General features: G+C 69.6%; 47 protein-coding genes, 1 tRNA gene and 5 pseudogenes (2 of these 53 running past the window's edge). 23 read left to right on the plus strand and 30 right to left on the minus strand.

Features of this window, described 5'->3' with window-relative positions; genetic code table 11:
- A protein-coding gene (locus ACH5AF_RS08495) for an APC family permease (RefSeq protein WP_398900727.1) crosses the window boundary here: on the plus strand, positions 1-446 show its 3' portion. 1120 nt of this gene lie to the left of the window's left edge; 446 of the gene's 1566 nt are visible here — the last part of the coding sequence; its start codon lies off the left edge, out of view; the stop codon is at positions 444-446.
- A gap of 3 nt (positions 447-449) precedes the next feature.
- On the opposite strand, the gene ACH5AF_RS08500 is transcribed toward ACH5AF_RS08495, so the two are convergent.
- The 4 genes and pseudogenes from ACH5AF_RS08500 to ACH5AF_RS08515 form a co-directional block, all read right to left on the minus strand.
- Positions 450-1076 (minus strand): dihydrofolate reductase family protein, encoded by a 627-nt coding sequence (locus ACH5AF_RS08500; RefSeq protein WP_398900728.1) that lies wholly within the window; start codon positions 1074-1076, stop codon positions 450-452.
- A gap of 575 nt (positions 1077-1651) precedes the next feature.
- A complete protein-coding gene (locus ACH5AF_RS08505; RefSeq protein WP_398900730.1) occupies positions 1652-1978 on the minus strand; it encodes a putative quinol monooxygenase in 327 nt (108 codons plus the stop codon).
- Between the two features lie 204 nt (positions 1979-2182).
- Positions 2183-2920, minus strand: coding sequence for an IclR family transcriptional regulator (locus ACH5AF_RS08510; RefSeq protein WP_398900731.1), 738 nt, complete (start codon positions 2918-2920; stop codon positions 2183-2185).
- 52 nt (positions 2921-2972) lie between these two features.
- Positions 2973-4491, minus strand: a pseudogene (locus tag ACH5AF_RS08515) (CehA/McbA family metallohydrolase).
- Positions 4492-4642: 151 nt separating this feature from the next.
- On the opposite strand from ACH5AF_RS08515, the gene ACH5AF_RS08520 reads away from it, so the two are divergent.
- Positions 4643-5470 carry an LLM class F420-dependent oxidoreductase gene (locus ACH5AF_RS08520; protein WP_398900732.1) on the plus strand — a complete coding sequence of 276 codons (828 nt, stop codon included), beginning with the start codon at positions 4643-4645 and terminating at the stop codon, positions 5468-5470.
- Between the two features lie 86 nt (positions 5471-5556).
- On the opposite strand, the gene ACH5AF_RS08525 is transcribed toward ACH5AF_RS08520, so the two are convergent.
- The 4 genes from ACH5AF_RS08525 to ACH5AF_RS08540 are packed head-to-tail and all read right to left on the minus strand — an operon-like array spanning position 5557 to position 7478.
- Positions 5557-5898, minus strand: a complete 342-nt coding sequence (locus tag ACH5AF_RS08525; RefSeq protein ID WP_398900733.1) for a DUF397 domain-containing protein — start codon at positions 5896-5898, stop codon at positions 5557-5559.
- Positions 5868-6392: a hypothetical protein gene (locus ACH5AF_RS08530; RefSeq protein WP_398900734.1), complete on the minus strand. Its 525-nt coding sequence runs from the start codon at positions 6390-6392 to the stop codon at positions 5868-5870. The genes ACH5AF_RS08525 and ACH5AF_RS08530 overlap by 31 nt, the downstream gene beginning before the upstream one ends.
- 13 nt (positions 6393-6405) lie before the next feature.
- Positions 6406-6615: a DUF397 domain-containing protein gene (locus tag ACH5AF_RS08535; protein ID WP_398900735.1), complete on the minus strand. Its 210-nt coding sequence runs from the start codon at positions 6613-6615 to the stop codon at positions 6406-6408.
- Positions 6612-7478, minus strand: a complete 867-nt coding sequence (locus ACH5AF_RS08540) for a Scr1 family TA system antitoxin-like transcriptional regulator (RefSeq protein ID WP_398900736.1) — start codon at positions 7476-7478, stop codon at positions 6612-6614. Before ACH5AF_RS08540 ends, ACH5AF_RS08535 begins: the two co-directional genes overlap by 4 nt.
- Before the next feature lie 135 nt (positions 7479-7613).
- On the opposite strand from ACH5AF_RS08540, the gene ACH5AF_RS08545 reads away from it, so the two are divergent.
- Positions 7614-8027: an ATP-binding protein gene (locus ACH5AF_RS08545; protein WP_398900737.1), complete on the plus strand. Its 414-nt coding sequence runs from the start codon at positions 7614-7616 to the stop codon at positions 8025-8027.
- A 378-nt stretch (positions 8028-8405) separates the two neighbouring features.
- Here the strand turns inward: ACH5AF_RS08545 and ACH5AF_RS08550 are convergent.
- Positions 8406-9881, minus strand: a pseudogene (locus tag ACH5AF_RS08550) (polymorphic toxin type 30 domain-containing protein); the annotation flags it as partial.
- A 104-nt stretch (positions 9882-9985) separates the two neighbouring features.
- Between ACH5AF_RS08550 and ACH5AF_RS08555 the strand changes: the two are divergent.
- Positions 9986-11227 (plus strand): annotated as a pseudogene (locus tag ACH5AF_RS08555) (IS256 family transposase).
- Between the two features lie 330 nt (positions 11228-11557).
- Here the strand turns inward: ACH5AF_RS08555 and ACH5AF_RS08560 are convergent.
- The 4 genes from ACH5AF_RS08560 to ACH5AF_RS08575 form a co-directional block, all read right to left on the minus strand.
- Positions 11558-12067 (minus strand): hypothetical protein, encoded by a 510-nt coding sequence (locus tag ACH5AF_RS08560; RefSeq protein ID WP_398900738.1) that lies wholly within the window; start codon positions 12065-12067, stop codon positions 11558-11560.
- A gap of 350 nt (positions 12068-12417) precedes the next feature.
- Positions 12418-12948 (minus strand): hypothetical protein, encoded by a 531-nt coding sequence (locus ACH5AF_RS08565; RefSeq protein ID WP_398900739.1) that lies wholly within the window; start codon positions 12946-12948, stop codon positions 12418-12420.
- 77 nt (positions 12949-13025) lie between these two features.
- Positions 13026-13598: a Uma2 family endonuclease gene (locus tag ACH5AF_RS08570; protein ID WP_398900740.1), complete on the minus strand. Its 573-nt coding sequence runs from the start codon at positions 13596-13598 to the stop codon at positions 13026-13028.
- Positions 13599-13649: 51 nt separating this feature from the next.
- A complete protein-coding gene (locus tag ACH5AF_RS08575; RefSeq protein WP_398900741.1) occupies positions 13650-14381 on the minus strand; it encodes a hypothetical protein in 732 nt (243 codons plus the stop codon).
- Between the two features lie 118 nt (positions 14382-14499).
- Here ACH5AF_RS08575 and ACH5AF_RS08580 point away from each other — a divergent pair, with 118 nt between their 5' ends.
- The 3 genes from ACH5AF_RS08580 (at position 14500) to ACH5AF_RS08590 (ending at position 21512) form a co-directional block, all read left to right on the plus strand.
- Positions 14500-17097, plus strand: a complete 2598-nt coding sequence (locus tag ACH5AF_RS08580) for a bifunctional FO biosynthesis protein CofGH (RefSeq protein WP_398900742.1) — start codon at positions 14500-14502, stop codon at positions 17095-17097.
- Positions 17098-17102: 5 nt separating this feature from the next.
- The gene (locus ACH5AF_RS08585) at positions 17103-19853 is read left to right on the plus strand and encodes a tetratricopeptide repeat protein (RefSeq protein WP_398900744.1); all 2751 of its coding nucleotides are present in this window, start codon (positions 17103-17105) and stop codon (positions 19851-19853) included.
- A gap of 528 nt (positions 19854-20381) precedes the next feature.
- On the plus strand, positions 20382-21512 hold the full coding sequence (locus ACH5AF_RS08590) for an ADP-ribosylglycohydrolase family protein (protein ID WP_398900745.1): 1131 nt from the start codon (positions 20382-20384) through the stop codon (positions 21510-21512).
- A 455-nt stretch (positions 21513-21967) separates the two neighbouring features.
- Here ACH5AF_RS08590 and ACH5AF_RS08595 read toward each other — a convergent pair whose 3' ends face one another.
- The gene (locus tag ACH5AF_RS08595) at positions 21968-22750 is read right to left on the minus strand and encodes an SDR family oxidoreductase (RefSeq protein ID WP_398900746.1); all 783 of its coding nucleotides are present in this window, start codon (positions 22748-22750) and stop codon (positions 21968-21970) included.
- Between the two features lie 84 nt (positions 22751-22834).
- Between ACH5AF_RS08595 and ACH5AF_RS08600 the strand changes: the two genes are divergently transcribed.
- Complete coding sequence (locus tag ACH5AF_RS08600) at positions 22835-23686, plus strand: hypothetical protein (RefSeq protein WP_398900747.1); 852 nt, start codon at positions 22835-22837, stop codon at positions 23684-23686.
- Between the two features lie 235 nt (positions 23687-23921).
- On the opposite strand, the gene ACH5AF_RS08605 is transcribed toward ACH5AF_RS08600, so the two are convergent.
- The 3 genes from ACH5AF_RS08605 to ACH5AF_RS08615 all read right to left on the minus strand — a co-directional run bounded on the left by ACH5AF_RS08605 (position 23922) and on the right by ACH5AF_RS08615 (position 26163).
- Positions 23922-24131, minus strand: a complete 210-nt coding sequence (locus tag ACH5AF_RS08605) for a DUF397 domain-containing protein (RefSeq protein ID WP_398900748.1) — start codon at positions 24129-24131, stop codon at positions 23922-23924.
- Between the two features lie 165 nt (positions 24132-24296).
- Entirely contained in the window at positions 24297-25178 is an 882-nt protein-coding gene (locus tag ACH5AF_RS08610; RefSeq protein ID WP_398900749.1) for a helix-turn-helix domain-containing protein, read from the minus strand.
- A 256-nt stretch (positions 25179-25434) separates the two neighbouring features.
- Positions 25435-26163 (minus strand): GPP34 family phosphoprotein, encoded by a 729-nt coding sequence (locus tag ACH5AF_RS08615; protein WP_398900750.1) that lies wholly within the window; start codon positions 26161-26163, stop codon positions 25435-25437.
- Between the two features lie 251 nt (positions 26164-26414).
- Here ACH5AF_RS08615 and ACH5AF_RS08620 point away from each other — a divergent pair, with 251 nt between their 5' ends.
- The 4 genes from ACH5AF_RS08620 (at position 26415) to ACH5AF_RS08635 (ending at position 32905) form a co-directional block, all read left to right on the plus strand.
- Positions 26415-29330, plus strand: coding sequence for a serine hydrolase (locus ACH5AF_RS08620; protein ID WP_398900751.1), 2916 nt, complete (start codon positions 26415-26417; stop codon positions 29328-29330).
- 395 nt (positions 29331-29725) lie between these two features.
- Entirely contained in the window at positions 29726-31426 is a 1701-nt protein-coding gene (locus ACH5AF_RS08625; protein ID WP_398901013.1) for an MFS transporter, read from the plus strand.
- Positions 31427-31629: 203 nt separating this feature from the next.
- Positions 31630-32373, plus strand: a complete 744-nt coding sequence (locus tag ACH5AF_RS08630) for an adhesin (protein WP_398900752.1) — start codon at positions 31630-31632, stop codon at positions 32371-32373.
- 79 nt (positions 32374-32452) lie between these two features.
- A complete protein-coding gene (locus ACH5AF_RS08635; RefSeq protein ID WP_398900753.1) occupies positions 32453-32905 on the plus strand; it encodes an SRPBCC family protein in 453 nt (150 codons plus the stop codon).
- Between the two features lie 279 nt (positions 32906-33184).
- Here ACH5AF_RS08635 and ACH5AF_RS08640 read toward each other — a convergent pair whose 3' ends face one another.
- Together ACH5AF_RS08640 and ACH5AF_RS08645 are read right to left on the minus strand one after the other, a co-directional pair.
- Positions 33185-33562, minus strand: a complete 378-nt coding sequence (locus tag ACH5AF_RS08640; RefSeq protein WP_398901014.1) for a contact-dependent growth inhibition system immunity protein — start codon at positions 33560-33562, stop codon at positions 33185-33187.
- A 226-nt stretch (positions 33563-33788) separates the two neighbouring features.
- Complete coding sequence (locus ACH5AF_RS08645; RefSeq protein ID WP_398900754.1) at positions 33789-34352, minus strand: GNAT family N-acetyltransferase; 564 nt, start codon at positions 34350-34352, stop codon at positions 33789-33791.
- A gap of 389 nt (positions 34353-34741) precedes the next feature.
- Between ACH5AF_RS08645 and ACH5AF_RS08650 the strand changes: the two genes are divergently transcribed.
- Complete coding sequence (locus tag ACH5AF_RS08650; protein WP_398901015.1) at positions 34742-35017, plus strand: GYD domain-containing protein; 276 nt, start codon at positions 34742-34744, stop codon at positions 35015-35017.
- Positions 35018-35212: 195 nt separating this feature from the next.
- Here ACH5AF_RS08650 and ACH5AF_RS08655 read toward each other — a convergent pair.
- Positions 35213-35497 (minus strand): annotated as a pseudogene (locus ACH5AF_RS08655) (FtsX-like permease family protein); the annotation flags it as partial.
- 214 nt (positions 35498-35711) lie between these two features.
- On the minus strand, positions 35712-36362 hold the full coding sequence (locus ACH5AF_RS08660; protein WP_398900755.1) for an HAD family hydrolase: 651 nt from the start codon (positions 36360-36362) through the stop codon (positions 35712-35714).
- A gap of 475 nt (positions 36363-36837) precedes the next feature.
- Between ACH5AF_RS08660 and ACH5AF_RS08665 the strand changes: the two genes are divergently transcribed.
- From ACH5AF_RS08665 to ACH5AF_RS08675, 3 genes are all read left to right on the plus strand, one after another.
- Positions 36838-37569, plus strand: coding sequence for a DUF4097 family beta strand repeat-containing protein (locus ACH5AF_RS08665; RefSeq protein WP_398900756.1), 732 nt, complete (start codon positions 36838-36840; stop codon positions 37567-37569).
- Positions 37570-38069: 500 nt separating this feature from the next.
- Entirely contained in the window at positions 38070-38303 is a 234-nt protein-coding gene (locus tag ACH5AF_RS08670) for a hypothetical protein (RefSeq protein ID WP_398900757.1), read from the plus strand.
- 36 nt (positions 38304-38339) lie between these two features.
- Complete coding sequence (locus ACH5AF_RS08675) at positions 38340-38792, plus strand: SRPBCC family protein (protein WP_398900758.1); 453 nt, start codon at positions 38340-38342, stop codon at positions 38790-38792.
- Positions 38793-38950: 158 nt separating this feature from the next.
- Here ACH5AF_RS08675 and ACH5AF_RS08680 read toward each other — a convergent pair whose 3' ends face one another.
- The gene (locus ACH5AF_RS08680; RefSeq protein WP_398900759.1) at positions 38951-39322 is read right to left on the minus strand and encodes a hypothetical protein; all 372 of its coding nucleotides are present in this window, start codon (positions 39320-39322) and stop codon (positions 38951-38953) included.
- A 354-nt stretch (positions 39323-39676) separates the two neighbouring features.
- On the opposite strand from ACH5AF_RS08680, the pseudogene ACH5AF_RS08685 reads away from it, so the two are divergent.
- A pseudogene (locus ACH5AF_RS08685) lies at positions 39677-39910 on the plus strand (IS5/IS1182 family transposase); the annotation flags it as partial.
- A 211-nt stretch (positions 39911-40121) separates the two neighbouring features.
- Here the strand turns inward: ACH5AF_RS08685 and ACH5AF_RS08690 are convergent.
- Complete coding sequence (locus ACH5AF_RS08690; RefSeq protein ID WP_398900760.1) at positions 40122-41498, minus strand: IS1380 family transposase; 1377 nt, start codon at positions 41496-41498, stop codon at positions 40122-40124.
- Positions 41499-42597: 1099 nt separating this feature from the next.
- Here ACH5AF_RS08690 and ACH5AF_RS08695 point away from each other — a divergent pair.
- The gene (locus tag ACH5AF_RS08695) at positions 42598-43281 is read left to right on the plus strand and encodes an esterase/lipase family protein (protein ID WP_398900761.1); all 684 of its coding nucleotides are present in this window, start codon (positions 42598-42600) and stop codon (positions 43279-43281) included.
- A gap of 162 nt (positions 43282-43443) precedes the next feature.
- On the plus strand, positions 43444-44361 hold the full coding sequence (locus tag ACH5AF_RS08700; protein WP_398900763.1) for an IS3 family transposase: 918 nt from the start codon (positions 43444-43446) through the stop codon (positions 44359-44361).
- 68 nt (positions 44362-44429) lie between these two features.
- Here the strand turns inward: ACH5AF_RS08700 and ACH5AF_RS08705 are convergent, their stop codons facing one another.
- The 4 genes from ACH5AF_RS08705 to ACH5AF_RS08720 all read right to left on the minus strand — a co-directional run bounded on the left by ACH5AF_RS08705 (position 44430) and on the right by ACH5AF_RS08720 (position 49378).
- Positions 44430-45635 carry a hypothetical protein gene (locus ACH5AF_RS08705; RefSeq protein ID WP_398900764.1) on the minus strand — a complete coding sequence of 402 codons (1206 nt, stop codon included), beginning with the start codon at positions 45633-45635 and terminating at the stop codon, positions 44430-44432.
- Positions 45636-45687: 52 nt separating this feature from the next.
- A complete protein-coding gene (locus ACH5AF_RS08710; protein ID WP_398900765.1) occupies positions 45688-45999 on the minus strand; it encodes a hypothetical protein in 312 nt (103 codons plus the stop codon).
- Positions 46000-46801: 802 nt separating this feature from the next.
- A complete protein-coding gene (locus ACH5AF_RS08715) occupies positions 46802-48253 on the minus strand; it encodes an ATP-binding protein (RefSeq protein WP_398901016.1) in 1452 nt (483 codons plus the stop codon).
- 1052 nt (positions 48254-49305) lie between these two features.
- Positions 49306-49378, minus strand: a tRNA-Arg gene (locus ACH5AF_RS08720).
- Between the two features lie 178 nt (positions 49379-49556).
- Between ACH5AF_RS08720 and ACH5AF_RS08725 the strand changes: the two genes are divergently transcribed.
- The gene (locus ACH5AF_RS08725) at positions 49557-51227 is read left to right on the plus strand and encodes a class I adenylate-forming enzyme family protein (RefSeq protein WP_398900766.1); all 1671 of its coding nucleotides are present in this window, start codon (positions 49557-49559) and stop codon (positions 51225-51227) included.
- A gap of 144 nt (positions 51228-51371) precedes the next feature.
- Here the strand turns inward: ACH5AF_RS08725 and ACH5AF_RS08730 are convergent, their stop codons facing one another.
- Positions 51372-52658, minus strand: a complete 1287-nt coding sequence (locus tag ACH5AF_RS08730; protein ID WP_398900767.1) for a M6 family metalloprotease domain-containing protein — start codon at positions 52656-52658, stop codon at positions 51372-51374.
- A gap of 292 nt (positions 52659-52950) precedes the next feature.
- On the opposite strand from ACH5AF_RS08730, the gene ACH5AF_RS08735 reads away from it, so the two are divergent.
- Together ACH5AF_RS08735 and ACH5AF_RS08740 are read left to right on the plus strand one after the other, a co-directional pair.
- Positions 52951-53598 (plus strand): TetR/AcrR family transcriptional regulator, encoded by a 648-nt coding sequence (locus ACH5AF_RS08735; protein WP_398900769.1) that lies wholly within the window; start codon positions 52951-52953, stop codon positions 53596-53598.
- A gap of 407 nt (positions 53599-54005) precedes the next feature.
- The gene (locus ACH5AF_RS08740) at positions 54006-55532 is read left to right on the plus strand and encodes an MFS transporter (protein WP_398900770.1); all 1527 of its coding nucleotides are present in this window, start codon (positions 54006-54008) and stop codon (positions 55530-55532) included.
- Positions 55533-55745: 213 nt separating this feature from the next.
- On the opposite strand, the gene ACH5AF_RS08745 is transcribed toward ACH5AF_RS08740, so the two are convergent.
- Positions 55746-56270, minus strand: a complete 525-nt coding sequence (locus tag ACH5AF_RS08745) for a MarR family winged helix-turn-helix transcriptional regulator (protein ID WP_398900772.1) — start codon at positions 56268-56270, stop codon at positions 55746-55748.
- Positions 56271-56369: 99 nt separating this feature from the next.
- On the opposite strand from ACH5AF_RS08745, the gene ACH5AF_RS08750 reads away from it, so the two are divergent.
- Positions 56370-57167, plus strand: a complete 798-nt coding sequence (locus tag ACH5AF_RS08750; RefSeq protein ID WP_398900773.1) for a dioxygenase — start codon at positions 56370-56372, stop codon at positions 57165-57167.
- Between the two features lie 68 nt (positions 57168-57235).
- Here ACH5AF_RS08750 and ACH5AF_RS08755 read toward each other — a convergent pair whose 3' ends face one another.
- Positions 57236-57671 carry the 3' portion of a GNAT family N-acetyltransferase gene (locus ACH5AF_RS08755; protein WP_398900774.1) on the minus strand. Its footprint extends 83 nt past the window's final position, so the window shows 436 of its 519 coding nt (coding positions 84-519); the start codon falls outside the window, past its right edge; the stop codon is at positions 57236-57238.

The raw sequence follows: 57671 nt of genomic DNA on the forward strand, positions 1-57671 counted from the left end.
CCGGACTCGCCACCGTGGCCGCAGGCATCGCCACCGGCCTCTTCTACACGGTGATGAGCCTGGTCAGCGAGAACGTCCTGGTCGACACCATCTACGCCCTCGGCCTGATGATCTGCTTCTACTACTCGATCACGGCCTTCGCCTGTGTCTGGTTCTTCCGCAAGGAGCTGACCCGCTCGACCGGCAACCTGCTGGTCAAGGGAGTGCTCCCCGGCGCCGGCGGCCTGATGCTCACCGCCGTCTTCGGCAAGACCCTCTACGACATGTGGGACCCCGCCTACGGCTCCGGCTCCTCCGTCCTCGGCATGGGCTCCGTGTTCGTCATCGGCGTGGGCCTGCTGCTGCTCGGCGTCGTGCTGATGCTCCTGATGCAGCGCCGCAGCCCGGCGTTCTTCCGGGGCGAGGTGCTCACCAAGGAGACCCCGGCCCTGGTGATGGCCGACTGACGGTCAGGCCCTCGCGGGCCGCAGCCGCAGATGGGTCACGGTGGGCGAGTCGATCACCCGGGTCGTCTCGAACTCGACCGCCTCCGTGACCCCGTCGGCCGCCTCGAACAGCCGCACCCCGCCGCCGAGAAGTACCGGCACCAGGTGCAGCTGGATCTCGTCGAGCAGGCCGGCCACCAGCACACCGCGGATCACCTGACCGCCGCCGGCGAGGACGACGTCCTTCTCGCCGGCGGCGCGCCGCGCCCGCCCGACGGCCTCCTCGATCCCGCCCGTGACGAAGGTGAACGTCGTCCCGCCCGGCTTCACCAGCGGCTCTCGCTCCTCGTGTGTGACGACGAACACCGGGGCGTGGAAGGGCGGAGTGTCGCCCCACGGCTCCTCGCCCAGGTCGAACATCCGCCGCCCCATCACATAGGCCCCGGCGCGCAGCACCGTCTCCTCCATCACCTCGGAGTCCGGCCCGGTGGCGCCCCCGTCGAGACCGTGCATCCCACGCCAGCTCTCCAGCGGATACGCCCACTCGTGCAGCCGCTCACCGCGGTCGCCGAGCGGGTTGCCGGGGCCGTCGTTCGGGCCGGCGATGAATCCGTCCAGGGACACCGAGATGTCCGCGACGACCTTGCTCATGACGTGCTCCTTCGGTCGGGTCCGGTACCGACTATGCCGCCGCCGGACACGGGAGCGTCGGCGCCTCGCGGTCGGCCGCCGCGGCCGGGTGGACTGCTGGGCGCGCCGCTGATCCTGCTCGGGGTGTACCTGGGGGCGCTGCGCGAGCCGTGACGGTGCATCTCCCGCGACCGCGGCGGGCGTTGTCGCACCCGCCCCGTACAGTCGCCCGTATGACGAAGCCGTTGATCCGGGCGAGCGAGGCGGGCGGGAAGTCGATCGACGACCCGACCTACGTCGAAGTGCACGACCTGCTCGCCGACATGAATCTGTCGTACCCCTACGTGATCGTCGAGCGGACGGACCGGGAGCCGGTCGACCAGCACTTCATCCAGGTGCACCTCAACGACGACCTCAGCTATCAGGTCGAGTACCGCGAGGGCCGCGAGGAGTTGCACTTCCAGGGCCATGTGCCCAGCCAGGGCCCGGTGATCGGACCCGAGCCGGTCGCGGAAGATCATCGACGACTGGATGCGAGACGGCGCCGCCTGGCGCACGGCCCTGCCGTGGACCCCGCTCTTCCCGGTGGAGAAGCGCTAGGAGACGGGCTGGAGCTCCGCCATCTCGTTCCAGCCCTGGCCCGGCACCTCGACGTTGATGATCTCGGGCTTGGTGGCGATGGCGGTGGCCATCGCCACCATCCCGGCCTTGAAGTGCTCGGATGCGACGTGCGTCGCGCCCGCCTCCGCGTCGGCGAAGGCTTCCAGCAGCGTGAACTTGTGGGGGTCGTCGACGCCGCGCGACCAGTCGAAGAAGAGATTCCCGGGCTCGGCGCGGGTGGCGCGCGTGAAGTCGTCGACGATGTCGAGCCAGCGGTCGCTGTGCTCGGGGCGGACGGTGAACCTGACGGCGATGAAGATCATGCCTCCACCCTCCGCCGCGTGACCCTGCCTGACCACTCGGGCGGCTTCGCATTCCGACCCCGTCGGAAACGGGCTGCCGGGCGCGGGGCCGACGCGTTGCGCTCGCCCCTGCCGGCGGGCCACAGCCCGCGGCAGGCGCCCGGTCGTCCGCGACCCGGGGCCGGTCGCCGGAACGAGCCGGGGGCTAATGCCCCGGGCACCCCGCTAGCGCCCCGCCGCGCGCACCAGCGCCGCCCGCAGTTCGCCGTGCCGCCGCCGGAAGTCCGCTGTCGGCAGCGACAACGACAGCGCGTGCACCACGCCCTGGGAGGACTGGTCGGCGAGCGTGGCGGCCAGGCAGGTGTACGCCGGGTCCGCCTCGCCGACGGAGACCGCGTAGCCCCGGCCGCGCACCCGCTCGACCTCCGCCTCGAAGCGGTCCACGGCGGTGATCGTACGGTCGGTGAAGCGGGCCATCCCGTGCTCGGCCAGGTACCGGCGCCGCGCCGGCCTCGGCAGTGCCGCGAGCAGCGCCTTGCCGTGGGCGGTCGCGTGCGCCCGGGACTCGGGGCCCGGCACGAAGGGGTGCTCGCTGTCCGTGACCGGCACCGTGCTGTCCAGCATCACGATCCGGCCGTCCCGGTACGCCGTGACGTATGCCTGTGCGCCGGTCGCCCGCCGCAGCCGCGGCAGCATCTCGGCAAGCTGTGGCCCGAGCCCCAGATGTCGCTGGAAGGACCGGTGCAGGGCCACCGCGCGCGGCCCTGGCGCGTAGCCCTCGCCGGTCCGCAGGAGGTGCCCGCGCGCGGTGAGCGGCCCCAGCAGGTGGTACACGGTCGACAGTGAGCACCCCAGCCGCCGCGCGAGCGCCTTGGCCCCGACGGGGCCGGGCGCGTCGGCGACGGCGTCGAGGATCTCCAGCGCACGGTCGACGGACTGCGGCCCGGAGGCAGGGCTTGCCATGATCACGTTCCTTCCACGGTCCCGTTCGAGGGTACGTGGCAGGGACGCCGGCTCAGCCGCCCAGGAAGACGGGGTTGGTGAAGGCCGCCGGCGGGCCCGGCAGGCCGGGGACGACGGGCGCGTGCCGGACCTCGGCGCGTACGTACGTGGCGTGTCGCGCCGTTGTACGCCACTCCACCGTGCCCGTCCCGGACGCCGGGACCGGGGCCGTGTGCAGGACGCCCTGGTCGGTGACGATGCGGACCGTGCAGCCGGGTACGCCCGCCACCTCCGCCCGTACGGTCACCGGATCGTCGTCGTCCACGCGCAGCCGCTCGCCGATCCCGGCGTGCCGCCCGCGCCCGCCCGCTGCCGAGAAGGCCACGGTCACGTCCTTGTTCTCGGCGACGTAGCTGCGTCCGGACCTGATCCCTTCGAGGATCGCCGCACGGGTGAGATCCTCGGCGAGGACGACGGTCTGCGGTGTGCCGACCGGGTCGGGGTGGCGGTGCGCGTCGCTGCTGCCCATGGCGGGGATCCAGCGCCCGCGGGTGCGGGCGGCGACGGCCAGGGTGCTGTCCCAGTCGGCGAGGGACACCTCGTCGTCGGGGGTGTAGGGCCCGTTCCACACCTCCACCGCGTCCGCTTCGCCGAAGCCGAACTTCCAGTTGCAGCCGATGCAGGTGGCGTGCGGATGGGCGGGGACGACCAGGCCGCCGGCCCGGCGGATGGCCCGCGCGTAGTGCCCGAAGCGGCTGTCGCGTGCGCGGTAGCGCCAGTCGACGAACGTCCCCGGGTCGGTGCCGAGCGCCACCACGTGCCCGTTGCGCGTCGTGACCTCCTCCCCGAGGAGGATCAGCAGGTCGTCACCTGCCGCATCGGCCCAATGGGGGTGGGCGGAATGGGTGTTGTGCTCGGAGGAGTTGATGAAGTCGAGCCCGGCGGCCCGCGCGAGGGCGGCGATCTCGGCGGGGGTGCGCCTGCCGTCCGAGTACCACGAGTGCAGATGGCAGTCGCCCCGGTACCAGGCGCGCCCGCGCCCCCTGGCCCGCTCCGGCGGATACACCGCCGTGCGCGGTTCGGCCTGGTCCCCGTAGGTGAGCGTGACGCGGACCTCGTACGTCAGCCCCTGCGGCGCGACGGTGTACGGCCCGAGCGCGATGTGCCACAGGCCGGGCCGGACGGGACCGGGGAGGTAGCCCGGAGTCGCGTCGTCCGCCTGGATGAAGAACTCCGTACGGGCGCCCGCCGGACCACCCCCGGAACCCCTTGCCGCCGAGCGCCGTTCCGCGCTCGTCGAAGATGCCGATGTCGAGGGCGTTGCCCGCGGTGCCGGCGGGCTGGGGCGGCTTCTCGTAGCTGTACGAGACGTGGATCCGGCTGACGCCCGCCGGGATCTCCACGGGGAGGTACACGAAGTCGGGCGCGCCGGGCGGCAGCGTGCCGTGCACGACCTCCGTCGCCCCTTCGCCTGTGCGTAGTGCCGCGTTCGCGAAGCTCACCGTGCCCAAGGCAAGGGCGGCCGCGGCTCCCGTCACGATCAGTCCTCGTCTTCCCAGTGCGTGTCCCGCGTGTTCGTCGTCGTTGCACATGCCGTCGGCTCCCGAGGGGTCGAGTTGGACAGGAGTGGTGCGGTCCGAACCCTGGTATTGAGCCGTGAACGTGGCGGCAAGGGAAGGGAATTGACAGGTGACACGGTCGTGGCCGGGGGCGGGTGGCCGTCTTTGGGCCTACGGTGTCCCCATGCGGATCGCCACCACGATCTTCCTCACCGACGAGACGATCACCCCCGTGCGGCTGGCCCACGAACTCCAGCAGCGCGGCTTCGCCGGGCTCTACGTCCCCGAACACACCCACATCCCCGTGTCCCGGAAGACGCCGTACGGCGCGGGCGGTGAACTGCCGCGCGAGTACGGCCGCACGCTGGACCCGTTCGTCGCGCTGTCCCAGGCGGCGGCGGTCACGTCGACCCTGCGGCTGGGCACGGGCGTGACGCTGGTGGCCCAACACGACCCCATCGCCCTGGCGAAGCGGATCGCGACCCTGGACCACGTGTCCGGGGGCCGGTTCACGCTGGGCGTCGGCTTCGGCTGGAACGTGGAGGAGGCGGCGGACCACGGCGTGGACTGGCCGACGCGCCGGGAACTGGTCCGGGACAGGATGCGCCTGATGCGTGCCCTGTGGTCACCCGAACCGCTCGCCCACGAGGGCGAGTTCGCGACAGTCAGCGCTTCGCTCGCCCACCCGAAGCCACAGGGCGGCGCACCGCGCATCCTGGTGGGCGGCGCGGCGGGCCCGAAGCTGTTCGCGCACATCGCGGAGTACGGCGACGGCTGGATGCCCATCGGGGGGCGCGGGATGCGGGAGTCGGTCCCGGTGCTGCGTGACGTGTGGTCCGCGGCGGGCCGCGACCCGGATTCCCTGGAGGTGGTCCCGTACGCGGTCCTCCCCTCACCGGGCAAGCTGGCCCACTACGCGGACCAGGGCATGCGGGAGGTGGTGCTCCAGCTCCCGGCGGGGAGCGAGCTGGAGGTGCTGCGGGCGCTGGACGAGTACGCGCGGCATTTGTGAACCGGTGCGGCTTCGTCAGTCGGGAAGGTCCGCCCCGCGAACCGGTACGGTCCGGACTCTCGACCGCGTCCTCACGGAGTGGCGCGCTACGGCGGCGATACTGGCCGACCCCGTCCTGACGGCCCAGTTGATGCGCTCCCTGCCGGCCGAGGACCATGGCGAGGTCCTCGCTCCGTGACGGGTTGGGTACTGACTGCGAGTCCCACGCGCGCGTAGGCGACGAAGGCGGCCCAGGCGGGAGCGGTGAGCGCGAGCTGAGGGCCGGGGAGGTTCTTGGAGTCGCGGACGTGCACGGCGGCGGGGGTGGTGGCGACCTTGACGCACGCGCCGCCCTCGGCGTCGCTGCCGTAGCTTTCGGTGTAGGCCACCTGCGGCCCGCCTTTTGGCCCTGCGCGCCCTACGGGAGTACGGGGATCAAGGCCAACCACCCTGTGATGTCCCGCTGAATCGGATCCTCTTCCTGCAAGAGGTCCTGGATCGCCGCCAACGGCGTAAGCATGTTCTTGATACGCCTCAAGTGAAGTACCTGCTCGCGTGGAGCGCCGCCCCACTCTGAAGCCAGTTGGCGCGCTTCTTCACGCGTCATACCGAGATGCGCCTCCACATGCGCGCAGAGCTCGCCAATCCGCCGGGCTTCGTCCGCCTCGCTCTCCCCGAACTCTCGGATCATGAAGGAGCGCACATGAGCTGATTCGGCCACCGACTTCTTCGGATCCTCAAGGGACGGCGCATACTTGCCCGCGATGGCAGCCAGAGCGAGGTGTGCCCACCGGATCCTGATTTCCCGGGGATACGCGGCAGACTGCATCCTGCCCACGCTCAGTTCGCGAATGTGTTCCCAGTTCTCCGCCCCGCCTACAGCACCACGTCCGTGGACGCGCCGCTCCAGGTCTTCCAGCGAGCATCCCGGGAAGTCTTCCACGCCCACTCCGTGATCAACACCTGTCAGGTACTTGAGGTCCCACGCGCGCGTAGGCGACGAAGGCGGCCCAGGCGGGAGCGGTGAGCGCGAGCTGAGGGCCGGGGAGGTTCTTGGAGTCGCGGACGTGCACGGCGGCGGGGGTGGTGGCGACCTCGACGCACTCCCCGCCGCCGCCACTGCTGTAGCTGCTCTTGAACCAGTTGAGCTTCTGCTCGGTGTTCATCGCTCTCCCAGCATCTTCTCGATCAGGGCAAGGGACTCGCCAGGCCTGAGAGCCTGCGACTGGATGATCCCATAGCGGATCGACAGCACACTGACCTCTTCCCTGTCGGTGATCAGGCGGGGGTACGTGTGTGTCTCCAGATATGCCACCTGCTGTCGCCCTTTGGGCGTGACGAGAGTGAACGGACCGTCCAGGCTCGGCTGTTCCTCCCGGTCGAGGGGCATCACCTGAAGCTGGACCGTCCGGAGCCGCCCGACATCGATGAGCCTGCGCAGTTGCTGGTGGTGAACGGTTCGCCCTCCGATCGGCCGGAGCAGGACGCTCTCGTCGAGGATGAAACTGAACGTGGGGGACGGCCAAGGTTCGAAGATCTGCTGCCGAGCGAGGCGGTCGGCTACCCGCTTCTCGATTGTGGCGTCGTCAAGCAGTGGCCGCCATTGCGTGAAGACGGCACGGGCGTAGTCCTCGGTCTGGAGCAAGCCGGGCACGGACTGGTTGTTGTAGACGCAGAGCTGATCGGCATCGGCCTCCAGCGTGGCGTAGTTCCGATACCACTCCGGATGCCGAGTCCGTGCCTTCGACTGCGCCTCGCGTACGTCATCGACGGCCGCCTTGAGCACGCCGCCCGCGCCCATCAGACCGTCCACGCGCTCCAGGAAGTCGGGTTGTGGGGTCCGGACCCCACGCTCGATCGCGGAGATCAGGTCCTCCCCGCAATGGGCAGCGATGCCGAGCTCTTTCTGGCTCAGCCCGGCCCGTTCCCGCAGAACCTTGATCTGCTTGCCGAGTGCCCGGAACAGATGCGCTGTCCCGTCCACCTCGGCCGGCCTCTCCGGTCGCTCTTCCCGCCCGACGTTCCCCATGCCGTACCCGCCCTTGCGTACGTACCGAAGGTTACGGCCGACAGCCGTACAGCGGGCCGACCGCGTCCGTACGGATACCCGGCGTCGAGCCGTAGGTCCTGGTCAGCGTAGGCAGAGCCGGACACGCTCGGTAACGTGAATACGGAAATCACCACCCCGACGGCTGAGTTCACCCAGCGCTTCAGGTCCACCCGGCGCGGCGCCCGTCTGGCCCGCCACCTGGCGGTGCACCAACTCGACGCGTGGGGCTACGCGTACGGCAGCGAGCTGTCCGACACGGCGGCGCTGATCGTGGCGGAACTCGCCGCGAACGCGGTGACGCACGGCCGCGTGCCGGGCCGCGACTTCGAGCTGCGCCTGCGGCTGACGGAGACGAGGCTCCGCATCGAGGTCGCGGACGCACGGGGCGAGCGCGCGCCGATGGCGGGAACACCGAGCCCGGACGCGGAAGCGGGCCGCGGGATGGTGCTGGTGGCGGCGCTGGCGACGGACTGGGGCGTGTCCGAACATGAGGTCGGCAAGACAGTCTGGGCGGAGCTGGTGCTGTAGGCCTCAGGGGTGTGTGCCCCAACCACGTCAGGAGTCTTCCAGAAGATCGCTTACGTACTCTCTAAGGTTCGAAGGCAGTCCGGTGGTGTCTATATCTCGCAGTCGCCCGAGGTTCTCGATGTTGGTAAAGCCACCTGCTCCGAGCTCCAGCAACGAATTCAACTGCGACTCCAGGGCGTCGAAATCTGACTCGCACGCGGCAGCGATCGACACTACCCCAGCCAGCAGACCCCCTTCGAAGGGAGAGTAACTGTTCAGCCAGTCGCTGATTCTGTCTGCAGCGAGCTCGCGCTGGCGAGGATCTTTGTCCATGACCTGGCGTAGTAGCTCCATCATTTGCTGGGCTTGTAGCGGCACGTTGCGCGATCCTTTGTGCTTGTACGGGAGCGGGTATTGGCTGGGCCACGGTATGTGAGTGTCGTTGGCGGCCTCTGCATTGTAGTTCGGGCTGTTCGGATTGTGGACTTGTCGATGGTGGAGAGTTCCTGCCTCGTCCTGATATCGACCGCCGATCGAAAGTCTGTAGACGTCTCCGTTGGCTGCGTTTGATCCGGCTGGTGCGGTCCCGTTGGCGTCATGTACACGCAGGCGAACGACGTTTCCTGTTACGTCGTCCTTCCACTTGTACTCCAAGCCCTTCTGAGCGCCACCGTTCGGGTCCGGTGTAAGTTGGCGAACTTCAGCGTCCTTTGGGACAACAGTCAATGGGTTCTTATCTCGTAGATCCCAGCCGCCTCCTTCAACCCGTTCCGGGCATGGCGACAAACCGAGTGGGTCAGTCCAGCTGTGCGGATTGTGAACGTAGGTATTGGCGTTGGGCGCGGGAGCGAGCCCCAAAGGGTCTTGCGTAATATAGCGGCCAGTTTCCGGGTCGTAATGGCGATGGAAGTTGAAGTGCAGACCGGTTTCTGTGTCGAAGTATTGGCCCGGAAACCGCAGAGGTGTGTACGTGGTGCTTGACGCTGCCCAGGCTGTGGTGCCCCAGAGCGTTGCTCGCATGCGCCACGCCAAATTACCTGATTCGTCGATAAGTTCATTCGGGGTGCCAACTAGATCAGTGACTATGGTGAAGAAGCGCTCATCGACTTCTTCCTGCGTGGCAGCTCCGGAAAAGAGGCGCTCTGTTTGCGTGATCGGGCGCAGATCATGGTAGTCCCAGGCGAGTGCCACCGTACTGGCGAACGCTTCGCCGATGGTGACCTGTTCACAGAGTGTTGCCCCGTCCCATGTGAAGGAGACCTGCTCCAAGACGGTTTGGTCGTCGCCGATGACGCGCTGTTTCTCTACGCGCCGACCGAGTGCGTCGTACTGGTAGCGCCAAACCGCGCCGTCCGGGGTGGTCACGGAGGTGAGCCGGTCCTCCGCGTCCCACACGTAGCGCCAGGTATCGGGCTTACGCGACAGTCGCGTCTTCCGGCGCAGCACAATCCGGCCCTGGGCGTCGTGTTCGTAGCGGACGTTCCCGGCGCGTGTCAGCCGCGTTCCCGCGTAGGCACGGCTGCCGGTGGCTTCCTGGCCCGGATGGGATGCCGGCCAGGATGCGTCGGTCTGGTTGCCTTCCGCGTCGTACGCGTAGCGTTCGTTCCAGTCCGCCGCGTGGACGGCGGTTACACGGCCGACCTCATCGAGATCGAACCTGCGTGTGCCGGCCAGCTGGTCGTCTATGCCGACGAGGTTGCCGTCTGCGCGGTAGGTATAGGTCCGATGCTGAAGATCGCGGTCCCGTCCGCTGATCCTCTGGTCGGTGAGGCGGCCCATCGTGTCGAAGGAGTGACTCAGCCTGATCGTCTCGCCGATGTGACGGGTGAGTTCGCGGCCTGCGGCGTCGCGTTCGAAGGTGAGGGTCCGGCCGGAGGGGGAGTGTCTAATCAACGGCGGATCTGCTGATCAAGGAGAGACGCCAAGTGAACGAGACGACGATCGGGCACGAGTCCGTGGAGGAGCCGGCCGGTGTTGCGATGCCGTCGGCCGCGTCGGACGAACAGCTCGTGGCGATGCTGGTTGACCGGGCCCGCAGCGAGGGCCTGCAACTGAATGGCGAGGGTGGGCTGTTGCAGCAGCTGACCAAGTGAGTGCTGGAGTCCGCGCTGGAGGGCGAGATCACCGACCATGTCGGCTACGAGAAGCACGATCCGGCCGGGAAGAACAACGGCAACAGCCGCAACGGCACTCGTGCGAAGACCGTGCTGACCGACGTCGGCCGGGTCGAGGTCAGGGTGCCCCGGGACACCGCCGGCAGCTTCGAGCCGCAGATCGTCAAGAAGCGGCAGCGCCGCCTGTCCGGCCTGGACGAAATAGTGCTGTCCCTGTCCGCGAAGGGCCTCACCCACGGGGAGATCTCCGCGCACTTGGCCGAGGTCTACGGGGCGGAGGTGTCCAAGCAGACCATCTCCACGATCACCGACAAAGTGATGGAGGGAATGGCCGAATGGCAGAACCGGCCGCTCGACCGTGTCTATCCGGTTCTGTTCGTGGACGCCATCAACGTCAAGATCAGGGACGGGCAGGTCGCGAACCGGCCGGTCTACGTCGTGATGGCCGTGACCGCCGAAGGCACCCGGGACATCCTGGGGATCTGGGCCGGCGATGGCGGTGAGGGCGCGAAGTACTGGCTGCACGTGTTCACCGAGCTGAAGAACCGCGGCCTGGACGATGTGCTCATGCTCGTCTGCGATGGACTCAAGGGTCTGCCCGAGGCGGTGGAGACCGTCTGGCCTCGCACGATTGTCCAGACCTGCGTGGTTCACCTCCTGCGCAACAGCTTCCGTTACGCGGCCCGCCAGGACTGGGACAAGGTCGCCAAAGCCCTCAAGCCCGTCTACACCGCACCCAACGAAGACGCGGCGACGGAGCGGTTCGGGGAGTTCCAGGAAGCCTGGGGCCGGAAGTATCCAGCGATCATCAAGCTGTGGGAGAACGCCTGGGCCGAGTTCGTGCCCTTCCTCTCCTTCGACGTCGAGATCCGGAAGGTCATCTGCTCGACGAACGCGATTGAGTCCGTGAACGCCCGCATACGCAAGGCCGTCCGGGCCCGCGGACGCTTCCCCAACGAGGCCGCCGCCCTCAAGTGCGTCTACATGGCACTGATGAGCCTCGACCCGACCGGCAAGGGCCGCAAGCGATGGACCATGCGCTGGAAGGCACCCCTCAACGCATTCCAGATCGCCTTCGAGGGCCGGCTCACCCCGGCCAACAACTGAACCTCAACAACCAAGATCAGCCGTTAAATTGACACACCCGCCGACGGTGCCTTCGGCGGCGCGGGCGGCGCCTCCGGCACCGACGTCTCGACCAACTCCGCCAGTAGCGATACCCGTTGTGGCTGCGCTATACCATCCCCGTTGTCAGTCACCCGTCGAATGCTGCCATGCACGCATTCCCATCAGCTACGAAGAACGGGCGACAAATGGTGCGTGCAGTACGAACGTGGTTGAGGTCTCAGGTACGACCACCCGGGTCCGCATGGGCAGGCAGGCGGCAGAACGTCACACGGCCAGGTCGTGGTCGAGCAGCCACGGCCGTTCACGTGGTCAGTTGATCGGCTTCCGCACTTCTTCGCGGACCTTCAATGTCTGTTGTGCGATGGCGTCGAGGTCCACCGTGTCAGGGTCCTGCGCGGCGGACGCCGGGGTCAGGAAGGCGACGTGGGCGGCCGTGTTCTCGTCGCCCCAGGCGCACACCGGGACGGTAGAGGTGCCGTCCTCGTCCTTCGAAAGCATCACGGTGCACTCGAGGTCGACGTCGGAGCCTGGAGGCGTGATGGTCTTCGCCGGCTTGGGCTCGCTCATGCCGTCCGCCTTCCGCATCCCGTCCAGGAGGCTGTCCCGGGGCTGCGCCGGATTCCTGAACTGTCCGTACATGCCGGTGATGACGAGTCCGCTGTTGCCGGTGGTGCTGGTGCCGTTGTAGGAGCCGATGATCGCCTTGACGTTGCGGGCGTCGGGCCCAGCGCCGTAGCCGCTCCTCTCCGCCTCGGCGTTCGCCTCGGCGGAGCTGTCCTTGATCAGCTTGTACTCGCCGTCCAGCAGCGTTCGCGGCACGGTCAGCCGATATTCGGCCGCGGGGAACGGATTGGCGGCCTCCCTGGCGGCTGCATCGGCGGCATCGCTGCCTCGGTTGCCGAGGTAGGAGAGGCCGAAGAGGGCGGCTATTGAGCCGAAGACAATGCCGAGGATGAGACCTGTTCTGTTCTTGCGCGGCGGCCCTGACGGCGGCCGGCCCCAGCCGGCCGGGCCGGGATACGGCGGATACGGCTGCGGAGGCGCAGTCGGCTGTCCGTAATGCGGCTGGGGCGGATACGGGTGTCCATACGGGTTTGGCTGAGGCGCCGGCGATCCGTACGGACCATTCGGCTGAGGAGGGGGCGGCATTGTCATGATCACACGCTACGTCAGCCTCGGTTGACCTGGATGGAAGTCTCTCCCGCGTGTGCAGCCGCCACCAACTCCAGTAGTGCCTCGTGCCGGTAGTCCTCCGGGTCGGTGACATACGGGGAAACGCCAGGGTGGGTCCGGCAGAAGGTCACGTACGCCGTGACCGTCCGTTCCTCGGTCCAGGACTCGGACACGCTGACGTACGCCGTGAGCATCGGGTCGACAGGTACCTCCTCGGCACCGGCGAGGCAGCGACGCGCGTACGCGAGGCATCGGCGAACCAGTGGTTCCACGCGCTCGCGGCCCTTCGGCGGTAGGTCGTGGTCCACCATGCCCCGGCCGTTCAGGGTGACTTCCTCATGGACCAGGTCCGCATACGTGCCTCCGGGCCCGGACGCGGCGAGCGCTGCCAGCACGTACGCACCGCTCGGTGTGGTCGTCCAGCCCTCGTTCGAGATGGCCAGGAACATCGGCGGGATGTCGGCGTCGGTCAGGTCCTTGGTGTCGACGTTCGCCAGCACCTCGGCCATCGCCCGGTTCATACGCATGGGTGGCCTCACAGAGTGCGCCGCCTCGAGCGCCGCACGGGAGCAGGGGCGATGCCCGCACACTGAGCCCGAGCCCGTCACCGATACCGGACCAGTCCAGACGTCTCGAACGTCCATCGACCCGCTGGGACGGCGTCGCCGAAGGAGTAGGGGATCGACGAGCGGTACCTGAGGCCGTCGGGGCCGTCCTTGGGTTCGGAGTGGACGGCGATCGTTCCGTTGCGCGGGTCCACCACGATGTAGAGGGGGATGCCCATCCTCGGGTAGTCCTCCAGCTTGGTGACGAGGTCGTTCTTGGGGTTGCTTTTGGAGACGATCTCGACGATGAGCAGTACGGCACGCGGGTCAACCGATTCCGCCTGCGGATCGACGTCCTCCACGGGGAAGGCCATCAGATCCGGCACCTTCTCCAGACCGGTCACCGGATCGAACATGTCGGTGTCGTTGACGGCGGAGACACCCGGGGTCTGTGCTTTGATCTGGTCGCGGAAGACGTCGACGTTGGTGATGTGAGGCAGGTTCGGGCTCATCATCACGAGCTTCACCTCACCGTCCGTGGTCTCCACCTTCCAGCCCTTCTCCAGGTGCTCGGCGTACTCGGAAAGGTGCGCGACCACCTCACGCATGCGCTCGATCTGCTGGGGAGTCATGCTGTTCACGGTGTCCTCCAAGGGGTGCCCACGCCAGCGTAGCCGCAGCCGTCACCGCGACCGTCTTCCTCCATCGGGTACGCCCCGCGGCAGCAGCGTCACCCTCGCGTCCCCCAGCGCCGGTGCCACCAGCCCGTCCGCCGCCGCGCTGCCGCCGTGTGACTCGTACGCGTCGTACGACGATCCGCCGGACGACCCCGCGTCCGCATCCGCCGCCGGGTCGTAAGCGCACTCCATGTGCACGCCGCCGGAGAAGCGGCCGCGGCCATCCGACATCCACTCGTACACCTGGCGTTCCCCGGCGCCGCGTTCCGTGCGCAGGACCCAGTCCTGCGACCCCTGCTGCCGCTCGTACGCGGTGACCGTCCAGCCCTGCTCCTTCAGCCGGTCCCGCAGCCGGGCCAGCGCCGCCAGTGCCTCCTCGCGCGGCACGTCCGACACCTGCCAGGTGTGGGAGAGGGCGTACGCGCCGTCCACCGGCGTGTCCGCCACGCTCTCCAGGCCCCTGGGGTAACACGGGCCCGCGGACAGGCTGTTGTCCACGCCCGCGGGCAGCACCGTGTCGAAGCCCGCCAGCGCGTACGCCTCCTGCGAGCGGGCCGTTGCGCGGTCCGCCATCTTCTGCGGAGCCATGCGCGGGTAGTCCTCCGGCGTCGCGCTCTCGATCCCGTACGTCACCACGAGGCACAGCACGAACAGCACCGGTGAGCCGATCACGACGGCCAGAGTGATCCAGAGCCATCGGAGCAGGGGGAGACGAGGGCGTTCGAGATCGGCGATCATGGCCCGGACGCTACGCGCGCCCCGCGGAGCGGGTATCCGCAGGCGCCCCCAGGCCGAAGGGGCGCTCGTACTCAGCCGCGTCGGCAGGGCCGCCTCCCGGCGCTCGTATGCTCGCAGCATGACCGATCACCAGGGCGGGCACGACACAGAAGGACGGCCCACCGCGAACGCCATGCGGCGCGCGCTCAAGCGGGCCAGGGACGGGGTGGCCCTCGACGCCGCCGAGGCCGCCGTGCTGTTGCAGGCCCGGGGAAGTGATCTCGACGACCTGGCCGCTTCCGCGGGCCGCGTGCGGGACGCGGGGCTGGCAGCCACCGGGCGGCCGGGAATCATCACGTACTCCAAGAGCGTCTTCATCCCGCTCACCCGCCTGTGCCGCGACAAATGCCACTACTGCACCTTCGCCACCGTCCCCGGCAAGCTGCGCCGCGCGGGTCACGGGATGTTCATGTCCCCGGACGAGGTCCTTCAGATCGCGAGGAGAGGCGCGGCCCTCGGTTGCAAGGAAGCGCTGATCACCCTCGGTGACAAGCCCGAGGACCGCTGGCCCGAGGCTCGGGAGTGGCTCGACGCGCACGGCTACGACGACACGATCGCGTACGTGCGGGCCATGTCGATCCGCATCCTGGAGGAGACCGGGCTGCTGCCCCACCTCAACCCCGGGGTCATGTCCTGGACCGACTTCCAGCGGCTCAAGCCCGTGGCCCCGTCCATGGGCATGATGCTGGAGACGACGGCCGAGCGGTTGTGGTCGGAGCCGGGCGGGCCCCACCACGGCTCACCCGACAAGGAGCCGGCCGTGCGGCTGCGGGTGCTTCAGGACGCCGGCCGGTCGAACGTGCCCTTCACCAGCGGCCTGCTCATCGGCATCGGCGAGACCTACGAGGAGCGCGCCGAGTCGCTGTTCGCGCTGCGCCGCATCTCCCGCGCGTACCACGGCATCCAGGAGCTCATCCTCCAGAACTTCCGCGCCAAACCGGACACGGCCATGCGGGGGATGCCCGACGCCGAGCTCGACGAACTCGTCGCCACGGTCGCCGTCGCCCGCCACATCATGGGGCCGTCCGCCTGCCTGCAGGCTCCGCCCAATCTCGTCGACGGCGAGTACGCCCGGCTGATCCGCGCCGGAATCGACGACTGGGGCGGGGTCTCCCCGCTGACCCCCGACCATGTGAACCCGGAACGGCCCTGGCCGCAGATCGACCAGCTCGCCGAGAGGTCGGCCGCCGAAGGGTTCGAGCTGCGCGAGCGGCTGTGCGTGTACCCGGAGTTCGTGCGGCGGGGCGAGCCCTGGCTCGACCCCCGCCTGCTGCCGCACGTCCGGGCACTGGCCGATCCGGAATCCGGCCTCGCCCGCCCCGACGTGTTCCCGGCCGGCCTGCCCTGGCAGGAGTCCGACGAGGCTTTCACCGCCACCGGGCGCACGGATCTGCACCGGACCATCGACGCCGAGGGCCGTACGCACGACCGGCGCGACGACTTCGACGACGTCTACGGGGACTGGGAGGCGCTGCGCGAGGCCGCCGCGCCCGGCATGGTGCCGCAGCGCATCGACACGGATGTCCGCCAGGCCCTGCGCACGGCCGCCGACGACCCCACCCGGCTGACCGACGACGAGGCGCTCGCGCTCCTCCACGCCGACGGGCCCGCGCTCGACGCGCTCACCCGGGTCGCCGACGACCTGCGCCGCTCGGTCGTCGGGGACGACGTGACCTACGTCGTCACAAGGAACATCAACTTCACCAACGTCTGCTACACCGGCTGCCGTTTCTGCGCCTTCGCCCAGCGGCGTACGGACGCCGACGCCTACACCCTCTCCCTGTCCCAGGTCGCCGACCGCGCCCAGCAGGCGTGGGACGTCGGCGCCGTCGAGGTGTGCATGCAGGGCGGCATCCATCCCGACCTGCCGGGCACGGCGTACTTCGACATCGCACGGGCCGTCAAGGAGCGCGTTCCCGGCATGCATGTGCACGCGTTCTCGCCCATGGAGGTCGCCAACGGCGCGTCCCGCACCGGGATGTCCGTCCGGGAGTGGCTCGTCGCCGCGAAGGAGGCCGGGCTCGACTCCATCCCCGGCACCGCCGCCGAGATCCTCGACGACGAGGTCCGCTGGGTCCTCACCAAGGGCAAGCTACCGGCAGCCACCTGGATCGAGGTCGTGAAGACCGCGCACGAGCTCGGCATCCGGTCGAGCTCCACCATGATGTACGGGCACGTGGACCAGCCCCGGCACTGGCTCGGCCACCTCCGCACCCTCGCCCGCGTGCAGCAGGAGACGGGCGGTTTCACGGAGTTCGTGACGCTGCCCTTCATCCACACCAACGCGCCCGTGTACCTCGCCGGGATCGCCCGGCCCGGCCCGACGGCCCGCGACAACCGGGCCGTCACCGCCATGTCACGCCTGCTGCTCCACCCGCACATCACCAACATCCAGACCAGCTGGGTCAAACTGGGCGCGGAGGGCGCCGCGGAGATGCTCCGCTCCGGAGCGAACGACCTCGGCGGCACGCTGATGGAGGAGACCATCTCCCGTATGGCGGGTTCCGGTTACGGCTCCTACCGGTCCGTCCGCGACCTCACCGCCATCGCCGAGGCGGCGGGGCGCCCGGCGAAGCCGCGGACGACCCTGTACGGGGAGGTCCCGCAGGAGCGGCAGCAGGCCGCCGCCGCGTCCGACGGACACCTCCCGGAGCTGCTGCCGCTGCTGCCAGACTGATCGGCATGAACGCAAGCGGGGGCAGAAGGACATCGCTGCGCGAGGTGATAGAAGCCCGCCGCAGCGCCGAGTTCGTCGGCCGCGACGCCGAACTCGCCCGGTACGCACAGAACTCCGGCATGCCGGTCGACGACCGGCGCCGGCGGTTCGTCTTCCACGTCCACGGAACCGCCGGCGTCGGCAAGACGTCTCTCGTGCACCGGCTCAAGGAGGCGGCCGTGACACGCGGCGCGCTGACCGGATACGTCGACGACTCGGTCAACAGCGTGCCCGACGCGATGGCCGCGATCAGCGCCGAAGTCACCCGTCAGGGCAGGCGGTTGAAGGAGTTCGACCGGATGCTGGCGACCTACCGGCAGCGGCGGCACGAGGCGGCGTCCCTCGTCGACGACCCGGACCGGACGCTGACGGCTCAGGGCGGCCCGCCGGCGTCGCACCTGCTGGCGGCGCGCGCCGGGCTGATCGCCCTCTCGCTGGTCCCCGGAGCCGGGCCGATCGCCGGCGCCGTCGACCCGGCGCAGGTCGCCGAGGGCACGGCGAAGATGAAGGCCCGGCTCAGCTCCCACTTCCGGCAGGACGACGTCCAGCTCGTCATGGACCCGCTGCCAGTCCTCTCCCCACTGTTCTTTGACGAACTGGAGCAGGCGGCCGCCGACTCGGGATGCGGCGAGATCGCTCTGTTCTTCGACACGTACGAACGCACCGGGGCGTTCCTCGACAGCTGGCTCGCCACCCTCTTCGCGGCTCGCCGGTACGGCGAGCCGCCCGCCGGTCTGGTGGTCACCACCGCCGGGCGGCGGCCCCTGGACAGGGCGCGCTGGGCGGACAGCATCGACCTCGTCGCCGAGATGCCGCTGCGGCCGTTCACCGAGGACGAGGCCCGCGAACTGCTGACGGCCAGGGGCATCGTGGACGAGCCCGTCGTACGGGAAGTGCTGCGGTTGTCCGGGCGGCTGCCCGTCCTGGTGTCGATGCTGGCCGCGCACCCTGACACCGCGGCGGGAGCCGTGGACGATCCCAGCTCCACCGCCGTCGAACGCTTCCTCAGCGGCGAGCAGGACCCCGTGCACCGGGCTGCCGCCCTCGACGCGGCGCTGCCGCGCAAGCTCGACGAGGACGTCTTCGCCGAGGCCGTCGACGACGAGTCCGGCACGCTCTTCGCATGGCTGCGGGACATGCCGTTCGTGGACGAGCGCGTGGGCCTCGCCGCCTACCACGACGTCGTCCGCACGCCGATGCTGCGCCTGCGCAGGACAGGGTCCCCCCAGCGCTGGATCGCGAGCCACGAGCGGCTGGCGGCGGCATTCGCCCGGTGGGCGGCGACGGCCGCCGCCGGAGTCGACCCGAGACGGCTGTGGTCGGCGGAGAACTGGCGTGAACTGCGGTTGGAGGAGACCTACCACCGCCTGTGCGCCCGGCCGCGGCCCTCGCTCGCCGCCGCGCTGCGCGACGGCATCGGCGCCTGCCGTGAGGGCACCGCGGCGGCCCGCGCCTGGGCGCGGATGCTGGCCCAGGCGGGCGAGGACGCGGACACCGACCTGCTGCGCGGCTGGGGCCGGGACTGCCTCGCCGCGCTCGCCGACGAGTCGCGGCTCGGCATCGACCTGCTCGCTCTGCTCCTCGCCCGGGCCGAACTGGACGTCGCGGGACGCGTTGAGGCACTCGTGGTGCGGGCCCGCGACCTGCACAACTCAGGAGACTACGAGGCGTCGCTCGCCGACGCGCACCGGGCGCTCTCCCTCGATCCGGACCATGCGCCCGCACTGCACGGACGCGGCCGTACGCTGCGCAGGCTCGGAGACCTGGACGCGGCGCTGGCCGACCTCGACCGGGCGCTGGAGCTGGAGCCGCACTTCGGGTGGACGCTCGCGGAACGGGGCGAGGTGCACCGGCTCGCAGGCCGTTACGAGGAGGCGGTCGCGGACCTGGACGGCGCGGTCGCCGCCGGGCTCGACCACCACTGGCCCCTGGCGAGCCGCGGCCACGCGCTGCTGCGGCTCGGCCGGACCGTCGAGGCGCTGGCCGACCTCGACCGCGCCCTGGAGCGGAAACCGGACTATGTGTGGGCCCTGTTGCGCCGTGCCCGCGCCCGCGGCCGGCAGGGCGACTTCACCGGGGCGCTGGCCGACCTCACCCGGGCGGGCGAACTCGCTCCCGACCACCCGTGGATCGCGGGCGAACGCGGCGACACCTACCGCTTCGCGGGACGGCATGAGGAGGCCGTCGCCGAGTACACGCGGGCGCTGGAGCTGGATCCGGCATACGCCTGGGCGCTCGGTAGCCGCGCCATGGCACTGGAGGGCGCGGGACGGTCGCAGGAGGCGCTGGCCGACCTGACCCGCGCCCTGGAACTGGAACCGGACTACGCCTGGGCGCTGCTCCGGCGGGCGGAGATCCGCGCACGGCAGGGCGACACGGCCGGCGCGCGGGCGGACGTCGGGCGTGCCGAAGCGACGGCGGGCAGCCGCGAGGCCCGCGCGCTCGCGGCGAGCGGGGGGGCGCACGCCCTGGCCGGGCGCCACGAGGAGGCGCTGGCCGACCTGGACCGGGCGCTGCGGCTCGCGCCCGGCCACCGCCCTGCTCTGTGGTCGCGTGTCGGCACCAATCTGGCTCTGGGGCGCACCCAGCAGGCCCTGGCGGATCTGGCCGAGCTGGGCCGGTTGCCGCGTACGGAGTCGGAGGGCTCTCCTCAGGCGTACCGCCCGGTGGATCTGCCGCGGTGGACCGGAGGCGGCGCGGACTCCGCCGGCTATTGACCCCGGTGCGCCGACCGGCCCGCACGGGACGCACGAGGCCTGGTACGCCGGGGGCGGGTGGACGCACGAGGCCTGGTACGCCGGGGGCGGGTGGACGCGCGACGCCGGTGGGTCGGGGCCTCGGGGACGCGCGGTACCGACATTGCCCGGGGGCGTGGGACTTTGGGATGCGTGGGATGCACGACGCCGTGCCAGGCCAGGTGAAGCACGTGGCACGCGCTACGCCGCGCCGGGGCGGGTGGGCGCGTGGGATGTGCCAAGCCCGGGGGCGGCCAGGTCACCCGGCGTGGCCAGGGCGCGTGGGATGTGCGCCGCCCGGGTGGCCAGGTCGGGGGACGTGCGACACCCGGATGGCCAGGTGGGGGATGTGCGACACCCGGGGCGCCTGGGGCACGGGGGGCGTACGGCATCACATCCCACCAGTTCCTTGCGTACCGACGCGATCCGCCTTGCGCTCGGGGGCCCTCGGTTCCCGTTCGATTACAGTGCTGCGCCGGGCAGTGTTCGTTTGACGTCGGGAGGCGCACGGTGAGCGCAGCAGCCGCGGCCGTGTGGGGCCGGGCCGAGCAGCAGGACTTCCGTGCCCGGGTGCGCGGCGCCCTCCTCGGCGGTGCGATCGGCGACGCGCTCGGTGCCGGGGCCGCGGGGGCGGGCCTGGACGCGCTGCGCGAGGCGCACGGCCCGGAGGGGCTCGTCGACTTCGTACCGGTGGGCGGGCGCCGGGGTGCGGTGACCGCGGCCACCCAGATGACCCTCTTCTCGGTGGACGGACTGATCCGCGCCCAGGTGAGGCGGGACACCGGAGCCTGGCATCCGCCGACCGACCTGCACCGCGCGTATCTGCGGTGGGCCGCGACCCAGCGCGACTGGGGGCCGGACGAGCGCCGCAAGGACAACGGCTGGCTCGCGCGCGAGGAATGGCTCTACGCCCGCCGCAGCCCGTCCCCCGAATGTCTCACCGGCCTCGCCGACGAGACCATGGGCACCCTTCAGGCACCCAAGAACCCCACCGCCCGCGACGCGGGCGCGCTCGTGCGGTCCGCGCCCTTCGGCCTCCTGGTGGGCTGGGAGCCGCAGCTGGTGTGCCAGCTCGCGGTGGAGTGCGCGGCGCAGACCCACGGCCATCCGACCGCCTATCTGTCCGCGGGGGCGTTCGCCGTGATCGTGCACGGGCTCGCCCGCGGGGAGACCCTCGACGGCTCGGTCCAGCGCGCCCTCGCCCAGCTCGCGGCCCGCCCCGGCCACCAGCCGGTCACGGACGCGCTCAAGCAGGCGCTCGGCTCCGTACGCCAGGGCATCCCGAGCCCCAACCGCGTCGCGTCGCTCGGCGAGAACGGCTACGCGGAGGAGGTGCTGGCGATCGCCGTGTACTGCGCGCTCGTCGGCGAGGACATCCGCCACGGCCTGCGCCTCGCGGTGAACCACGACGGTCCCTCGGAGGCGACGGGTGCGGCGTGCGGCGCCCTGCTGGGTGCGCTCCACGGGGAGACGGCGCTGCCGCCGGCGTGGCTGTGCGAACTGGAGGGGCGCGGGACGCTCCTGGAGATCGCGGACGACTTCGCGATGGAGATGACCCAGGGCCCGGCGCTCCACAGCCCGACGGCCACGGCGCCGGGCTGGCTCGCCCGCTACCCCCGGGCGACCCCGGAACTGGGCTGACGTCGTCTTCTGCACCCGGTGCGGGCCATCGTCCCGCAGGAAGGCCTGTGCGCATGCGTTCCGCGGCGCGACGTGTCCCCGGACGAAGTCTGGGGGAGGGCGAGCCCGAGCCGGGCCGCAGCCAGCGACGATGCGCCCGCCCCCGCCGGTGGTCCCGGTTCGGGGGTGGCCGCACCCCGGTGGTCGGGGCGCGTCCACCCGTCTCGCCCTGCGGGACGATTGCCGCACGGTAGGCGCGACCGGCGTCAGCCGTCCGCGCCGCAGGCGTCGGCACCGGCGCGGCGGCCGCTCTCGCGCTGTCGCCGCAGTCGCCGTTGATCTTCGCCAAGACCTCGTCCCGCTCCGGTGTGTCCTCCGGCTTGATCCAGCCGACCGCGATGCAGAGGACCGGAGAAGGGCGAAAGAGGGCCGCACGGGGCGTGTGCCCGTGGGGCCAAAGGGGGGAACAGGGGGCGTCAGCGCATCAGTTCGCCCGCGTTGACGAGCAGCGACTGCCCGGTGATGGCCCGTGCGCGGTCGGACGCCAGAAAGGCCACGGCCTCCGCGACGTCGGCGTCCGTCGCCAGTTCCGGAAGCGCCGTCCGTCCGGTGAGCCGCCCGAGCACCTCGTCCTCCGCCACACCCTCGGACCGCGCGGTGTGACGGACGTACGCCTTGACCGGTGGTCCCCACATCCAGCCCGGCAGCACGGTGTTCACCCGGATCCGGTGCGGGCCGAGCTCGCGCGCCAGTGAGTACATGGCCGACGTCAGCGCCCCTTTCGATGCCGCGTACGCCGCCTGCCGCACCTGTGAGGGCGCGGCGACGGAGGACTGCGTACCGATGACGACGACCGCGCCGCCCCGTTGTTTCAGTGCCGGCAGGCAGGCCCTGGTCATACGCAGTGTGCCCAGCAGATTCACGTCGATGACCTGCTGCCAGGTCGCGAAGTCGGCGTCCTCCAGACCGCCGAAGCAGGTGTCCAGGGCGGCGACATGGACGACGGCGTCGATCCGCCCGAACCGCTCCAGCGCGACCGCCGCCAGCGCCTCGCACTGGGACTCCTCGGTGATGTCGGTGGCGCGGTAGGCGGTGCGCGCGGCGCCGGGGTCGATGTCGCGCGCCGACGCGGCCAGGTTCGCCTCCGTGCGCGCGCCCAGCACCGCGTTGCCTCCGTCCCGCACGACGGTCGCCGCGACCTGGTGCCCGAGGCCCGCCCCGACGCCGGAAACGATGACGGTCCTGTCCCGAAGCGGCATCCCGGCGCCTCCCGCGTCTGGCCATTCACCTGACAGAGCGTCAGAGTAGGTCGGTCCGGCGGAGGAGGGAAGGGAGTGAGCACCGTGAACGACAGCACGAGCGGGGACACCCGCAGCGAGGTGTACGCGGAGCTGGCCGGCGTCGGCCCGTACGGGGTGCGCCCCGGCCACGCCCTGATCACCATGGTCGAACCGCACCCAGGCCATGAGTACGCGTACAACCGCTGGTACGAGGACGACCACTACTACGCGGGCGCGATGGCGATGCCCTGGATCTACGCCGGGAGGCGGTGGGTGGCCACCCGCGACCTCCAACTGCTCCGCTATCCGGAGAAGTCGGCGGTCGCCTCTCCCGTGACGGCGGGGTGCTACATCACTACCTACTGGATCACCGAGGGCCGCTACACCGAGCACATGCGGTGGACGGTCGCCATCAACAAGCGGCTGAACCGCGACGGACGGGTCCATCAACAGCGTACGCACATCTTCACCGCGTTCCAGGACCACGAGGCCACCGTCTACCGCGACGGAGCGGCGGGGCCGCGCGACCATCATGCGCTGGACCATCCGTACGCCGGGCTGGTGGTGGAGGTGATCGACGCGGAGGGTCCCGAGCAGCGGGCGGAGTTGCTGGAGTGGCTGTGCGGGAGGCACCTGCCGAAGCGGCTGGCCGGTTCGCCGGCGGCGATGGTGACCGTCTTCCGCCCGACGCCGCTGCCCGGCGATCGGATGACCTATGTGAAGCCGGTGGAAGGGGTGGACACCCGGCTCACCCTGCTGTGGTTCCTCGAGGCCGATCCCAGGGCGTGCTGGGCGCCCACGTTCGGCGGGCTGGACGCGGCGGTCGATGCGACGGGACTCGGCCGGGTGGAGCTGGTCGCTCCCTTCATCCCGACGATCCCGGGGACGGACCACTATGTCGACCGGCTCCGCTGATACCGGAGGAGACGGCTGGCGACTGATACCGGAGGGGACAACTGAGGCCGGAGGGCAATGGCTGATGCGCGGGAGGCATCTGAACGCCGGAGACGGCTGGTGCGGCGAGGGGACGGCCGAGCCCCCTCGGCCGGGACGGCGATCCAGTCGAGAGGGCTGTCGGTGTGCTGTCGGTGATCGTGTCGGTAATGCTGTCCGATGTTGGCTGACACTCGCTGGTGTGACAGCGGCGCGCTCAGTCGCGGCCGAACGCGCTCTGCGTCACTTCGTCGACGAAGGCGTTCCACGAGTCGGGGAGGAAGGTGATCGTCGGGCCTGCGGTGACCTTCGAGTCGCGCACGGAAATCGCCTCGACCACGGGTGACTTGACCTCTACGCAAGCGCCGTTACCCGTGGAGTACGAGGACTTCGTCCAGGTCTCCGTGGCGCCCTGAATGATTGCCATGATCGCTCCGCTTCGGCAAGTGATGTGATGTGCGCCAACGTTCTTGCTGGCGTGATCGACGCTACTCGCCGAGCTGGGTGCGCGAGACGGGCATTCACTCGACCGGATGGCATATACCAGGCGACTCTTCCGTCACCCCGACCCGGTGGTGTACGGTGCGGCGCTTCAGTCGTCGAAGTGCCCCGCGGACTCCCGGGCGTAGTCCTTCGCGATCGCCTCGATGAACTGCCGCGTCTGCTCCACGTTCAGGGCCTGCGCCCGCAGATGCTCGTACATGACGCTGTACTTCTGCACGTCGTTGGCCTTCTCCAGATACAGGTCGCTGGTGACGCCCTCGATGTAGACGACGCTCGAGTCCGAGGCGTCGGGGAACTCGAGGATCGCGTACTGCCCGTTGATGCCCGGGTGCGCGCCCATGTCGAACGGCAGTACCTGCACCGTGACATGAGGCTGATGGGACAGCTCCACCAGATGCTCCAGCTGCTCGCGCATGAGCTGCCGGTCGCCGACCCGGCGACGCAGGGCAGCCTCGTCGATGACCGCCCACAGCCGCAACGGGTGTTCGGCGTCCTTGATGCGCTCCTGGCGGCGCACCCGGACGCTGACCCGCTTGTCGATGTCCGTGATCCCGCTCTCCGGCAGGGCGCCCGCGATCAGCGCCTCGGCGTACTGCCGGGTCTGCAACAGGCCGGGCACCACCTGCGGTTCGTACACCCGAAGGCTCGCGGCATCGGTCTCCAGGCCGATGTAGACGCTGTACGGGATGTCGCCGAACGCATGCCACCAGCCCTGCTGCCGTGAGTCCTTGGCCATCTGCATCAGGGAGTCGACGATGCGGTGGTCCTCGACCTCGTACACGCCGCACAGGTCACGGACGTCGCGCTGGCTGATGGAACGGCGGCCGTTCTCCAGCCTGCTGATCTTGGACTGGGAGACGAGCAGCCGCTCCGCGACTTCCTCGGCCGTCATGCCCTTCAGCTCCCGGAGCCGGCGCAGCTCCTGGCCCAATCGGCGTCTCCTGACGGTGGGATTGACGTTGGACGCCACGGAATCTGCACCTCCGACTGCGTTGCTCTGCGTATCTACTGTTCAGCAGACTGCCACCAATCGCCCTTCCTGCGCTGGCAAATGGCCACACACGCGAACGCGCGGGGCAGCAATGAAGCTGCCCCGCGCGTTCTGCGGCTCCCGAACCGGGTCATGGGGACGTCGGCGCGGCGGTGGTCGTGCGGTGGTCGTGCGGTGGTGGTGCGGACGGTGCGTGTGCCCGAGCGGGTGCTGCTGCGGTACGCGATGCCGCGCCTCAGTGCGCGGCGACGCGTGCCATGCCGCTGCGGCGCGGCTGCATCGGCACCGGTCCCGGCTGACGACCGCTGCCGCCCGCCGGCTGGTTGCGGCGCGGCTGGGCGGCCACACCGTTCTGGACGTCCATGACGGCGTGCGCCACCAGACCGCCCATCGGGTCGTGTCTGATGAGATCCCGCAGCCGGGACCTCGAGGAACGCCCTTCGTTCCCGGGGTACAGGTGCTTGCCGAGACCGACCGCGTGGGCCAGCGCGGCGAGCGCCGCGGTCCGCGGGTCCGGCGGTACACCGGTGCGGATCGCACTGTCCAGCCGGGACCTGATGTCCCGGCTGATCGCCGTGTCCGTCGCCTGGTAGCGAGTCGTCGGCAGCACTCCGCACATCTGGCCCGCCACGGCATGCACCATGCCGCACCGCTCCAGATGCGAGAGGTAAATCTGGCGCAGCCCCAGCCGGGGCCCGCCGATCCAGTGGACCGCCCGGACCGGACTGCCGCGTCGGCGCAGCAGTTCCAGTGCGGAGTCCAGAGTCGGATCTCCGGTCGGCCGTGGCATCACCACGGCGATACGATCCCCGTCTGGGGCTATCCGTCCTGCCAGAGCCAGCTCTACTAGCTGTGCCCCGGCCAGGCCGAGGTCGAGCGACTGCGGCTGCGCTGTGGTACCCGTGGTCGGGTCCAGAGCGAGCAGCAAAAGCTCCTCCGGAATTGTTCTGCGGCTCCTGCCCATCCATGCCTCCCCGCGTGGATGAATGACAGGGTGACCCCTCTCACATTGGTCTGTCGAGGGCGCCTGGGTGGTTTGTTAGGGAACCGATAGGGATGTCGTTCTCGTCTAGCACCGGAGCCAAGCGCTCACACAGGACACTGGTAGATGGTTCGGACACGGCGGGCACTCGGCTTCGAGGCTCGTCGTGACACTTGTCATGACACTCGTCGTACGTTCACGGTTCCGCGCACGTACCGGTATACGCATGGCGCATGGCAATGACTCATGAAGGAGGCACGGTGGCGGGCGAGTCCCCCGACAGGTCGGAGCAGCGGAAGTCGTCGGGGGAGACGACGGGGAGCGAACGCGACCCCCGGCTCGCCGTGTTCCGCGAGGGTTCTCCGGGGTCTTCCGGCTCTCCGGGTGCTCCGGGTGCCCTGGGTGCTCCGGAGCCGTCCACATCGGCTCCTGAGCCGCCCCTGAGCGAGCGGACGGCGGTCTTCCGGACGCCGGCCCCACGGGGGGCGGCGGCGGCCGGGACGGCGGTGGAGGACACCGCGGGGTCGTCGGCGGAGTCCGCGAAGGCGGCCGAGCCGGCTGAGTCGGACGGCGCGGGTACGGTCGAGGACGGAACTGGCGATCCCTCAGCCGTGCGGCCGGAGGCGCTCGCGGAGCCGGGCGACGCGGATGTCGTCAAGGACGCGTCCGACGGGGCTTCGGGCTCGGCCACGGCCGCGCGGACGGCGGAGCCCGCCGCTGAGGACGCGGGCGACGCCCGGGGCGGGTCCGAGCGGGCGTCGGCCCTCGGGGCGGAGCCGGGCGACGCGGACGGGGCCGACGAGGCCACTGCCGGGAACGCCGCCGACGGCGGGGCTGCGGCCGAGGGGCCCGACGATGCGGGCGCAGCCCGTGACTCCGCCGATGATGCGTCGGCGGCTTCGTCGGCGGCTTCGGAGACCAAGACGGATGGCGCGGAGGAGGCCGAGGAGGGCCTCGCCACGGCGGACCGGGCGGAGGCGGCGGATACCTCCACGAGCGACTCGGGCGACGACGGGGACTCGGCGGCCGCCGACGGTGCCGCCCTGGCCTCCGAGCCGCCTCTGAGCGAGCGGACGGCGGTCTTCCGGGCGCTGCCCGGACGGGGAGCGCCCGCGGCGGGCTCGGACGGCCCGGCGGCCGGTGCCGACGACGCCGCGTCAGGCGGCACCGACGCGCGCCTGCGCGCGGCCGTGGCCGCGTGGGTCGACGAGACGGACGGCGAGACGGACGGCAACACGGACGCCACGACGGACGGCAACACGGACGCCACGAGGGACGACGAGACGGACGGCAACACGGACGGCAACACGGACGGCAACACGGGCGCCACGACGGGCGGCGAGACAGACGACAACACGGGCGGCGAGACGGACGCCACGACGGACAGCGAGAGCGACGCGGAGCCTGACGCCGACGTCTCCGCGTCCCAGAAAGCTTCCACGGAGGCCGCTGAGGCCGCCGACTCCCGCGGCCCCGCCTCTGCGAACGCGAAGGCAAAGGAGCATGCGAAGGCGAGCGCCGGCGAGAGCGGCGACGACAGCCCCGCGAAGCGCCCCGCCGTCGACCAGCCCACCACCATGCTCAAGGCGCTGCGCCGTCCTGCCGCCGACCAGCCCACGACCGCGCTCAAGCTGCCTCCGGTGCCCAAGCCCGCGACCGAGTCGGAGCGCGAGGCCGCGCCCGGCGCCAGGCGTTCGAGCACCTTCGTGCCGCTGCGACGCGACGACGCGCGACCCCTCGCTTCCGAGAAGCCGCAGGCCAAGGCCCCGGCCGCGGAATCCGCCTCGGATGTCTCGCCCGCGCTGCCCGCCGAACCCCCCGCGTCGCTCACCGAGGCGGAGCGGACCAAGCAGCAGCCGCTGCCGCCGCTGCCGCCGCTGGACCTGCTCGCCGAGCTGACGAACAGCCCGCCGCCTCCGGAGACCCCCGTCCGTACGGTTGTGCGGCGCGTCAAGATCTGGACCCCGCTGGTCCTGCTCCTGTTGATCGTCTTTGCGGTCGTGCAGATGATCCGTCCGCTCCCGGACCCTGAGCTGGCGCTGACCGCCGACCCGGAGGTCACCTTCGAGGGGGGCAGGCCGACGCTGCCGTGGCCGGGCGAGGGCCAGGGGCAGATCGCGGTGTCCGGGCTGGGTGTCGTGGGCCAGTTCGGCGAGGAGAAGCCCGTGCCGATCGCCAGCGTGACCAAGACGATGACCGCGTACATCATCATGCGCGACCACCCCTTCAAGCGGGGTGAGGACGGCGCCTCCATCCGCGTCGACGCCCTGGCCGAAAAGGAGGGCGGTTACGACCAGACCAACGGCGAGTCGACCCTCAACACCATCAAGGAGGGCGACACGATCTCCGAGCGTGACGCCCTCAGCGCGATCATGATCCCGTCGGCCAACAACGTCGCACGGCTGCTCGCCCGCTGGGACGCCGGTTCCGAGAAGGCGTTCGTCGAGAAGATGAACGACACCGCCAAGGAACTCGGCATGACGAACACGACGTACACCGACCCCTCGGGCCTGAACGCCAGCACCGTCTCCACCGCCGCCGACCAGGTGAAGCTGGGGCAGGCCCTGGTGAAGAACAAGGCCATGGTGGACATCACCCGCCAGCAGGAGTGGTACGACCCGTCCGGCAAGCGGCACAGCAACTACAACACGCTGATGCCCGGCAACGGCGCGATCGGCATCAAGACCGGCTCCACCACCAAGGCCGGCGGCAATCTCCTCTTCGCCGCGTACAAGGACATCGGCGGTACGACGCAGACGATCGTCGGCGCGGTCCTCGGGCAGCACAAGCCGTCCATCCTCGAGACGGTCAACGCCGTCAGCGAGCAGGTGCTCGTCGCGACCCGCGAGACGCTGAAGGCGAAGACCGTCGTCAAGAAGGGCGACGTCGTCGGTCACGTCGACGACGGCGTCGGCGGCCTCACCCCGGTCGTGGCCACCAAGGACATGACGGTCGTCGGCTGGTCGGGCCTGAAGGTCGAGCTCGGTATCACCGAGGGCGGCAAGAAGCTGCCGCATACGGCGAAGGCGGGCACAGTCGTCGGCAGCCTCACCGCCGGCTCCGGCGCGGGCACGATCAGTGTGCCGGTCGCACTCCAAAAGGACCTCGTGGAACCGGGCTTCGGCGACAAGCTGACCCGTATCGCGTAGGGGCATTCCGGCACACGTTGGCGTCCCGGGCCACTGGGACGCCAACGTGTTAGCGTCCCCGGGCAACTCAAGGGCGAGGGGACGGCGTCCTTCCCTTACGTAGGGTCCGTACGACGGTCCGTGCAACAACCCTCACGGACGCCCGGACGGGCGCCCTGACGCCCTTGTGGACGGCACACGACGGAGCCGGCAGGCCCGGGGGACGACGCAGGCAGGGACAGAACGGGGAGAGCGCAGTGACCACCGCTGAGCCGACACGGGTGGACGGCAGCAGCACGCGCACGTCCGACCGGCGTCGCTGGCCGCGAATACAGCCGGCTCAGCAGGTGGATGACAATCAGTCGCACCCGTCTCCCGGCGCCGATCCGCCGACCCCCCTCCGCCGCCTCGCCGCCCTGCTCGCGCGCCACCCCGTCGCCCTCGCCACGGCCCTGGCCGCCCTCGTGCATCTGCTCTGGTTCTTCCTCGTGGCCAACAGCGGCGGCGACATCGCGGCGCAGGACGCCTGGGCCGAGTTCGTCGGCCGGCATCCGGACTCCGCGTACAACCTCGCCTGGTACGGCGGGATGCACCCCGTCTCGTACAGCGTCGTCTCCCCGTACGTGATGTCCGTCCTCGGAGTACGGACGACGATGATCCTCGCGGGGACGGTGTCGGCCGCCCTGACGGCGCTGATGCTCGTGCGGATACGAGCCGTCCGCAACCCGGTGGCGTGCGCGCTGGCCGGGGTGTTCGCGTTCCTGTGCAACGCGCTGTCCGGGCGGGTCACGTTCGGACTCGGCATGATGTTCGCGCTCGGTGCGGTCGGCGCCGTCTTCTGCTGGCCGCCGCGCTGGCGTCACCACCGCTGGGTGAAGGCGGCCGTCGCCGCGCCGCTCGCCGGTCTGGCGACCGCGGCCAGCCCGGTCGCGGGTCTGTTCCTCGGGGTGGTGGCAGCGGCCCTGTTCCTGAACGGCCGCCGCCCTGGCGCCTTCGCGATCGGGCTCACGCCGGTCGCGGTGGTCGCGCTCTCGGCGTGGCTGTTCCCGTTCTCCGGTACGCAGCCGATGTCGCTGCTGTCGACGTCGCTGCCGTTCCTGTTCGGCGTGCTCGTCCTCGTCCTCGTCCCGAAGCAGTGGCGCACGGTCCGCACCGGCGCGGCCGTGTACGCGCTCGGCACGCTGCTGACCTGGCTGGTCGATTCGCAGATCGGGTCGAACGTCTCCCGGCTGCCGATGCTGTTCGCCGGTGTGGTGCTGCTCGCGGCGCTGCCGTACACGGTGCCGCGTTCGCGCAAGTGGTACGCCCTGCTGCTCGCCTTCGCGGGGCTGAACGCGTGGATCGGGTTCAAGGGCATCGACGACATCGTCCGCACGGCGCCGACCGCGTCCTGGAACCGGGAGCTCGCGCCGCTCGTCGACCGGCTGCAGAAGGTGGGCGCGGAGCGCGGCCGGGTCGAGGTCGTCCCGGCGAGCAGCCACCGCGAGGCGTCCGCGCTCGCCCCCTACGTCAACCTCGCCCGCGGCTGGAACCGCCAGGCGGACATGAAACGCAATCCGCTCTTCTACGACGAGGAGAACGTCCTCACCTCCGCGAGCTACCGGACCTGGCTGGACCGTTGGGCCGTGCACTACGTCGTGCTGCCCGAGGGCCGCCCCGACTCCAGCGGTGCGATGCGGGAGGCGGAGCTGGTCAGCGAGGGGCAGCCGTATCTGACGCGGGTGTGGGGCGACGCGAACTGGCAGCTGTTCGCGGTGAAGGACCCGATGCCGATCGCCGACGCGCCGGCGACGGTCGAGCACGCGGGCGCGGGGGAGCTGACGATCCGTGTGCCGTCGGCGGGCCGGGTGCTGATCCGGGTCCCGTACTCGCCGTGGCTCGGCCTCGTCGACCACGAGGGCAGGAGCGTGCGGGGTCCGCAGGAGACGGAGGAATCGAAGCTGCGGGAGACGGGGCCGAAGAGTTTCGACAATCCGCACGGCTGTCTGCTGAAGGCGGAGGAGGACCCGCAGGGCGACGAGTGGACCGAGCTGCTCGCCCCGCGGCCGGGGGTCTACCGGCTCGCCGCGCCCTACCGGATCCCGCGCGGTACGCCCTGCCCCGACGAACTGCGATAGCCGCGCAGCCTTACCCGCGTTAACACTTATGCGCTCCGTCCCGCTCGTGCATAGTGGACGCGCTTTGACATACCGATCGGTCGGTCTACGGGGTTCGGTGCGACATGACGTGCGAAAGATGCGGCGACGACGGCACGCGAACGGGCACGTCGCGGCCTGCGAGAACGGCGCGGCCTGCGAGAACGGCGAGGCGGCTGCTGGGGGTGGTCGCGCTGACAGCGCTGACGCTGATCCTCACGGCGTGCGGCCCCTCCGGCGGTGACACGGAGCCGGTGGGCGCGCGGGCGCCGGGCCCGGACAAGGACCTGGACGAACTCGGCGGCGCGCCGCAGCGGATCGAGCCTTCCGACGTCCCGAACCCTTCCCCTTCCCCGTCCCGCTCCCTTGCGACCCCGAGCCCGAAGCCGCCGGCGCCGTCGAAGCCGCCCGGCTCGAAGAGCCCCTCGTACGCGGCCTGGGCCGGACCCGGCTGCACGGGCGGCGGGCGATACGAGGAAGAAGGCCGCTACAGCGACGGTGACGAGGGCTGGTACACCGTGCGCTCGGGCGGCCACCGGGGCGACGGCTGCGACGGCCGCTTCACGGCCATGCCGATGTCCGGTTCCCCGGTCAAGGACTCGGGGAACACGGCGACCTGGACTTGGTACGTCGGCAGCGGCTACACCAGCTGTTCCGTGGCGGTGGTCGTCCCGGACAGCGACCGGGCACAGGACGTGGCGGGCCGGCCGTCCACATACCTCGTACTGAAGGACCCCGGTGATCAGGGCAGCGCGATCAAGACGTTCGAGATCGACCAGACGTCGCTGCGGGGCAGGGGCGTGGTCATCGAGAGGGTCCCGGTGCACGACCAGCGGCTCACGGTGCAGCTGGTCGACCGAGGCCAGGACTGGGCCAACGGCCGCCGCTCGGCCCACCACGCGGCGGCCCAGATGCGGGCGGAGTGCTGACCAAGGCCGTCAGGACCGGCCTGGTGTGCGGGATGCCGTAGTGGGACGATTGAGGTGATGACCCTGTAAAGGGGGCGACATGTCCGCGATCAAGGAAAGCGTCGACATCGACCGGCGTCCCGAGGATGTCTACTCGTACGTCGTAGACCCCTCCCACCTGCCGGAATGGCAGGAGAGCGCCGTATCCGCGCAGCGGGTCGGCGACGCCCCGATCGGCGTGGGCTCCAAGGTCCAGGTGATCCGTCGGATGGGCCGCCGGGTGTTCCCGATGACCATGGAGATCACGGAGTTCGACCCGCCGAGAAGCTGGCGCCTCCACGGTGTGGACGGCCCGGTCCGGGGCGATGTCCACGGCACGATCGAACCACTCGACGAGGGCAGGCGCTCACGCCTGACGCTCGACCTCGACTTCGAGGCCCACGGGATGGGCAAGGTGCTGGTCCCGCTGGTGGTCCGCCCGTTCGCGCGCAAGGAGATGCCGAAGAACGAGCAGAGGCTCAAGAACCTGCTGGAGCACTCGGCCGGAGTGTGACGCTGTCCTGCCCTCGTAGCTCGTGGGACGCCACCCGTACGCTTTGCGCACATCGGTCGGGCAGAGCGGCCGCCCGGGCCGGAGTAGCCGCCTCGGGTGCCGCCCGACCGCGCCGCTGTCGCTGCGAGCGATGAGGCCGAGCCCGTCAGCAAGAGAGGTGCGTGTGCTGTGCGCCTTCTTCGGGTCACAGCACTGCACCGCTCTGTCAGCACGTGACCGCCGACCGGCCCGGGCAACGATCCGTCAGCCCACCGGGTTCCTGCCCACTGTCCCGCCACGTCAGGCGCGAATCGTGGTGATGAACCGCTCGACCTGGCGCTCCAGATGCGCGTCACCCAGCTCCGGCAGACCAAAGGCGATGGCGACCAGCTCTTCTGCGAGATCGGGGAACAGCTCCCAGGCGGCAGCCTCACTCCCTAGTACGGCGAAGAGCAGGTCACCCTCGTAGTACTTGCCTTCCGCCATCGGATCATCCCGGAGCACCTCCAGTGCCAGCGGAAGAAGGAAGGGCAGCCCGACATTCTGAGTGATCAGCGCGCGGAGATCCTCCACGGTGAGCTCACCGAGCTTCTTGCGCCGCAGGGCGTGCACAGTCCTGACGAGCAGTGTGGTGTTCTCGGGTGGGGCCGGCCAGCGGTCGGCCTCAAGCTCTTCCAGGGAACGGTCACGATGAAGGCGGCAAGGCTAGAGATCTGGACCTGCTGCCGCACCGGATGGGCTGGAGGGTGCAGTTCCCGGCCCGCAGGGCTGCCGAGCACGACGAAGCGTCGCCGCTTGCAAGGATGAGCAGTGGCCGTCACAAGTGGCGGGCGGAGGATCTGCAGAGCTGGCCGTTGTCGTCGCCTCGTCGCCTCGTCGCCTCGCTGCGGAAGCTGGGCCTGGGTCAGGCCATTGTCCCGCCACTTGAGCTGGGCTGTTCCGGTGCCATGTCCTTGATGTCATCGCGCAGCATGCTGTAACGCACGACGTCCCGCCACCGCCCGTTCCGGAACACGGTGCTGCGCAACACCCCTTCGCGGGTGAAACCGCATTTCTCCAGTGCGCGTTGCTCGGCGATGTTCTCCGTCTCGGTGTCCGCCTCAAGCCTGACCACCGGTGTGTGCGCGAACAGGTACCGCGTCAGCAGCCGCTGGGCCCGCGTCCCGATACCGCGGCCCCGGCCTTCTGGCAGCAGTTGAGCTCCGATGTTCCAGTAGTACGAACTCCGCGAGGTCACGATCTTCCGCCATGCCACGAAGCCGAGCCGGTTGGCGCCGGCTGTCACCATCAGCTGGCCGCCCTCATCGCTCAGTAGGCCGTCCTGCGTCCAGCGCCGTCGCCAGCGCCCCGGATCTGACCAGCCCAGCCATTGGAACGGCCCGCTCGCCTCCGGATCTGTCAGGAATCGCTCGAGTACCGGCAGGTCGTCCTCGGTCGCTGGACGCAGTATGACGGGATCATCGTTCATCTCCGTCACCCTAGACCGAGCCGAGATCTTTGGTGACGGCAATGCTGCTCCTGTGCCAACTGCCGGGTGTCTTATGGGAGTCGTGGACCGGTCATCTGCTTGCCGCGTAAATCTCATACACCACCAGGAACAGTCCCTTCCTTCACGGAAACCACTCCCGCTCGCCGGAAGTGGAATCCTCCGGTGTAACTCGAGTTGAGTAGGTAGACGCCGCTGCGCGGCTAGGGAGTCATACATGACACGCGAGAAGCGTTGCAGCCTGCCTCAGGGTTCCGTCGGTTAGAGTTCGACGGCTGTCCGCATCGCGTGCGGAACCGGCGAAACGAGAGAGGGAGACGATGCCGCTCTATCTATCGAGGTTCAGTTATACGCCGGATACCTGGGCCAGGATGATCGGCAACCCAGAGGACCGCAGAAGGGCCGCTCAGTCGTACATCGAGTCCGTCGGCGGGAAACTCCATGGTTTCTGGTACGCCTTCGGAAAGCACGACGGGTACAACCTATGGGAAGCCCCCGACAATGTTTCGATGGCGGCGGTTGCGCTGGCTATTTCGGGCGGCGGTGCGCTGAGTTCGCTGGAAACAACAGTCCTTCTGACGGTTGATGAAACGATGGACGCTCTGCGCAGGGCGGAGGAAGTCCAGTACCAAGTGCCCGGCGCGTAACGGCTCCCGCTCGATCGAGGAGTGTCCCGAGCCCAACCATCCGCTGGTTGTCACTGGTGATGGGCTGCCCTTGTCATGGCCGCCCCTTCGCGCGTCACTCGCGTACGCCCGCCGGCTCGACCGGCTCCGCCGCATCGAGAGCCCGGCCGTGACTACGGCGGAGAGCACCGCCAGGACCGCGCACGCGCCGACCGTGATGCCAAGGGGCTCCCACGGCACCGCGATCGAAGTCCACACCTCGAGGATGCCCAGCGCGGCCCACAGCCCGAGCCGGTTGGACGCGGCGACCAGGGCGCCCAGCACCGTGCCCACCACCACGACCATCAGTGCCTCCGCGGCCACCATGCGCAACACCTGCCAGGTGGTGGCACCGGCGAGCCGCAGCACCGCGAGGTCGCGGACCCGGTCGGAGGTGGCCATCGCCAGGGTGCTGGCGAGCGCGATGCCGGTGTAGAGCAGGGCGATGCCGAGGACGAGCATGAAGCCGATCCGCGTCGTCCCGTTGGTCTTCGGGTAACTGGCCCGCACCCATTCGTCCTTGGTGAATCCCCGGCCGGCGAAACTCGGCCTCCCCCCGGCGGATTGAGACCCACAGGCGCGTCCTGGCGGTCCTGGCCTGCCTGCGCGCCTGAGGGAACAGGTGGCGGTGACTGCCGCTGCCGGTCTGCACCCCGGCCCAGCACACAAGCGGCGGTTACTGCTCGGCGATGAGGCTGGGCAGTTTGCGCATGTCGTGGAAGATGATGGTGTCGGGCCCTTCGAGCCGCTCGGCGCGGGTCAGTCCGCCGACGTAGCCGAAGGCCCGCATCCCGGCGGCGCGTGCCGCCTGGACGCCGGGCCGGCTGTCCTCGACGACCACACATGCCGCGGGTGCGACGCCCATCCGCTGTGCTGCGTGCAGAAACAGGTCTGGAGCCGGCTTGCCGCGGGAAACCTCGGTGGCGCTGAAGATGCGGCCCGCGAACCGTTCGTAGAGGCCGGTGCGTCCGAGGGTGTGCCGCATCTTCTCGTGGGAGCCGCTGGAGGCGACACAGGTCGGCAGGGTGATCGAGTTGAGTGCCTCGGGCAGCCCCTCCACGGGGGACAGCCCAGTGTCCACCGCCTCCCGGTGGAGCTGTTCGAACCGTTCCCACCAGACAGCGGCCGTTTCCTGACCGAGCCGCGCGGTGATCTGCTCACGGATGGAGACACTGGAGCGCCCGATGAACCGATCGATGACCTCTTCCTCGGTCAGCGGCCAGCCAAGTTCCGCTCCCAGGGCGACCTGGACGCGTGCGGCGATGCGCTCGCTGTCGACGAGCACCCCGTCGCAGTCGAATATCACGAGCTCGATCGGCTTGATCATCCCCGTAGCATAGGAGCACCCGGGTCACGCGGCAGCGATTACCTTGCAGGCCCTGGCTGTCGGGCTTCGAAGCGGTCCAGAAACTGCGTTGTGGCCTGCGGCGGAAGGCCGCCTGCGGGCTGGGGCTGCATGACATGGCGTTCGATCCGTCGCTGCTGGCGTATTTCCGCCGCCGTCTGGCCCACTCGGTGCGGCCGAATCGCGTATGCGAGGCCGTGCGCGAGGTGATCGCTGCGAACGTTCTCAAAAACGGTCTACCGGAGCGCGTTGACAGGCACCTGAGGTGCGGTTGACCGCACGCCAGACCTCCACGCGGAGTCGTTCGGGGCGAGGACAGCCCTCGGGCCCAACGGGGGTTTGCCCCATGGTCCCTTTCCGGGACGCGCGATAGCTTCGACGGCGTTGAGCCCAGACGGTTCTGGCCGGCGCTTTCTTCAGACCTGTCTCGGAAAGCTTCCATAACGGGGGGACATTCATGCGTCAGCAGCTTCGCTGCCTCGGGATCTTCGCGACGGTGGGAATCGCAGTCGGCGGATTGGCCGCGTGCGGCTTGGTGAAGGGGGAAACCTTCGAGGACGACAGCGTGCTGCCCGGGAAGATCACGGCGGTACGGCTGGAGAACGGGTCGGGCGGTGTCACCGTGAACGGAACGGAGGGCAACGGAAGAATGTCGCTCCACCGCAAGGTGGAATACAAGGGCGACAAGCCCCAGGGCACCACCCATCGGATCGAGGACGGAGTCCTGGTCCTCGGCGGCTGCGGCAGCCGCTGCTCGGTGACCTACACCGTCGACGTGCCCGCCAACGTCCCAGTGACCGGCACTGTGTCGAGCGGCGCCGTGAGCCTGGCGGAGGTGGGTGCGGTGAAGGTGACCACCAGCTCCGGCCGCATCGAGATGAACGGGGTGTCCGGCCCAGTTGAGGTACGGACTTCCAACGGCCGGATTACCGGGCAGGACATCGAAGGTCGTCGGATCCAGGCAGAGACCTCCAACGGCGCGATCGACCTCAGCGCCGTCACACCCCAGAACGTACAGGCCAAGACGTCCAACGGGGACATCACCCTGACCGTGCCCGATGCCGGCTACAAGGTGACCACCCAGTCGAACAACGGCGACAAGAACATCGACGTGACCAACGATCCGTCTGGTGAGTACCAGCTCGACCTGACCACCAGCAACGGGGACATCGCCGTCAAGAACTCCTGACAGGCAAAGTGTCGGACGAGTGGGCGACCGGAGCCCGACGGCGACGAAGGGACCCTCTCGACGATCCAGCGCAGACCCGGTGGGCCGAGGACGCCTACAAGAGCTTCCTGGAGGACTCGCGGGATGTCAGCAGCATCGCCGAGCACTCTCGTGGTGTGGAACGCGGCAACGGTTCCTCAGGATTCGCCGAGGAGGAAATCGCGTCGGTGAAGAAGCATGTCTTCGACATCGGGCATCCGATCGTCGACCCCGAGACGGACCAGGTCGTCATCCTGAAGTTCGACGCGGATGCCGAGATCGCGGATGCGTGCATCCGACTGAGGTCCGGAAAACGGCCTGCCCGAGGACCACCTCCTGCTCGGGCACGAGATCACCGAGCGCGGCCACCTCCGCGATGATCCCGGTGCCACGTACCAGGAAGACCATCGCTTCCGCCAACAGCAACTACTGCGAGGAAAAGGTACCTTGTGCAAACGGGAAGGCCTGGAAGGGGAGTGGTGATGGCTTCGCTCGTCCATTTTCGCAAGATCGCCGAATGGGGCAATTCGGTCGAGTATGCATTCGGCTTCGATTCGACGGAAACATCTCGCACCCTCGTCATGGATACGGAGAGCCGCCGACCCCGTCCGGCAGACGGCGCAGTGGACTACGCGTTCCTCAAGGCATCGCGCAAGATCAATGCCATGTACGACGAGTTGGCACAGTGGCCGGATCGCGGCATGAGCGCGAGCTGACGGTCACAGCGGTGATGGCCCTGTAAAGGGGGCGACATGTCCGCGATCAAGGGAAGCGTCGACATCGACCGGCGACCCGAGGATGTTTACTCGTACGTCGTAGACCCCTCCCACCTGCCGGAATGGCAGGAGAGTGCCGTATCCGCGCAGCGGGTCGGCGACGCCCCGATCGGCGTGGGCTCCAAGGTCCAGGTGATCCGTCGGATGGGCCGCCGGGTGTTCCCGATGACCATGGAGATCACGGAGTTCGACCCGCCGAGAAGCTGGCGCCTCCACGGTGTGGACGGCCCGGTCCGGGGCGATGTCCACGGCACGATCGAACCACTCGACGAGGGCAGGCGCTCACGCCTGACGCTCGACCTCGACTTCGAGGCCCACGGGATGGGCAAGGTGCTGGTCCCGCTGGTGGTCCGCCCGTTCGCGCGCAAGGAGATGCCGAAGAACGAGCAGAGGCTCAAGAACCTGCTGGAGCACTCGGCCGGAGTGTGACGTCCTTGGGACGGGGACGATTGCGTACGAGCGCTCGGTGAAGCCCACCGCTCCACCGAGCGGTTCACATACGTTCAGCCCCGCACGGCCCACAGATGGCCCAGGACGCTGGTGAATGTGACCGAGATGGCCGCCACCCGGACCTCAGTTCCGGGTGGCTACCGGTGCAGGTGCGGGTCGTGCGGATGAGTGACTGGCTCGGGGTGCTGCCGGCACCATTCCACGAGTCGGTCGGTCAGCCGGTCGAACGGCTGATCGTTGGCGGGAACATCGGGGTCGCTGATCAGCGTCAGGTCGTCGGTGATCTCCTGGGCGGCTGAATCGTCGAATACCTGCGGGTCGCTCAAGGTGCGCTGAAGAAAGAGCACCAGCCGCTCAAAGCCGTCGTCCCAATTGATGTTGCCGTTGCGTCCGGCCTCGTCCCGCAGCTTTTCCACGGCGCGGATCAGTTCGCCCTGAACTGTGTCCGCCTGGCCGCGCTTGGGGACATAGCTCCGCCAGATCCGGCCAGCATCTTCTGCATACTTCACGACGGCGGACTGTACTCGGAGTTCGGCCGGCCGAACTCTGTGGGATGTCTCGTCTGGCATCTGATCGGCAGGCGGAACCTGCCCCACGAGGTCGGTGGAGCCTCAATGACTGAGTCAAGCGTGGCAGCCAGGGTCTAGCGCCAATGCCGGTGATTTAGGTTGTTTTCCGTCGGGTCGGACTGGTCTTGGTCGGCCCGACCAGCGTCACGCGGGGAGTGTCCGGCCGGGGCGGGTTGTGGTGCTCGGCGCGTTTCAGCTTCCAGTTGGACATCTTGCGTTTGATGACGCGGGGGCTGGAGCGCAACCGCCGGGGCGCCAAGAGCCGTTCGCGGATCTCATGCAGGGCCGTGACACCTCGGCATCGACCTCGAAATCGTGCAACGCGACCCCGCCACCCGCGGCTTCCACGTCCAGCCCCGCCGCTGGGTCATCGAACGCACCCTCGGCTGGCTCATGCACCACCGCCGCCTGGCCCGCGACTACGAAACCCACCCACACCGATCAGCCGCCGTGATCCAACTGGACGCCATCAACCTCATGACCCGCCGCCTCACCCACGAAACCACCACCAACTGGCGTGACAGCTAAGCCAAATAAAACAGACAACCGAGAATCAAACGCTCACTAACCTCGATCTTGCATGAGGGTCCGTCAGCTTGCTGACGGACCCTTTCGGCTCGTTCGGGGCGAACTTTCTGCAGGTGGGCAGGTTGGAGGCCCGGCTGTCGCGTCGGGTGGGCGCCGGGTTCCACGGCTCCGGTCGGGCGTACTGATGCTCGTAGGGGCGGGAAGCTGCTGGTCAGCCGGGGGTCGGCAGTGCTGCGAGCTGTTGCAGGGCGTCGGTGATCACGCCGGTCCAGGGCCAGTGCTTGGCGAGGCGGAGGATGCGGCGGCGCCCAGTGGTGACGAGCTGGGCGGCCATGGAGAACAGCCGCAGCCGCAGGCGGCGGGGCTCCCACAGGCGGGCCTGGCCGGTCAGGGCGAGCATCGGCATCCAGGCCAGCAGGTCGAGGGCGATCTGGACGATCTCCAGCCAGATCTGGTTCTGCGCGGCGTCGTGGAGGGGGAGGTTGCGCAGGCCGGTGGCGCGGGCGGCGCGGATGCGGTCCTCGGCGCGGGCCCGCTGGCGGTGGCGCAGTTCGAGGGTGGCGATCGCCTCGCCGGCGGTGTTGGTGGCGAAGCAGGTCAGGCGCATGCCGTCGGTGTCGGTGAAGCGCAACTGGGCGCCGGGGTGCGGCCGTTCCTTCCGCACGATCAGCCGCATGCCCTTGGGCCAGCCCTTGAGGCAGTCGCCGTCGAGTTCGGCGACCCAGGCGCCGTCGCGGATGTCGCCGCCTGGTTCGACGGCTGGCGTCCAGGCCGAGGCCGGGACCTTCAAGACGGCCTGGTGGATGGCGTCGGTGATGGTCATCCCGACCGAGTACGATAGCCACCTTCCACGCTGGGCGAGCCAGGCGACGAACTCATGGGTGCCGCCGCCGGAGTCGGTGCGGATCAGCGTCTGACGACCCCGCCGGAGCCGTTTAGGCAGCTGGGCCAGGGCCAGCCTGGTTGCCTCGATGTGGTCGGCGGCGGTGTTGGAGCCCGCGTTGCCGGGCCGCAGCATGCCCACGACCGGCTCGCCGGACCCACCGCGGCCGTGGTCGACGAACCCCATCAGCGGGTGGTGCCCGAAGGTCTTCTTCCAGGTCGCGGCGGCGTCCTGCTTCTCGGAGTGCGCCAGGACGAGGACGCCGTCGATGTCCACGATCACCTGCCCGCCCGCGTCCGGCGCCGTGTCACCGGCCAACCGCCATACGTGTTCGCGCACTTCGGCACGGGCGGTGCGCAGCGCGGCCAGGACCCGCTGTCCGCCCGCCGCCAGTTTGCCGATCAGGCGGGAGACCGTCAGGTCGGAGGCCACCGGCCCGAACACGGCCGGCTCCGCCCGCAACATGCCCACATCGGCCAGGCAGTCCCCGCCCATCGCCACCGCGAGCGCGACATCCAGCAGGATCTTGCCCGGATCGTGCACCGTCCGCGGCTTGCGCCACGGCACCAGCGCCGCTGATATCGCCGCATCCAGACCGGACTTGCGGACCGTCTCGACCAGCAGCACCGCACCGGCCTGCGAAACCACTCCGCGACCGTCGCCCTCGACGCGGACACGCGGATAGGACCCGATACGCTTCTTCACCTGGAAAGTGCCTCCGACGGTGGCGGGAACAAGGACCTCAGCAATCCTCATTCTCGCTGGTCAGAGGCACTTTCCGCTTTCTTGATCACCAGGCGGACAGCCCGCCTCATGAAAGCGCGAGGCTAAAGCCGTGGAGCCGACCGCCCCACCACTGGGCTACCGTCCAGGGCATCAGGTGTGCTCGCTCTAGCCGCGCGGCCGGCGGAGCCGGGGCCCGGAGCGGGGCGGAGACAGGAGCGTCGGGGCCCGGCGCTGGAGCCGGGGCCGCGCGCGGCGAGCGGAGCGAGCCGCCTTGAACCCGTAGAGAAGGCTTCTACTCACCGCTCCGTCACGGCAAGGGCCAGTTCGAGGGGATCAACCTTCTGAACTGGCCCTTAGTGATGTGCCCCCGGCAGGATTCGAACCTGCGACACCCGCTTTAGGAGCGAGGTGGGGAGGCTTCGGCCGTGACCTGCGGGGATGCCGACTTCGGCGGCTGATGGCTCCTGCCCCCGCTGGTCACCGCAGTTCCTCGTGACTCCCCGCCCGATCTGGCGCAGTTGTGGCACGGGGACCTCTGATCCGAAGCTCTGGCCGGATCGGTCATCAATGGCCATAGTGGCTCAGCCCCGCGGTCTGAGCATCCGCCCGGCCGGCGTTTCTTCTCTGTGACTGGCTTTTGCTGGCTGATCCAGCGCCGCTTTCCCGTCGCCGCTGCCACATCCGTGGCCAGAAGGGGCGCGCCCGGATCTCCGGTACCCCTTCCTCGTTCACTCCGTCTCACCTGTTCCAGCTGTTGGCCGACGTGTGCCGCCAACCTGCGACCAGCAGGCCGCGCGTCGCCGGTAACCGTCGTGTCGTTCAGTGTCAGTGGTAACCGATCGGTTTCGGCCATGCAGACCTCTTGACGGCTGACTAAAACCCGCCAGTAACATGCGGTCACCTGGCAGGGCACCGGTGCCCTTTCGGCCTGCGGAAACACGCTCGTCCGCTGCTCAGTCGCTCCCGTAATCCGGGAGTCCGATTCTCGTTCGTCGACGGACCTCTCTCCCTTTTCACGCCATGCCGTCCCCAGCGGCAGACATTCCCATTCGTTCTTCCCCACCCGACATGAGGTCTCATGAACAAGAACCTGGGCGTCGCCGTGCTGGCCGCCGCTCTGCTCCTGGTGCTCGGCCAGGCGCCGGCCGACGCCGCCGCTCCGTCCGGCTACCGCCCGACGAGCAATCCGATCATCTTCGTCCACGGCTACAACTCCAACGGTTCCATCTGGAACACCATGGCCAGCCGTTTCCAGAGCGACGGTTGGCCCGCCAGTCACCTGAAGCAGTGGAGCTACGACTGGCGTCAGTCCAATGCGACCACGGCGCACCAGCTCGCCAACGAGATCGACAGCCTTCTCGCCGCCACCGGAGCCTCCCAGGTCGACGTCATCTCGCACTCCATGGGTGGGCTTTCCTCCCGCTACTACGCCAAGAACCTCGGCGGCAGCTCGAAGATCGAGGCCTGGGTGTCCCTCGCGGGCCCCAACCACGGCACGGACTGGGCCAATTCCTGCATCGATGCGTCCTGTTACGAGATGCGCATCGGTTCCTCTTTCCTGGCCGACCTCAACTCGGCGGACGAGACGCCCGGCACCCCCCGCTACGCCACCTGGTGGTCCCCGTGCGACACGATCATCAACCCTGACAGCAGTGTGTCCCTGTCGGGAGCGACCAACACCAAGACAGCATGCCTGGGCCACAACGCTGTCACGACGGACAGCACCGTCTACGCTCAGACGAGGGACATGGTCAACGGCTAGCAGGACGAGTCAGCAGAGGTCTTGCACTGCTCAGGCCCTACTCGGCCCTCCTGCGGCCAGAACCAGCTTGCCCCAATGCTCGTGCGGGCCGAGGGTGAAGCTTCCCCTTGATCGTGGACACCTGGAGACTGGGACTTGAGGTTCCAGAGGAAGTAGCACCAGGTGGGAAGCAAGTACACGAAGCGGTACTCCGAGGAGTTCAAGCGGGACGCTGTCGCGCTCGTCGACTCCTCGGGCAAGACGGTCACTGCGGTCGCGAGGGAGTTCGGCATCAGCTCCGAATCCTTGCGCGGCTGGTACCGCGAGGCCAAGACGGACCGGGGCGAGGGCACCCCCGGCGAGTTGACCAGTGCCGAGCGCGAGGAGCTCAAGCGGCTGCGCAAGGAGAACCGCGAACAGCAGCAGACGATCGAGATCCTGAAAAAAGGCGACCGCCTTCTTCGTGAAGGAGAACGACCGGTGAGCGAGTTGTACCGGTTCATCCATGCGGAGAAGGCGGACTACCCGATCGTTCTGCTGTGCCGGGTGCTGCATGTGGCCCGCTCCTCCTGCTACGCCTGGCGCGAGGGCGAGGCCGCCCGTCGCGCCCGGCAGTCCGCCGACGACGCGCTCGCGCAGGAGATCACGGTGCCGCACCTCGCTTCCCGTCGCGCCTACGGCGTTCCGCGCATCCACGCCGAGCTGCGGCGTCGGGGGCGTGGGGTGAACCGCAAGCGCGTCGCCCGCGTGATGCGCGAGCGCGACATCCGCGGCGTCACCCGCCGCAAGCGGCGCTCGCTGACCCGGCCGGATATGAAGGCGAAGCCGGCCCCGGACCTGATCGGCCGCGACTTCCACGCCGAGCGCCCCGGCACCGAGCTGGTCGGCGATATCACCTGCCTGCCCACCGCGGAGGGGTGGCTCTACCTCGCCTGCCGGCTGGACCCGGCCACCCGCGAGGTTGTCGGCCATGCCATGGCCGGCCACCACCGCGCCGAACTCGTCGTGGACGCCCTCCCCGTCCACACGCACAGGCCACGGACGGCGTACATCTGGCGCGTGTGGGGAGACGCACCGGCCCCGTGCAAGACAGCACTCTAATGCGCTGATGGGCCTGAGCAACCGCTCAATCGGGTGAGCGAAGAATGCGGTTTCCGTGGGGGCGGTGGCTACCGGCGGCCGGTGAGGAGCGCGCCGAGGCGGTCGCCGATTAGGGAGACACCAGGGCGGGGCTCGTTCGCGTAGTACCAGGGCTTGCGTCGGCGCAGCAGCGCCTCACCGTGCTCGCTCCAGGTGAATCCGGGCTTCCGCAGCAGCTGCCGGAACACCGCGTCGGCTGTCTCCGGGTGCGCGGCGGCCAGTCGGCAGATCGGCAGTGGCGCAATCGACCCCTCGCGCAGGTACGTGCGCAACAGGTCCTGATGCTGCCCACGGCTCGCGCGTACCGGGTCCGCGAAGAGGTCTCGCAGCATCCCGTAGTCCGCGTAGAAGTTGAGCCCGTCGACCTGGTCATAGATGACGCCGATGGTGTGCGAATCCGCGAGTTCTCGCGGCAGCTCGAAGAACGGCAGGTCCAGGCCAGACAGCCGCCTGCCCCGGGCACGGTCGGGCTGTCCGGCGACGGCTGCCTCTTGGCGGTGGCGGTAGTAGGCGTTGAGGAGGCCCTCGGCTTCGGCAGGCGGAAGGACCAGTTCATCGCCGCCGCAGAACTCGACGAACGCGGCCCGGTCCTCCCGCATCCGCTGCCATCCCTGCTCGAGCTTCTCGGGGTTGCGGAAGACCAGTTCGGGTTGGCTGGTGGCCAGGTGGAGAGCGGCCTGGGCGATCTCGGTGGCACTGGACTTGGGGTAGCTCGTCATCGCCCCGGATACCAGCCACGCCCCGCCGACCGAGTGAACGGGTACCAGGCAGGTGTGGAGGAATCCTCCTTTGGACATGCCACGGAACGCCGCCCGCCCAACGTTCGAGTACGTGCGGTACTCCAGGTCGTCGACCAGGTTCAGCAGGACGACGGCGTCCTTTTCCTTGCGCTGGATCTCGAAGATTCCCTCGACGGGGTCGCTCCAGCCGAGCAGCATCTCCCGGTCGACCGCGGTCAAGTCCTTCCGTCCGGCGACGAACCAGTCCACCACGGTCGAACCGTCCGGCAGGCGGTACCGCAGGATGAAGTGGTCGATGATCCGGATCGCCTCGCCCTCGTCCAACTGCCGCTCAGGCCCTGCGGCCTCAAGCAGGAGGGGCGTCAGCCATCGGTCAAAGCGGGTGCTCTGCCCGAAGGCGACCAGCTGCCCTTTCAACTCGGCACTGCGCTCGATGAGGTCGCTCAGCGACGGTTCGCCAGCGCCCTGCTGCGTGCCATGTACGGCGTCAGCCACGTTCAGCCCTCCCAGACAAGCCGGATCCGCGTGGGGTGTGGGGTGCCCGACCTCAACCGGCCCAGCGACGGTACGCCTCGATCCACTCCGCACCCTCGGGCGCCGGGCTGAGCAACGGCAGCTCCAGGATTCCGATCGATTGCCGCATGCCGCCGCGAGAGCACAGGGCGACGATCCTTCCGTCCGGCGTGAGGTCGAGGCCGTCCACGGTTACCTCGACGCCGAGAACCGCGGTGGTGAAGGGCAGGCAGAGGTATTCCTCAAGCATGGTGAACAGACCGGTCAGCTGCTCGTCCTCGTTGTAGGCATCGACAGTCGCCTCTTCGATCATGGCCTCAAGCTCGGCCGTGTCCAACACGCCCATGGGGCAACACTAGCGACCCGCGGGGTGACACCGGGCGGCCATGACAGTGCTGGTATCCCACCTCCGGGACGACGAGGGCGAATGGTGGCCAGCGGCACCGGCCGACACCAACCTCGTCGCGGCACTCACCACGGTCTGGGCGTAACGCTTTAGTCACCGACCTGAACGAGATGTGACCGCCACCGTGAGTCGCCGAGTGAACCATCCGGACCGGGGAGCCGGGAGGCACAAGTTCGCATCGGGCATGAACTGACCGAGGGAGGCCTTGACCGGAGACTCGATGTGGATCACGCCGTTCGCGTCGTGCGCCCTCCGTCCCCGTTCCGCTACGGCTGCCGCCGCCGCTCTACTCGCGGCCGTTCTGACCGCCTGCACAGGCGGTTCCGGTGACGGCACCACAGGCTCGGAGACGTCCCACGCACGAGGGCGTCATCGCCGTGCCGGACGACGGCTCCTCCCAGCGGGTCAGCGACACCGCCGACTACATGGGCTTCACCATCGCCGGCCCCAAGACGTTCCTCGGCAGCGGTCCCCGCCGAAGACAGCGGCGACCACGCCAACCGCGGCCTGATCAAGAGCACCGACGCAGGCAAGACCTGGAAGGCCGTCAACGCCAACCGACTCCTCATCGCAACCCAGGACGGCGTCTACGAATCCTGGCGACGGCGGCAAGACCTTCCCCCAACGCCTGCCGGTCAACCACAGGTCAGCAGAATGGGAATGAGCGTGAGCTGAGGCTCTCCGGGACGCCGGTAATGGTGGAGGTCATGTTGCCGGTACAGGGGCGGTGACTGCGACCGGATCAGTCGCCGTGATAGAGGCGAACTGGATCGATCAGCTGGATGGCGGGGTCGTTCTCGGCGAGGTGGCGCAGTTCGTCGGTGAAGCCGGTGCCGCTGTAGCACTGCAGCCGGGTGACGTCGGTGGCGGTCCCGCGCTCGGTGAGGAGAGCACGGATGTGCTGGAGACGTTCGAGGTGGCCCTTTCCCATGACGTCGTTCCATTTGGCTTCGCCGATGGCGAGTAGTGTTTCGCGGCCGCTGTCGGTCTCGCCATGGACTGCGACGTCGACTTCGTGGCTGGTCTTCGCGGCAGGATCGTTGACGGTCCCGCTGGCGACCCTTGTGACCTGCCCGCCGTGGGTTGTGGGGGACGCGTGCCAGCGGGCCCATTCGCGGCAGACCTGTTCGAAGTGCGGGCCGACAACCTTGCTACGGAAGGTGGACTGGGCGCGGCGCCAGACGGCGGGGGCGCGTCCGGGGCGCTCCAGATCGCCCCAGGCGGGGCGCATGACCGCGTGGTAGAAGGCGATGAGAGGTTCGGCGATGCGGTAGGCGGAGCGGTTGCGGCGGAAGGCGTCGGCCTCGTGGGTGATCATGCCGACGTCCTGGAGGACGCTGAGCGGGTGGGCGAGGTCGGTGGACTTGCGGCCGAGGTAGTCGGCGATGCCGCCGCGTGCGGCGTTTCCGGCGGCGATGGCGGCCAGGACGGAGTGGTAGAGCGCGGTGTCGTGGAGTTCGGGTTCCTCCGCGAGCAGGTAGCGGGCCTCGCGGAAAAGCGGACGGGCGGGATTGAGGACGGCGCGGGTGACCCAGGCGTCGAAGTCGTGGGGCCCGGCGGGGGTGTCGCCCTGGGTGAACTCGCGGCGGTAGGCGGGGGTGCCGCCGACGATGGCGTGGGTGAGCAGCGCGGTGCGCGGGTCGGTGCTCTCCCAGAACTCGGCGGCGAGGCGGAAGTCCAGGGTGGGGACGACGAGTTCCAGGCCGGCGCGGCCGCGCAACGGGGCGTTGCCGGCGAGGAGTCCGCCCATGAAGGACAGGGCGGAGCCGCACAGCAGGAGCCGTACGGGGGTGTTGGTGTGCTGGGCGGCGGGGTCGAGGGCGCGCTGGATGATCGAGGGGAGGGCGGGGGAGGCCTTGGCGAGGAAGGGGAACTCGTCGATCACCGCGATGGTGGGGCCGCCCCTGTCGGCGATGCGCATGAGTTCCGTGACGGCCTCGTCCCAGTGAGTGAAGCGGAACGGGGTGGGTTGGTCGCGGTGGCGGGCGAGGGCTTCGCCGAACTGGCGCAGGGCGTCGGTTTCGGTGGTCTCGGTGGCGGTGAACATGAAGCCGCCGCTTGCCCGCGTGACGGCGTCCAGGAGGAAGGTCTTGCCCTGGCGGCGGCGGCCGGAGACCACACCGAGGGTGGCACGCGGGCCGGGTAGGGCGGCGAATCGGGTCAGCTCGGCCCACTCGAAGTCGCGGTCGAACATCTCGGCGGGTTTGTCCACGGCACACCTCTGTATGGATAGGTGGGCTTATTATATCTGGACTTATTCGAGCGTGCTTTCTTTCATGCGGGCGCGCCCGGGCGTTGGCCAGGGGGCGCGCGCCGCATCGGCGGGCTGCCGGCCGCGGTGTCACACCCCGCGTGCAGTACCTCACTGCCAGCCGCCAGTACCGCGCGACCCATGCCCGCCTTGGGGAACGAGCGGCGGCCCGCCCCAGAGCGGCTTCGCCACGCACCGTGTCGGCCCGCGCGCTCAGCGTGACCGGGGCTATGATTCCGATCACCGTGCAGGGCAGCCAGCAACTACAGACGACGTTCGGCGCGGACGTCCTGACCGGCAGCCCGCCCGCGCTGTGCATCATCACTGCGGTCGAACTTCCCCCTGCCGGTGACGCTTCCCTCCGCGCTGGGCTGAAACGGCGTCCGGAAACGCACCTCACGGGCGACGCAATTGTCAGATGTCCGGAGAGGTGATCACCTCTCCGGTAGGAAGGCCGTGATGGCGGTGCGCCGTGGCAGACCGTCTCCGTTTCGGAAGTCATCACCCAGGACGGCTTGCGCCGGGCGGCTTGCGAAGTCGTCGAGGCTGCGGAAGGCGTTCTCGGCATCTCGGACGGGGGATCGTCGCACTATCCCACCCCAGGCCGCCCACGTCCGAACTGCGCCACCTCGGCATCGGTCTGCGAGCCGTGACGCGCGGAGCGGGCTTGGCTACGCCGTCGAAGACAAGGCCGGGGGTTCATGTGCCAAGGCCGGAAAGACGGCAGTTTGTGTAGCCCGTGGCGGGACGACGGTCCGCGAATCGCCCTGCCGCTGACTACGGCGTCGCTCAACATCGCCCCAAAAGCAGTCTGCCAGGGCAGTAGTACCGCACAGGGCATGGCAAAACTGCTCAAAGTTCCCGCGGCTTGATAGGCGCAAAGTTACCCTGAGTCACTCATCGTGTCGTTCCCACCTCGTTCCCAGCAGGTACAAAAACGACCCTCCGTGGCACTCACGGAGGGTCGATATGCCCCATTACCTGACACTTTCTCGTGCCCCCGGCAGGATTCGAACCTGCGACACCCGCTTTAGGAGAGCGGTGCTCTATCCCCTGAGCTACGAAGGCGGGGAGATCCGTCGGGATCCGGCGCCTAGCCTAGCGGATGAGGTCTGCGGCTCGGTGGGATTCCCCTTTGGTCGGCTCACGCCGGTGCCGGCCCACGGCCCGGCACGGCCTTGACGGCGAACTGGGCCGGGCATAGCGTCACGCCAGACTGAGCGAGCGCTTAGAGAGGGTCAGATCCGTGCCGTACCACGAGACGTCCGACGCCGTGCGGGACAGGCTCACCGCTTCCGGGGCGCCCTTCGCCGTCGTGCGTGGTGAGGACGGGGCGCTGCGGTACGAGGGCGGGCCGCGGACGTTGCGGGAGTTCGTCGAGGCCACTTGGGGCTACGGGGACCGGCCCTTCCTGATCGCCGAGAGCCGGACGTACACGTACGGGGAGTTCTTCGCCGCCGCGTCCGCCCTCGCGTGCCGCTTCACCGACGTCTACGGGCTGCGCCCCGGCGACCGGGCCGCCATCGCCATGCGCAATCACCCCGAGTGGCAGATCGCCTTCTGGGCGGCCCAGTTGGCCGGGCTCGTCGCCGTGCCGCTCAACGCGTGGTGGACCGGGGAGGAGCTCGCGTACGCGCTCGACGACTGCACCCCGAGTGTGCTCCTCGTCGACGGCGAGCGCCTGCCCCGCGTGGACGCCTGGCGGCGCGCGAACCGTGCCCGGACCGTCGTCTTCCATCACGACGGCGAGACCGCGGAGGGTGTCGAGCGCTACGAGGACTTCGACGCGCCCGACCCGCTCGCCGCGCCGCCCGCCGTGGACGTGGCCGCCGAGAGCGATGCCACCATCATCTACACGTCGGGAACCACCGGCCGTCCCAAGGGCGCCGTCGCCACCCAGCTCGCGCAGGCGGGCGCCACCGTGCATCCGCGGTACCACGCCACCGCATCCGCGCTCGGGCGCGGACTGCTGCCCGGGCAGGGGGCGACCCCCGTCAGCCTGATGACGTTCCCCTTCTTCCACGTCGCGGCGTTCACCACGCTCTACGCGATGATGGGCGTCGGCGGCGCCCTCGTCCTGATGCGCAAGTGGGACGCCGAGAAGGCGCTCGCGCTCATAGAGCGGCATCGCGTCACCCACTATTCCGGCGTTCCGACCACCGCCCTGCAGCTGCTGGACGCCGCCGAGCGGGCCGGCGCCGGGCTGGAGAGCCTGACCAATCTGAGCACCGGCGGAGCTCCCGCCCCGCCCGATCTGGTGGCCCGGCTGACGGCCGCGTACGGGCGGCGGATCGAGCCCCGTAACGGATACGGGCTCACCGAGACCAGCGGGGGAGTGATGGCGAACTTCGGGGACGCGTACCGCACGCACCCGAGCAGCGTCGGCCGCCCCGCGCCCGCCTTCGAGGTGCGCATCGCCGGGCCTGGCGGTGAACCGCTGCCCGAGGGCGAGGTCGGCGAACTGTGGCTGCGCGGCCAGGGCGTCGTCCGCGGCTACTGGCGCGACGAGCGGGCCACCGCGGAGGCCTTCCACGACGGCTGGTTCAGGACCGGCGACCTCGCGACCGTCCGCGACGGGCGGGTCGGCGTCGTCGACCGGATCAAGGACATGGTCATCCGCGGCGGCGAGAACGTGTACTGCGTCGAGGTCGAGGCCGTCCTGCACGACCACCCCGACGTCGCAGACGCCGCCGTTCTCGGGGTTCCGCACCCGGTTCTCGGGGAAGAGGTCGCGGCCGTCGTGCGGCTGCGGCCCGGGGCCACGGCGGATGCCGAGGCGCTGCGGGCACATGTCGGCACGGTGCTCGCCGCGTTCAAGGTGCCCGCGCATGTGGTGCTGCGCGCCGAGCCGCTGCCGCGCAATCCGACGGGCAAGATCCTCAAGCGGGAGCTGAGGGCGGCGTTCGGGAGCGGGTGATCTGCAGCGGGGGCGGCGGTTCGGGAGCGGGTGGTCCGCAGCGGGGGCGGGTGATCTGAACCGGGGGCGGGGCGGTTGGCGGGGTGGTTCAGGAGCGCGTCGCTCGCAGCGGGGGTGGGGCGGTTCAGCAGCGCGTGGGGTGGTTCAGGAGCGGGTGATTCGCACCCGGTACACGTGGCCCTTCTCCTCGCCCGTCACCGAGATCCGCACACCGTGCTCCCTGTCGGTGAAGGACTGGCCCGGGCGGTACGGCGCGTCGGACAGTTCCGCGTGGACGTTGGGGCGGCGGGTGCAGCCGCCGCTGTCACGTTCGCTGTCCGCCACGGTCACCGGTCCCTGGCCGGTGTCCACACTCGACTTCACCCGGTAGATCAGCACGCCCGGCTCGCACACGGCGTCGTCGTTACCGGCCCGGGTCCGTACCTCCACCGCGTATCCGGTGTCCTCGCTCAGCGGCACGACCGCCAGCTTGGAGCCGCCCGCGGTGGCGAGCGGGTTGAGGGTGTACTCGGTCGTGCCGGGCGCCGAGACGCAGTGGATCTGGTCGTTGTCGAGCCAGCCGAGCTTCCACTTGTGCCAGCCCAGCAGGTCGTTGTTCGCCCCCCAGTCCTCGGACATGATGTCCCAGTGGCCGGCCGCTCCCCCGCCCTCCGCGGTGTAGAGGTCGGGCAGGCCGAAGACATGACCGTTCTCGTGCGGCAGGACCCGGTAGCCGGTCTGCGCGTACGACCCCGAGCCGTCGTCCTGCCGGCTGTAGACGAACGACGTGTTGGCCAGCGGCACCCCGTCCGCGTACGGCGCCTCGTCGTTGCCCGAGAAGGTCACGGAGAGCACGGTGTCCAGTGCGGAGGGGCCCGCGTTCGGGGTGACGAGCACATTGACCAGGTCGTACGCGCTGAAGTCCACCTTCTCGTCGGCGACTTTGATGAGGTCCTCGACGAGTTTGCGGTAGCCCGGTTCGTAGGGCGAGCCGCGGCCTATCCCGTACTCCGTGAACGGCAACGGCATCCGCAGCCAGTCGCTCACGGGGGCGTGGGGGCGGTAGCTGAGCCGCCCGTACGAGCTGGTGCGGAACCACTGGGAGGTCTGCGGGAAGAACTCGGCCAGCCGGTCGAGCGCCGCGCCCTCGCCCACCGCGTCCGAAAAGTCGATCATCAGGTTGAGGGCGCTGATCTCGCCGGTGGAGCGGGTGTAGCCGGGCGGGGTGGGCACGCCCTCCGACATCTGCACGCCGGTCACCGAGGGTATGCGGCAGGGACCGAGCCCGGGCGCCTCCGGAGCGGCCACCGGTCCCGCCGGCGCCTTGTCAGGGGCGGAGATCGTGCCGCTCGCCGTGGTCAGGGCCGCGAGGGCGAGGGCGGCGAACGCGGCGAGCCCGCCGAAGCGGCGGTGGCTGCTCCGTCTGCGTATTCGGCGGCGGGTCTGCTGCATGCGTTCGCCCTCAGGTCCACGGCAGCAGGCCGGAACCTGGCTGCGCTCTGTCCGTCAGCCTGTGTCGGCCACCGGCGGGGCGCGCGCCGGACTGGGCCGATCGTGGGTATTTCCCGCGCTGCACGTTCGATCCGGTGAAAGTGGCTCAGGTCACATCGCGACCGGGAAATAACCGGGGATCCTTTCCCCGTTTGCACCGGTGTCCCTGCGAAACGGGGAGGGCCTCCCCGTTTACCCAGCGTCGGGAGCACCAGAACGCAGGACCGACAGACGACCGGAAGGACGTGGAGCCGTGAGCCCCGCCGCCACCGAAACGCGCCGCACGCCGCGCCCGCGGGCAGACGCCCTGCGGAACCGTGAGCGGATCGTGTCGGCCGCGCGCGAGATGTTCGTCGAGTACGGGCCCGAGGTCCCGCTGGACGAGATCGCACGTCGCGCTGGGGTCGGCAACGCCACGCTCTACCGGCACTTTCCCGACCGCGAGGTCCTCATCCGCGAGGTCGTCATCTCCGTGATGTCCCGTACCACCGAGCGGGCAAGGACGGCGGTGGCCGAGGAGTCCGACCCGTTCGCGGCCCTGCGCCGCTTCGTCCACGAGGCGGCCGACGAACGCATCGGCGCCCTGTGCCCGATGCTCTCGGGGGCCTTCGACGCCGACCACCCGGAACTGCACGCCGGACGCGACCAGCTGGAGGAGGCCGTGCACGGCCTCGTCGAGCGGGCTCAGTCGGCGGGCAGGATGCGCGGTGACGTCGCCGTCGGTGACCTGATGGTCGCCCTCTCCCAGCTCACCCGGCCCCTGCCCGGCACCGCGTGCCTGAACATGGACCGGTTCGTCCACCGTCATCTGCAGCTGTTCCTGGACGGCCTCGAAGCGCCCGCGCGCTCCGAGCTCCCCGGCGCGGCCGCCACCCTCGACGACCTGCGGAGCACCTCGTGACGCCGTAGCGCGATTCCGCCTCTGATTCCTGTCCCGCACCGATTCCCGCACCGATTCCCGCACCGATTCCCGCACCGATTCCCGCACCGATTCCCGCACCGATTCCCGCACCGATTCCCGCACCGATTCCTGCTCTGACTTCTGCAACGACTCCGGCGCCGGCCGACCCGGGACCACCGGCTCAGAGACGACTCCGGCGCGGGCACCGGCATCACCGACGCCGTTTCTCCGCGAACCGGCGGAGAGGGTTCACCGGTGCCGGACGGCCGGGCACGACCCGGCCGATGACTTCACCCCGCCCGGGCGGTCTCCATGCCGAGATCCCCTCCCACGCGGGCCCCTCGACCGCACGACGCACCTCGCTTGACCTCTCGTAGTCCGTCCGTACTCCTTAGGTGGCCAGACCCATGCCGAAAACCGACATATCCCTGCCCGACCCGAGCCGCTGGAAGGCTCTCGTCTTCATCGCCCTCGCCCAGCTGATGGTGGTCCTCGATGCGACGATCGTGAACATCGCGCTGCCCACCGCCCAGCAGGACCTGGGGATTTCGGACGCCAACCGCCAGTGGGTCATCACGGCCTACGCCCTCGCCTTCGGCGGTCTGCTGCTCTTCGGCGGCCGCATCGCCGATCTGTGGGGCCGCAAGCGGACCTTCGTCGTCGGCCTGCTCGGCTTCGCCGCGGCCTCCGCGCTCGGCGGCGCGGCCACCGGCGAGGCGATGATGCTCGGTGCCCGCGCCTTGCAGGGTGCGTTCGGTGCGCTGCTCGCGCCTGCAGCGCTCTCGCTGCTCGCGGTGATGTTCACCGACGCCAAGGAGCGCGCCAAGGCGTTCGGTATCTACGGTGCGATCGCCGGTGGCGGCGGCGCTGTCGGCCTCATCCTCGGCGGCTTCCTGACCGAGTACCTGAACTGGCGCTGGACCTTCTTCGTCAACATCCCCTTCGCGATCGTCGCGGCCGTCGGCGCGTACCTCGTCATCCGAGAGCCGGAAGGCGCGCGCAACCGCTCGTCGCTGGACATCCCCGGCGTCGTGCTGTCCACCCTGGGTCTGGTCGCGCTGGTCTACGGCTTCACGCGCGCCGAGTCCGCCGGCTGGTCCGACACCCTGACCGTGGGCATGTTCGTCGCCTCGGCGGTGCTGCTCGCGGCGTTCGTCGTCACGGAGTCGAAGGTCAGTTCCCCGCTGCTGCCGCTGCGCGTCCTGACCGAGCGCAATCGCGGCGGTGTCTACCTCTCGCTGGGTCTCGCGGTCATCGCGATGTTCGGGCTCTTCCTCTTCCTGACCTTTTATCTTCAGGTCGTCAAGGGGTACTCCCCGGTCATGACCGGCTTCGCCTTCCTGCCGATGATCGCGGGCATGATCACGGGCTCGACGCAGATCGGCGCCCGACTGATGACCCGCGTGCCGCCGCGGCTGCTGATGGGCCCCGGCTTCGTCGTCGCCGCGATCGGCATGCTGATGCTGACGCAGCTGGAGATCGACAGCTCGTACGCCGGCCTGATCCTGCCCGCGCAGCTGCTGCTGGGTCTCGGCATGGGCACGGCCTTCATGCCGGCCATGTCCCTGTCCACGTACGGGGTGAACCCGGCCGACGCCGGTGTCGCCTCCGCGATGGTCAACACCTCGCAGCAGGTCGGCGGCGCCATCGGTACGGCGCTGCTGAACACGATCGCCGCGTCCGCCACGACGTCGTACATCGCCTCGCGCGCGGCCGGTGCGACCGACCCGAAGCTCCTGGAGCTCCAGGGCATGGTGCACGGGTTCTCGTCCGCGATCTGGTGGGCCGTCGGCATCCTGGTGATATCCGCCATGATCGCCTTCATGTTCATCAACTCCGGGCGGCCCGGGGCCGGTTCCCCGGCTGCGGGCTCGGGCTCAGGTGAGGCCGACGGTGTCGATGACGAGGTCAAGATTCCCGTCGTCGTGCACTGAGGTCGCGATTGACGCCGCATAGAGGCCCGCGTCGAGGCCGCATTGCGGTCGCATCGCGGTCGCATCGGGGTCGCATCGGGGCCGCTCTGAGGCGAACGCCGACAGGTACGACGGCAGTGCAGAGGTGACGCAGGGGCCCGGCCCGGGTTGATCGACCCGGGCCGGGCCCCTGCCGGTGCGCGAGGTGTACGTGCGGGCCGCGCGCCCGTCGGGTCAGCGCAGCCAGGGCAGGTCCGCGCAGGTGTCCTGCGGCTGTAGCCCCTCGGCCATCACCTGCATGATCTCGCCCAGTTGCTGCACCTGCTCGGGGGTGAGCCGGTCGAACATCGCGTGGCGCACCGCCTCCACATGCCCGGGAGCCGCGCGTTTCAGGACCTCGAAACCCTCGTCCGTGAGCACGGCGTTCTGGCCGCGCCGGTCGGAGGGGCAGTCCTCGCGGCGCACCCAGCCGTTCTTCTCCAGCCGTGCGATGGCGTGTGAGAGACGGGAGCGGGTGATCTTGGCGTCGATCGCGAGCTCGGTCATCCTGCGCCGCCGACGCGGGGCCTGCGAGAGCTGGACGAGCAGACCGTAATAGACGTGCGGCATGCCCGCGTCCCGCTGCAGTTGGCGGTCGAGATGGTCCTCGAAGAGAGTGGTGGCATGCAGGTAGGAACGCCAGACGCGCTGTTCTTCCGCGGTCAGCCAGCGCGGCTCGACGCCGCTGTCGCCAGTGGATGCCCTGTTCATGTATCCCACTCTACGACCCTATCCTTGAAAGTTGAACTAAATGCTTTCTGGAGTTAGGGTCGAGCTTGAACTTGAAAGTTCAAGATGATCGATCGGGAGTCAGTCGTCATGAGTTCCAGCCCCGTCGCCCCCGACCCCGTCGCGGACCGCATGCCCGCCCTCTACCTCTCCCACGGCGCCCCGCCCCTCGCCGACGATCCGATATGGCCGGGCGAGCTCGCCGCATGGTCCGCCGAACTGCCGCGCCCCAGGGCGATCCTCGTCGTCTCCGCCCACTGGGAGGAGGCCCCGCTCGCGCTCGCCGCGACCGAGACCGTCCCTCTCGTGTACGACTTCTTGGGCTTCCCCGAGCGCTACTACCAGGTGCACTACGAGGCTCCGGGCGCACCCCAACTCGCCGCATCCGTCCGTAAGTTGCTCCACCGCGCCGGTACGCCGGTGCAGGACGTGCCGGACCGTGGCCTCGACCACGGCGCCTACGTCCCGCTGGTGGAGATGTTCCCCGGCGCGGACATCCCCGTACTGCAGATCTCCATGCCGACCCTCGACCCCGGCAAGCTCCTGGAGATCGGGCGGCGGCTCGCTCCGCTGCGCGACGAGGGCGTGCTGATCATCGGCAGCGGGTTCTTCACCCACAATCTGGCCGCGCTGCGGCACGGCGGGACGCCGGGCTGGTCGACGGAGTTCGACGACTGGGGGCGGCGGGCGCTGGCGGCCGCCGACGTGGACGCGCTGCTGGACTTCGAGAACAAGGCCCCCGCGGGCCGTATCGCCCACCCGCGCACCGAGCACTTCGCCCCGCTGTTCGTCACGCTGGGCGCGGCGCAGGACGAGCTGGGGACCCACCGCAGCGTGATCGACGGCTTCTGGATGGGGCTGGCCAAGCGGTCCGTGCAGTTCGGCTGAGTCGGGCCCTCGGTCGGCCCTCCGTCGGCCCTCGGTCGCCCCAATCAGGCCTCAGTCACAGTCACGCCTCAGTCGAGCGGCTTCTCGAACCAGGCCACGTCCCAGTAGCGGCCGAACTTGCGGCCCACTTGCTCGTACGTCCCCACATGCCGGAAGCCGAAGCGGGCGTGGAGTCTGTTGGAGGGCTCGTTGGGCTGGGCGATCCCCGCGTAGGCGCGGTGCACGTCCTCGCTCTCGAGGGCCGCGAAGAGCGCCTTGTACAGCATCGTGCCGATGCCGCGGGCGGCGGCTTCGGGGGCCAGGTAGACGCTGACCTCGACGGACGTCGAGTAGGCCGGCTTGGGGCGGAACGGGCTGCTGGTGGCGTAGCCGAGGACGCCTCTTGCCGCATCCCGCGCAACCAGCAGGCGGTGCGGGCCGTCTTGAGGGTGGGAGTGCAGCCACGGACGGCGTTGTCCGGGGGTGAATTCCGCGGTGTCGAATGTGATGGCGGTCTCACGGACG

This window comes from Streptomyces sp. NPDC018833 (genome assembly GCF_044390825.1).
Lineage (GTDB): Bacteria > Actinomycetota > Actinomycetes > Streptomycetales > Streptomycetaceae > Streptomyces.

Excerpts from the sequence above, each read along its gene's own strand:
- ACH5AF_RS08575 (WP_398900741.1), bottom strand. The coding sequence starts at position 14,381 with ATGATCGCCGATCTCGAACGCCCTCGTCTCCCCCTGCTCCGATGGCTC.
- ACH5AF_RS08695 (WP_398900761.1), top strand. The coding sequence starts at position 42,598 with ATGAACAAGAACCTGGGCGTCGCCGTGCTGGCCGCCGCTCTGCTCCTG.
- ACH5AF_RS08675 (WP_398900758.1), top strand. The coding sequence starts at position 38,340 with ATGTCCGCGATCAAGGGAAGCGTCGACATCGACCGGCGACCCGAGGAT.
- ACH5AF_RS08715 (WP_398901016.1), bottom strand. The coding sequence starts at position 48,253 with ATGTTCGACCGCGACTTCGAGTGGGCCGAGCTGACCCGATTCGCCGCC.
- ACH5AF_RS08665 (WP_398900756.1), top strand. The coding sequence starts at position 36,838 with ATGCGTCAGCAGCTTCGCTGCCTCGGGATCTTCGCGACGGTGGGAATC.
- ACH5AF_RS08505 (WP_398900730.1), bottom strand. The coding sequence starts at position 1,978 with ATGATCTTCATCGCCGTCAGGTTCACCGTCCGCCCCGAGCACAGCGAC.
- ACH5AF_RS08540 (WP_398900736.1), bottom strand. The coding sequence starts at position 7,478 with ATGGGGAACGTCGGGCGGGAAGAGCGACCGGAGAGGCCGGCCGAGGTG.
- ACH5AF_RS08645 (WP_398900754.1), bottom strand. The coding sequence starts at position 34,352 with ATGAACGATGATCCCGTCATACTGCGTCCAGCGACCGAGGACGACCTG.
- ACH5AF_RS08585 (WP_398900744.1), top strand. The coding sequence starts at position 17,103 with ATGAACGCAAGCGGGGGCAGAAGGACATCGCTGCGCGAGGTGATAGAA.
- ACH5AF_RS08740 (WP_398900770.1), top strand. The coding sequence starts at position 54,006 with ATGCCGAAAACCGACATATCCCTGCCCGACCCGAGCCGCTGGAAGGCT.
- ACH5AF_RS08615 (WP_398900750.1), bottom strand. The coding sequence starts at position 26,163 with ATGGGCAGGAGCCGCAGAACAATTCCGGAGGAGCTTTTGCTGCTCGCT.
- ACH5AF_RS08620 (WP_398900751.1), top strand. The coding sequence starts at position 26,415 with ATGGCAATGACTCATGAAGGAGGCACGGTGGCGGGCGAGTCCCCCGAC.
- ACH5AF_RS08580 (WP_398900742.1), top strand. The coding sequence starts at position 14,500 with ATGACCGATCACCAGGGCGGGCACGACACAGAAGGACGGCCCACCGCG.
- ACH5AF_RS08595 (WP_398900746.1), bottom strand. The coding sequence starts at position 22,750 with ATGCCGCTTCGGGACAGGACCGTCATCGTTTCCGGCGTCGGGGCGGGC.
- ACH5AF_RS08570 (WP_398900740.1), bottom strand. The coding sequence starts at position 13,598 with ATGACTCCCCAGCAGATCGAGCGCATGCGTGAGGTGGTCGCGCACCTT.
- ACH5AF_RS08650 (WP_398901015.1), top strand. The coding sequence starts at position 34,742 with ATGATCGGCAACCCAGAGGACCGCAGAAGGGCCGCTCAGTCGTACATC.
- ACH5AF_RS08670 (WP_398900757.1), top strand. The coding sequence starts at position 38,070 with ATGGCTTCGCTCGTCCATTTTCGCAAGATCGCCGAATGGGGCAATTCG.
- ACH5AF_RS08510 (WP_398900731.1), bottom strand. The coding sequence starts at position 2,920 with ATGGCAAGCCCTGCCTCCGGGCCGCAGTCCGTCGACCGTGCGCTGGAG.
- ACH5AF_RS08750 (WP_398900773.1), top strand. The coding sequence starts at position 56,370 with ATGAGTTCCAGCCCCGTCGCCCCCGACCCCGTCGCGGACCGCATGCCC.
- ACH5AF_RS08500 (WP_398900728.1), bottom strand. The coding sequence starts at position 1,076 with ATGAGCAAGGTCGTCGCGGACATCTCGGTGTCCCTGGACGGATTCATC.
- ACH5AF_RS08605 (WP_398900748.1), bottom strand. The coding sequence starts at position 24,131 with ATGGCAATCATTCAGGGCGCCACGGAGACCTGGACGAAGTCCTCGTAC.
- ACH5AF_RS08635 (WP_398900753.1), top strand. The coding sequence starts at position 32,453 with ATGTCCGCGATCAAGGAAAGCGTCGACATCGACCGGCGTCCCGAGGAT.
- ACH5AF_RS08710 (WP_398900765.1), bottom strand. The coding sequence starts at position 45,999 with ATGGGCGTGTTGGACACGGCCGAGCTTGAGGCCATGATCGAAGAGGCG.
- ACH5AF_RS08535 (WP_398900735.1), bottom strand. The coding sequence starts at position 6,615 with ATGAACACCGAGCAGAAGCTCAACTGGTTCAAGAGCAGCTACAGCAGT.
- ACH5AF_RS08660 (WP_398900755.1), bottom strand. The coding sequence starts at position 36,362 with ATGATCAAGCCGATCGAGCTCGTGATATTCGACTGCGACGGGGTGCTC.
- ACH5AF_RS08520 (WP_398900732.1), top strand. The coding sequence starts at position 4,643 with ATGCGGATCGCCACCACGATCTTCCTCACCGACGAGACGATCACCCCC.
- ACH5AF_RS08730 (WP_398900767.1), bottom strand. The coding sequence starts at position 52,658 with ATGCAGCAGACCCGCCGCCGAATACGCAGACGGAGCAGCCACCGCCGC.
- ACH5AF_RS08565 (WP_398900739.1), bottom strand. The coding sequence starts at position 12,948 with ATGCGTATGAACCGGGCGATGGCCGAGGTGCTGGCGAACGTCGACACC.